The organism is Nonomuraea sp. CA-141351, assembly GCF_050944675.1.
Classification (GTDB): domain Bacteria; phylum Actinomycetota; class Actinomycetes; order Streptosporangiales; family Streptosporangiaceae; genus Nonomuraea.
Genome location: NZ_CP191982.1, coordinates 10628017 through 10683074, shown reverse-complemented (window position 1 = coordinate 10683074; position 55058 = coordinate 10628017). Strand labels below are relative to the sequence as shown.

The following is a 55058-nucleotide window of genomic DNA, read 5'->3' as shown; positions in this document are numbered from 1 at the left end:
CGTTGCCGTACCCCACAGGAACATCCCGGGCTCCTCCCTGCCTGATGCTTTCGTGGCGAACTTTACCTTCCGGTAATACGTCAGGATGGGGGCATGACGAGTACCTTGCGCCGCCGTCCCGCCCAGCGTCGGAGCGTGGAGCGGGTGGAGCGGATGCTCGACGAGTGCGCGCTCCTGCTCGACGAGGTCGGCTACGAGTCGCTGACGACGAAGGAGGTGGCGCGCCGGGCCGAGGTCCCGATCGGCACGTTCTACCAGTTCTTCCCCGACAAGCAGGGGTTGGTGCGCGCGCTGGCGCGGCGCAACCTCGAGGCGTTCCTCGCCCGGATCATCGAACGCATGCCCGAGGCCGACCTCGGGCACTGGACGGATCTGGTGGACCTGGCCATCGACGAGTTCGTCGGCATGAAGCGCACCACGCCGGGGTTCGCGGTGGTGGACTTCGGCGAGATCCTCCTCGCACCCGGCGGGCCCTCGGTCGCCGGCAGCAAGCGGGCGCTGGACGGGGCGCAGGACAACAACGTGGTGGTGGCCGAGCGGCTACGCGCCCTCACCCTCGAACTCCTGGGCGCCCCCGTGGGCCCAGGGCTGGACCGTGCGCTGCTGGTGGCGGTGGAGGCGACGGACGCGGTGCTGAAGCTGGCCTTCCGCGCGGATCCCCGCGGCGACGCGCTGCTGATCGCCGAGTGCAAGCAACTCGTCCGCCGCTACCTGGCCGACCACCTCCCGTGACTCGCCGCCCGCCTCTCGGCTCGCGCCCCTCGGACGGCGCCCAGCGTCCCGTGACGCGCCACACCAGACGGCGCGCCCCACGGTGTCCGCGCCGCACGTCGCCGCACTGAGCGCGACGGCCCTCTAGGCCCTTCCGGCGCCGGATCGGCGGGGTGTGGTGCGGTAGCGAAGGTGTCCCGCAGGCCGACGGTGGTGCCGAACGGAATCGTGCCGAGCGCGATATTCATGAACCAGACTCTGAGAGCTGGAGCGCGCTCCATGTCAAGCCGTTGACCTGGAGCGCACTCCAGGTGGGATGCTGGGTGCTGTGAGTGTGTACACACCAGGGGAAGTCTCCGAGGAGACCGGCTTCAGCATCGACACTCTCCGTTACTACGAGAAGATCGGGCTGCTGGAGCACGTCGGCCGGAACGCGGCCGGGCAGCGCAGGTTCAGCCAGGAGGACGTCGGCTGGCTCGGCATGCTCCGGTGCCTGCGTGACACGGGCATGCCCATCCGCCAGATGTTGCGCTTCGCCGAGCTCGTACGCGCGGGAGACCACACGATCCCCGACCGGATCAAGCTGCTGGAGGAGCACGACCAGCAGGTCCAGGCGCAGATCGACAACCTCGGCGAGCGGCAGCACTACATCCACAACAAGATCTCCTACTATCGCAGTCTCCTCTAGCCCGGCCTTTGCGGTCCGGCTGTTAAACCAAGATCCATGGCCGGATCGAGGGCGGAGCGGATCGACGAGCCGCTGCGCCGCGTCGCCAGGCTCTGCTCGGCGATGCTGTTCCTCCTGCTGGGGCACATAACGCTCGTCCAGGCGTTCGGCTCGCGCGCGCTCAACTCCGACCACAGGAACGAACGGCCGCTGATCGACAAGTTCGACCGTCCGCGCGGCGACATCCTCACCTATGACGGCACGCCGATCGCCACGAGCCGCCCGACCGGCGCCGGCCCGTACCTCTACCGGCGGTTCTACCGGGACGGCGAGCAGTACGCCGCCGTCACCGGGCACCAGTCGCTCTACAGCTCCACCGGGATCGAGCAGGCGCGCGACGGGGTGCTGTCCGGGGACGACCCCAAGGTCAAGGTGCGGTCGCTGGTCAGGGACGGTGTCGTGGAGGGGGCGGACGTCCGGCTGACGATCAGGGATCGGGTGCAGCGGGCCGCGTACCAGGGGCTCAAGGCGACGGGGCTGCCGGGGGCGGTGGTGGCCATCGACCCGGCGACCGGGGCGATCCTGGCACTGGCCACCTATCCGACGTACGACCCGAACGCTCTCACCACCTCCGACCCCGCGCGCCTCTCCGAGACCTCGCGGCGGCTCGGGCAGGATCCGTCGCACCCCCTGCTGAACCGGGCGCTCAACCAGCTCTATCCGCCCGGCTCCACGTTCAAGCTGGTGACGGCCGCGGCGGCGCTGGCCTCCGGCGAGTACACCCCGTCCGCGCTGGTGGACGCCCCCGCGCGGCTGCGGCTCCCAGGGACCTCGACGTTCCTGCAGAACGCGAACGGCGGCGGGTGCGGGGACGCCCGGCCGACGCTCACATACGCGTTCCAGGTGTCCTGTAACACCGCGTTCGCCAACATCGGGCTCCAGCTCGGGCAGGACCTGCTCAGGGACCAGGCCGAGGCGTTCGGGTTCAACGCGCCGAGCCTGGCGATTCCGCTGGTCGCGACAGCGAGCCGGTATCCGCTCGGCCTGGACAGGTCGCAGACCGCCCTGTCGGCGATCGGGCACCACGACAGCCGGGTGACGCCGCTGATGGTCGCCATGCTGTCGGCGGCCGTGGCCGACAACGGGGTGCTGATGCGGCCGTACCTGGTGGAGGAGGTGCGGCTGCCGGACGGGTCGGTCATCGACCGCGCCAACCCTGCCGTTTACCGGACGGCCGTGTCGCCCCCGGTGGCCAGGAATCTGGTGGCCATGATGACGACGACGCCGCGCGCCATGGCGGCCCGCGAGTCGGGGGTCGCCGGTCCGGAGACCGCGGCAATCGCCGCGTCGAAGGTCATCCCGGGGACGGACGACCACGCGGTCATCACCGCCTTCGCCCCCGCCAACGCGCCCGAGGTGGCGGTGGGGGTCGTGCTGGAGCATCCGGGGGCGCGGGCCCAGGCGGTGACCACGATCGTCCACGACGTCATCAGGGCCGCCCTGGAGTGATTGTGCCCGCGGGCACTGACAGTTCTCCACGATTATGTCTGGGCGCGTGGCGTAGTTGGTGACACACTCACAGTGATGCTGCGATCTGCTGACTTCAGCAACCTGCCGGCCGAGCCGAACGTGTTCGTGGGTCGGGAGTCGGACATTGACGAGCTCGTCCACCTGATGCGCGTTTCGCGGGCCGTGACCCTCTGCGGCGCGGGAGGCATCGGGAAGACCCGGCTGGCCCTGCGGCTCGCCGACAGGGTCGTCTCCGACCACCCGGGCGGCGTGTGGCTGATCGAGCTGGCCGACCTGGAGAAGGGCGAGCTGAGAGGCTATGTCGCCGCCGCGCTCGGGATCGTGGGCGACCTGGCCGAGACGATCGGCGGGCGGCGCGCGCTCCTGCTGCTCGACAACTGCGAGCCTGTGATCGGCGAGTGCGCGGAGCTCTGCCGTGACCTGCTCGGGGCCTGCCCTGGGCTCACCGTGCTGGCCACCAGCAGGGAGCCGTTGCGCGTCCCGGGCGAGACGGTGTGGCGGGTGCCGCCGCTGTCGGTGGACGGGGAGGAGAGCGAGGCCGTGCGGCTGTTCGTGGCCAGGGCCACCGCCGCCAGGCCCGACTTCGAGCTGACCGACGAGACCCGGCCGCTGGTCGTGGAGTTGTGCCAGGCGCTCGACGGCCTGCCGCTGGCGATCGAACTCGCCGCGGCCATGGTCAGGGTGGTGTCGGTCTGCCAGCTCGTCGAGCGGCTCGACGACCGGTTCAGGCTGCTGGCGGGCGGCGCGCGTACGGCTCCGGCCAGGCACCGCACGCTCAGGGCCGCCGTGGACTGGAGCTACCGGCTGCTCACCCCGCAGGAACGTCTGCTGCTGCGCCGTACGGCCGTCTTCCGCTCCTCGTGGACGCTCGACCTGGCGGAAGCCGTCTGTTCGGGTCCGGGGCTGCCCGAGGAGGACGTGCTGCTCAGGCTGTGCGATCTGGTGGACAAGTCGCTGGTCGCCCTGGACGGCGAGATCGCCGGGCAGGCGCGTTACCGGCTGCTGGAGACCGTGCGCGACTACGCGCTGGAGCAGCTCGCCGAGTCCGGCGAGGAGGCCGAGCTGCGGCACAGGCACCTGACGGCGCTGGCCACGATGGCGGCCCGGTTCAAGGACGCGATCGCGCCGGGGGCGCGCACGTCGTGGCCGGTGATCGAGCGGTACGTCAACGTCTTCGACGCGCTCAAGGCCGAGATCGCCTCGGCCTGCGACTGGTCGATCGCCGTCGGGCAGCCGGAGACCGCGTTCGGCCTGCTGACCGACGTACGCTACCTGCTGGTCGGCAGCGGCAGGAAGCTCGACGTGACAGAGCGGCTCGACCGCCTGCTGGCGCTCGGCGCCCCGCAGGTGCGGCCGGCGCTGCGCGGACAGGCCACGATCCTGCGCGGCGAGCTGGCGCTGGCGGCGGGCGACCTCGAGCTGGCCACGCGGTGCACGCGTGCGGGGCTCGATCTGTGCAGATCGGTCCAGGACGGGTACGGCGAGGCCATCGGCCTGATCGCGCTGGCCCAGCTCACCGGCCAGCCCGACACCCTGGACCGTGCGCTGGAGCAGGCCAGGCAGTCCGGCGACCGCATCCTGGAGTCGCTGGCCCAGGGCACCAGAGCGCAGGTCGGCCTGCACCACGGCCGCCTGCGCGAGGCGCAGCGCGCGTTCGAGGAGGTCCTGGCGATCAGCGAGGACCTCGACAACCACGTCGGCCAGGCCTACGCCCACATCGGGCTCGCCCAGGTGGCCAGGCGCTCGGGTGACCCCGCGACGGCCAAGCGGCACTACGAGTCGGGGCTGCGGCTGCTGCGGCACGTGGATGCCAGGCAGCAGATCGTGAGCTGCCTGGCCGGGCTCGGCAAGGTGGCGCTCGACCAGGGCGACCTGGTGGAGGCCAGGGCCAGGCTCACCGAGGCGCTGGTGCTCAGCCGCGACGCGGGGCTGCGTTCGGGCATCGCCAGGCGGCTGGAGGAATGGGCGATCCTGGTCACCGCCGAGGGCGACCACCGGCGCGCGGTCGTGCTGGCCGCCGCCTCGGTGGCGCTGCGCGGCCGGCAGCCCGACGCGCGTACCGAGGACGTCCTGCGTCCCGCCCGGGCGGAGCTCGGCGAGGCGGTGGTCGGCATGTTGTGGGCCGAGGGCACGGGCATGACCGCCGAGCAGGCCGTGGCGTGCGCTCTCGACGGCACGCTGCCCGAACGGCCCGCCGCGCCCGTCATATCGGTCCACCAGGACAGCAGGCTCACGGCCAGGGAACGCGAGATCGCCGAGCTGATCGCCAGGGGGCTCAGTAACCGGGCCATCGCCGACGAACTGGTCATCAGCCCCGCGACCGCCGCCCGCCACGTGGCGAACATCCTGTCCAAGCTGGGCTTCTCCACACGTACACAGATCGCCGCATGGGTGATCGAGAGCCGCTGACCGGTGCACCTCTCTACACATCACAGTGCAGGCCCGGCTACACCCTCCAATGGCGATGTCAGTGCATGTGCTGCCCCCGTCTGCACACCTACCGTTGCTACGTGTGATCGGCCATACGGCAGCGGCCGGCCGATCGCGAACGTCACGCGTCCGCACGGAGCCGGGCCTCCTCGGAGGGGTGGGGACCCGGCTCCGGGCGCGTGACTGCGGGCTCGAGTCGCGCAGGGCTCGGGCCCGCCCCGCTGGAATGCACATCTGCCTACATACATCGGTGGATGCTGGTCCCGCCCGGCGGCCGTACGTTGGCGGTCATGAAGCCCACCGCCTCGACCACCGGCACCGTGATCCACGAGGTGTTCCGCCAGGCCTACGAGCGCGGCGAGCGGCCGGCGCTCGTCGATCTGCGCGGCGGTCACGTCTACGGTTACCGAAGGCTGGTGACCGAGGTGACCAGGGCGGCCTCCGGTCTGGTACGCAGGGGCGCGCGGCGCGACCAGGTGGTGGGCGTGCACGTCTCGACGGCCGGCGCGCAGACGCTGGCCGTGCACACGGTGCTGGCCGCGGGCGGGGTGGCGGCGCCGATCGATCCGGCGCTCGGCGCCTCCGAGATGGCCGCCCGGCTGCGGGAGTGCGACGCCCGCACTCTGATCACCACTCCCGATCTAGCGGAGACGGCGGTCCGGGCGGCCGACGAGTCCCGGGTGCGCCAGGTCGTCTCGCTGGGCACCGCGCTCGACACGATCGACTTCCGCGGGCTGCTCACACTGGAGCCCACCGCGCTGCCGGTGCTCGACGCCAAGCGCCAGGACGCGCTGCTGACGGCGGACAGCCGCCGGATGTCCCACGCCGACCTGCTGACCAGGATGGCCGAGCTCGACCTCCCCGTACGCCTGGCCGAGTCCGACGTCGTGCTCACCACGTGGCTGCCCGACGGCGGATGCGACCTTGTCGCCCTGGTCGGGCTCGGCGTGTCCAAGGGCGCGCTGGTGGTCGCCGCGGGCGGCGGTGATCTTCCCGGCACCAGCTACGACTTCAGCGTCACGGTGGTGACGAGCCCGGAGGGCACGCTGGAGCGCATCCACTGAATATGCGGAGCTGTTATCTGCCCATCCCTTGACGGCGCGCGCCGGGAAGTGGGTTGATTGACAACGTTGTCAAATCACCGACTTCGGGGGGCTTCGAAGGGATGGTGTGCGATGCGACGATGGTTAGCGACCGTCTCGATCTCAATCGTGAGCGTGCTCGGCCTGGTGGCCTGTGGTGGCGGCGGCGGAGGCGGGCAGGCGTCCCAGGCGCCGGCGTCCGGCGGCGGTAAGAAACAGGTTGAGGTCTTCTCCTGGTGGACCGGCCCCGGCGAGGCCGACGGTCTCCAGGCGATGAAGAAGATCTTCGAGCAGCAGAATCCGAACTTCACGTTCTTCGACGCCGCGGTGGCCGGCGGCTCCGGTGACAAGGCCAAGGCCCTGCTCCAGTCGAAACTCCAGGCCAACACCCCGCCCGACACCTTCCAGGGACACGCGGGCGCCGAGCTGCAGGGCTACATCAAGGCCGGCAACCTGGAGGACCTGACCTTCCTCTACGACGAGCTGAAGCTGAAGGACGTCTTCCCCACCCAGCTCATCGACCAGATCAGCGTCGACGGCAAGATCTATTCGGTGCCGGTGAACATCCACCGGTCGAACGTGCTGTGGTTCAACCCGGGCGTGCTGAAGGACGCCGGCGTGGCCGCCGCACCCAAGACGATCGACGAGTTCATCGCGGACCTGGAGAAGGTCAAGGCCAAGGGCAAGATCCCGCTGTCCATCGGCTCCGAGTGGACCGTCGTCCACCTGATGGAGAACGTGCTGCTCGGCTCGCTGGGCACCGACGCCTACAACGCGCTGTTCAAGCCGGGCGCCGACTGGAACAGCCCGCAGGTGACCAAGGCGCTCCAGGACTTCGCGAAGATCATGTCGTACGCGGGCGACCCGCAGGACGACTGGCAGCCGGCCGCCAAGCAGGTCGCCGACGGCGAGGCCGCGTTCAACATCATGGGCGACTGGGCGTACGGCTACTTCCACAACCCGCCGGAGGGCGGCCTGGGCAAGACGTCGAAGACGGACTTCGACTGGGCTCCGGCTCCGGGGACCACGGGCACGTACCTGTGGCTGTCCGACAGCTTCACCCTGCCCAAGGGCGCGAAGAACCGTGACGGGGCCATCGCCTGGCTGAAGGTCGCGGCCAGCAAGGAGGGCCAGGACGCCTTCAACCCCAAGAAGGGCTCCATCCCCGCCCGCAAGGACGCCGACCAGTCGCTCTACACCGACTACCTGGCCGACGCGCTGAAGGACTGGTCGAGCAACAAGCTCGCCGGGTCGATCCAGCACGGCGTCTCGGTGAACCAGCCGTGGCTGGCGTCGATCACCGAGGCGGTCGGGCTGTTCATCGGCAGCAAGGACGTCAAGGCCCTGCAGCAGGGGCTCTCCGACGCGGCCAAGGCCAACGCTCAATAACTCATCGCGCGCGGCGGTCGTCATGGGCGTCCGCCGCGCCCGTGGGAGGGAATGCTTGTGAGGCGGGCACGCACGTGGCTGCCCGGACTCCTCCTCGTCACGCCGTCGATCATCCTGATCGGCGTCTTCGTGTACGGCATGCTCGGCTGGAACTTCCGGCTGGCCATGACGGACCAGCACGATCGGGTGTCCGAGGGGAAGTTCGTGGGGCTGCAGAACTTCGTCGACATCTGGGACCAGCCGCGCTGGCACCTGTCGGTGAACCACGCGATCGTCTTCACGATCGCGTTCGTGCTGGGGGCGCTGCTGCTCGGCTGGCTCCTGGCGTTCCTCATGGAGAAGGGGATCAGGGGCGAGGGGACGTTCCGGGCGATCTACCTGTTCCCGATGGCCATCTCGTTCGTCGCGACCGGGATCGTGTGGCGGTGGCTGATGAACTCGGGGACGGGGGAGCGGGCGGTCGGCTTGAACCGGCTGTTCGACTGGATCGGGCTGCCGCAGTGGCAGTGGTTCAGGGATCCGGACTGGGGGATGGCCGCGATGGCGATCCCCGCCATCTGGCAGATGTCCGGATATGTCATGGCTTTGTTTCTGGCCGGGTTCCGGGGCGTGCCCGAGGAGCTGCGGGAGGCCGCCCGGGTGGACGGCTGCAACGAGTGGGGCGTCTACCGGCATGTGGTGCTGCCCCTGCTCAGGCCTGTCACCCTGTCCGCGCTGATCATCCTGGGGCACATCTCGCTCAAGGTCTTCGACCTGATCGTGGCGGTGTCGGGGAAGCAGATCATCACCGACGTGCCTGCGGTGTTCATGTGGGTGGCGGTGTTCGACTCGAACGATCCGGCCAAGGGGGCGACGATCGCGTCCTACATCGTGGTCAGCGTGGCGATCTTCGTGATCCCGTACCTGATCTGGTCCGTGCGTAAGGAGAGGCGCTCATGACGGCGGTGGCCGGGCGCAGGGCGGCCTTCTCCTGGGTGCGGTTCGGCCTGCTGGTCGTCCTCGTGGTGATCGTGCTCATCCCGATCTACGTGCTGCTCGTCACCAGCTTCAAACCGCTCACGGAGGCGGACCCGGGGCAGGCGTGGAACCTGCCGCGGACGTGGACGACCGAGGCGTGGCGGGTGGCCTGGGAGAAGCTGTCGCCCGGCCTGTGGAACAGCGTGCTGCTGGCCGTGCCGGGCTCGCTGCTGTCGTGTGCGCTGGGCTCCATGAACGGCTACGTGCTGTCCAAGTGGCGCTTCCCCGGCGCGGACGTGCTGTTCACGCTGTTCCTGTTCGGGATGTTCATCCCGTACCAGGGGGTGATGATCCCGCTGGTGCAGCTGCTGGTGTGGCTGAACGAGAGCACCGGGCTCGAGGGCGTCTTCTACGGCGGCATCCCGGGACTTGTGCTGGCCCACGTCGTGTACGGCATCCCGATCTGCACGCTGATCTTCCGCAACTACTACGTCACGATCCCCGACGAGCTGATCGAGGCCTCGCGGGTGGACGGGGCCGGGATGCTGCGGGCGTACTGGTCGGTGGTGCTGCCGGTGTCGGGGCCGGCCATCGCGGTCGTCATCATCTGGCAGTTCACCTCGCTCTGGAACGACTTCCTGTTCGCCGTGTTCCTGACCGGACCGACGAGCTGGCCCACGACCGTGATGCTGAACAACATCGCGGGCGCGCAGGCCACCCCGTACAGCCAGCAGATGGCGGCGGCGATCCTGGCGTCGATCCCGACGATGCTGATCTACGTCGTGCTGGGCCGGTTCTTCATGCGCGGGCTCATGGCGGGGGCACTCAAGGGGTAGCCAACCCCCGTCACCGCCATTCGTCTGCATCCCTTCGCCCTCGCCGTACTTCGGTGGGCCCTTTGGGGAGGAGGGTGGGGGTGGCTCCGGCGGAGGGGCGCGGGAAGTCGAAGGACGGCCGTCAAGAGGTGGCCTCGTGGGCGAGTGGCTCGCCGCGCACGTAGCGGGCCACATCCGCGGCCACGATCGAGGCCGCCTTCATGGCCGTCTGCTTGCTGGCCCCGGCCAGGTGCGGGGTCATGATCAGGTTGGGGGTCGCGAGCAGGCGCGAGCCGGGCGGGATGGGCTCCTCGGGGAAGACGTCCATCGCGGCGCCGAACAGGTGGCCCGAGTCCAGCGCGTCGCACACGGCGTCGTAGTCGAGCAGCGAGCCCCTGGCGCAGTTGACCAGGACCGAGCCGCGGGGCATGGCGGCGATCTGGGCCGCGCCGATCATGCCGATGGTCTCGGGGGTGGCGCGGGCGTGCAGGGAGACGAAGTGGGAGCGGCGGAGCAGCTCGTCCAGGTCCACCTTGCCGGGCACGTCCACGTACGGGTCGTAGACCAGCACGTCCGCGCCGAAGCCCTCGAGCATGCGGGCCACGCGGCGGCCGATGGCGCCGTAGCCGACCAGGCCGACCGTGTTGCCGTCCAGTTCGGGGCCGACGTTGTCGTACATGTAGTAGTCGCCCCGCCACACGCCGCCCGCGAGGTCGTTGTGCGTCTGGGGGATCCTGCGGGTGGCGGCGAGCAGCATGGCCAGGGTGTGCTCGGCGGTGGCCACCGCGTTGCGGCCGGGCGCGAACGTCACCGCCACGCCCGCCTCCTTGGCCGCCTCCAGGTTGGCGTTCACCGGGCCGCCCCGGCTCACGCAGAACAGCCGCAGGTCAGGGGAGGCGTCCAGGACGCGCTTGGTCAGGGGGGCCATCTGGGTCACGCAGACCTCGACGCCGCGCAGCGCCTCGATCAGCTCGTCCTCCACGTCCGACGCCTCGTCCACCTCGCCCACCCGGCCGAACGGCTCGACCGGCCACGGCAGCGTCAGCTCGCTGATGTCCACCTCGCCCGGGACCTCGCGCCTGAGCGCGTCGATGAGCAGGCTGTTCTGGACGAAGTGGTCCCCTGCGGCAAGGACTCGGATGGTCAACGAACGGCTCCAATCGGGGAGTTGTACTGCAGCATCGCGGCCCGCCGCCCGGCGCGCAGGCGCAGTTCGGTCAGGGCGCAGTTGTCCAGGCGCGGGAACAGCCGCCGGTATTCGCCGAGCGGCACCCCGATCAGGCGGCACAGGGCGAGCCTGATGGCGGTCGTGTGCGCGACCACCAGCACGCGCCCGTCGGAATGGGCGGCGGCGATGTCGTGGAGTGCGGCGACGAACCGGTCGGCGGCCTGGTGCGGGTCCTCCCCGCCGGGCAGCGGGTGCTCGGCGGGGTCGGACTCGAACGCGGCGCGCGCCTCGGGGAATCGGGCCGCCATCTCGGCGGAGGTCAGGCCCTCGCCCTCGCCGAAGTCCAGCTCGCGCAGCCTGGGGTCGGTCTGGAGCGCCACGCCCGCCTTGGCCGCGCCGGCCGCGGCGGTGATCTGGGCCCGGCTGAGCGTGGAGGCCCAGACGGCCGACAGGCCCGCCTGACCGGCCCACTCGGCGAGCTGGACGGCCTGCGCATGTCCGCGCGGGGTCAGCTCGATGTCGCTGATTCCGGCATAGCGGTTCTCGGCGTGCCAGACGGTCTCGCCGTGGCGTACCAGGACGAGGTCGGTCATCGGTTGGTCCTCTCGCGCGCGTGTCCGGCGGCGGCCGCGTCGAGCCAGCCGCGCTGCTCCAGTTCCGTGACGAATCGCAGGTACGCCTCCGTGAGGTCGGCTCTCGACGGGTCGACGACCGCACTGGTCCTGATCATCCGCCCGGGGTCACCGGACGCCAGGACGGCCATGCCCAGGGCGGGCTCGGCGTTCTCCCGCAGCGTCACAGGACGTCCCAGGACGTCCGCCCGGAGCTGCGTCCAGTACGCGCTGCGGGTGGCACCGCCGGTCAGGATGACCTCGCCGTCCACGGGGGCGCCGAGCAGGTCGAGGTAGTCGAAGCAGAGGCGCTCGACGAAGGCCGCGCCGAGCAGGATCGCCGCGTAGCGCTCGACGTCGTCGACCGGGCTGCCGAGCGTGAACCCCTCGGCCCCCGGCGCGTCGAACGGGAAGCGCTCACCACGCGACACCAGCGGGTACGTCACGGGCCATCCGGCGGTGCCGTCGCCGTTGAGCCCGCGGGCCGCAGCCTGGGCGCTCAGCGCGCCGAGATCGCGGCCCGGCAGGTCACGCGTCAGGACGCCCGCACCGGTGCTCGACGCGCCGCCCGGCAGCCACGAGCCGTCCGGCGCGCGGTGCGAGTAGACGACGCCGAGCGGGTCGTGGATCAGCTCCTTCGTCACGCCCTTGAGCACCAGCGTCGTGCCCAGCACCGAGTTCCAGCTGCCCACCTGGTTGGCGCCCGCGCCCAGCTGGGCCGCGCACCCGTCGGTGGTCCCGGCGATCACGGGCGTGCCCACTGGGATGCCGGTCTCATCGGCGGCCTCGGCGCAGACCACGCCGAGCCGGGTGCCGGGCCGCACGACCTCGGGAAGGATCTCCGAGGGCACCCCCAGCGCGTCCATCACCTCGAGGGGCCAGCGCTCCTCGATGAGGTCCACGCCGGTCTTCAGCGCGTTGCTCAGGTCTGTGGCCACCTCGTGCCCGACCAGCCGCCTGGTGACGAAGTCGCTCTGATGTGCCAGCCGGGCGCCCTCGGGCGCCTCGTCGAGCAGCCATAGCAGCTTCGGCAGCGCCCAGTTGGGCTGCATGCGCCGGTAGCCGAGCCGCTCCCAGACGGGAGCGCCTGCCTCGTTGGCACGCGCGGCGTCGGCGCGCCGGTCGTCGTACATGAGCGCGGGCGTCACAGCCCTGCCGGAGCCGTCCGTGAGCAGGATCGTTCCAGATGTCGCGTCGACGGCCACGCCGGCCACCTCCGACGCGGGCACGTCCCGCAGTGCCTCGCGGGCGGCGCCGGCCAGCTCGCGCCACCACTGCTCGGGGTCCTGTTCGTGGCGGGGCCCGTCGCGGTGGCTGGTGAGGGCCCGGCTGGCCGTCCCCAGCACCTGCCCGTCCCCGGCCACGGCCATCACCCGTACGCTCTGCGTCCCGAGGTCGACGCCGATCCATACGCTCATGTACGGCTCCTCATCTCGGCCAGGAGCGGCCAGGAAGCCGCGTTCGCCCCGCGCAGGGTCAGGAAGTCGTCGAACAGGCGCGTGTACAGTGCCCGGCGAGAGGGGGCGGGCTCGACCGCGTCGCGCAGCCGTACATGCTCCGAGGCCGCCGCGGCGATGGACGGAGCTGCTCCGGTGGCGGCCAGTCCCACCAGGTACGCGCCCCGCGCGCCCACCTCGGCGTCCGCCGGGCGGCGCACGGGCAGCCCGGTGATGTCGGCGATCAGCTGGAGCCAGACGGTGCTGTTCGAGCCGCCGCCGCACACGCGCAGCTCCGTCGGCTCGGCGCCGGTGGCGGCCAGGCAGTCGCGGATGACCATCGTCAGCCCCTCGAGCACTGCCCGCGCCACGTCCTCGCGGCCGTGCTCGAACGACATGCCCAGCAGCGAACCCCTGGCCAGCGGGTCGGAGAACGGCGCCCGCTCACCGGCGGGCGACATGTATGGCAGGAACGTCAGCCCGCGCGCGCCCGGCTCGCTCAGCAGGGCCAGGTCGCCCAGCTCGGCCGGGCCGTGCAGGCCCAGCATGCGGCACGTCCACTGCACCACTTCCGTACCCGCGAACGTCGGGAAGGCCCGCACGTAGCCACCCGGGATCGCGATCGTGATCCCGATCGGCTCGCCCTCCAGGTCGGCGGAGTCGACGATGACCTCGGTGCACAGCGTGGTGCCGAGGATGCCGCACGCCTGCCCGGTCCGCACCGCGCCCGCGCCCAGAGCCGTGGCGGCGATGTCGTACGGGGCCATCGCGACCGGCGTCCCGGCGGGGAGGCCGAGCGCCGAGGCCGCCTCCCGGGTCAGCTCGGCGACGTGGCTGGAGCGGATGGGAGGCAGCAGCCGCTCGGCCCACTCCAGGCCGAACATGGCAAGCAGGGAAGGGGAGTAAGCACGCGCCCGCAGGTCCATGAACGGCGCGGAGGCGTCGGACTCGTCGGCCGCCAGTTCTCCGGTCATCCTCGCGAAGATCCAGCCCCCGCAGGTCAGCATGGCGCTCGACCGGTCGAGCCGTTCGGGGTCGTTCGCGCGCAGCCAGGTCAGGATCGCGTGCGGCAGCCCGGACGCGGCCGAGGAGCCGTTCAGGCGGAAGGCCTCGGCCGCGATCCCGGAGCGGGTCCAGGCGTCCACGGCCGCGGCCGCCCTGGCGTCGTTCCACAGGATCGCGGGCCCGGTCGGCTCGCCCTTCGCGTCGACCAGCCAGCAGCCGTCACCCTGCGCCGTCACGGCCACGAAGTCGACCTTCTGGTCCATCCGGGCGGCGACCTCGCGCACGGTGGCGACGACCGCGTCCCAGACGGCGCCCATGTCCTGCTCGGCATGGCCGGGCGCGGGCCTGGAGACCGTGGTCTCCCGCCTCGCGACGAACGCCTCCGCGCCCCCGGCGTCGTACCCGACCGCCTTGATGACCGTGGTCCCGGCGTCCACGCAGATGATCGCCATCAGGCCCTGCCGTGAGAGGTCCTCGACCGCCGCGACACGGAGTCGACGATCACCGCGAGCAGCAGCACCGCACCGGTGACCACGAACCTGATCGACGAGTCGAGGTTGAGCAGGGTCAGGCCGCTGGAGATCGACTGGATCACGATGATGCCGAGCAGCGCGCCGAACGCCGTGCCGCGCCCGCCGAACAGGCTCGTCCCGCCGATCACGGCCGCCGCGATGGCGTTGAGGTTGACGTCGCCCGCGCCGCTGGACTGGTTGGCCGCCGCGAGCCTGGCCGCGGCCAGGATGCCGCCGACGGCCGCGAACGTCGAGCAGAGCACGAACACCGAGGTGTAGATGGCCTTGACGTTGATGCCGGCGCGGCGCGCGGCCTCGACGTTGCCGCCCACGGCGTAGACGGCCCTGCCCCACTTCGTCCGCGACAGCAGGTAGTGCATGATCAGCACGAGCGCCACGAAGAAGACGAACATCCAGCCCACGCCGCGGGTCTGGCCGAGGTACCAGACCACGAACGCCAGCACCACCAGCAGCGCCACGCTCCTGACGGCCAGCGCCGACACGCTCCTGGCCGACAGCCCGGCCTTGCGCCGCTCCCTGGCGTGCAGGTACCCGCTGGCGAACAGCCACGCGGCCGCGATGACCGCGAACGTGTACGACAGCCAGGCCGGCACGAAGTCGAGCTGCGCGAAGTTCACCAGGCCCGAGTCGAAGGGCAGGTTGATCGAGCCCTTGGTGCCCAGCACGTACAGCTGGAGCCCGAGGAAGGCCAGCAGGCCGGCCAGCGTGATCACGAAGCTCGGCACGCCGAACCTGTTGAACAGCTGCCCGTACACCCAGCCGATGACCGCGCCCATGATCACCGAGGCCAGGATGGCCAGCCAGACCGGCAGCCCCTGGCTCACGAAGAGCACCGCGAGCACCGCGCCCGACAGCCCGCTGACCGAGCCCACGGACAGGTCGATCTGGCCCACGAGCAGCACGCACACGATGCCGAGCGCGATGATCCCGACGGCGGCGGACTCCAGCGTGAGGTTCACCAGGTTGGCGCTGGACAGGAAGATCGGGTTCAGGATCTGCAGTACCGTCCAGATGACCACGAGCCCGACGACGACGGGGATGACGCCCAGGTCGCCGCCGCGGGCCCGTTCGAGCATGTCGGCGAGCGCGCCGCGCAGCCCGTCACGGTCCTGAAGCCGCTCGTCCTGGCGGTCTGTCGTCAATGTGCTCACGACTGAGCTCCCCTCGTGTCTATGGCCTCACTCCGTGAGGCGGGCTCGGTCGCCTCTGATGCCGTCGCCTTCCCCCGCTCTGGTCGCTTCGCTCCCGCCGCTCCTCCAGGCGCCGGCGCTCCCTCGCGCTGGGCCCGCCGGGACACCACGTTGTCGGTGGCGCCGGTGATGGCGGCGATGATGTCCTCGGTGGAGACCTCGGCCACGTCGAACACTCCGTTGTTGCGGCCGAGCCGCAGCACCGCGACGGTGTCGGCGACGGCCTTCACGTCCGCCATGTTGTGGCTGATCATGATGACGCCCAGGCCGTTCTCACGCAGCCGCTCGACCAGGTTGAGCACCTCGGCCGTCTGGGCCACGCCGAGCGCGGCGGTGGGCTCGTCGAGGATGATGACCTTCGGGTCGCCGAGCAGCGACCTGGCGATGGCCACCGTCTGCCGCTGGCCGCCCGACAGCGCCGCCACGGGCACCCGTACGCTCGGGATCTTGGCGGAGAGCTGGCGGAGCAGCTCCCACGAACGGGTCTCCATGGCCACGTCGTTGAGGCGTAGCGGACGGATCTCCTGGCCGAGGAACAGGTTCTGGATCACGTTGAGGTTCTCGCAGAGCGCCAGGTCCTGGAAGACCGTGGCGATGCCGAGCTTGTGGGCGGCGGCCGGGGTGGGGATCTCGACCTCGTTCCCCTCGAACGTGATCGTGCCCGCGTCCGGCGGGTGCACGCCGGAGAGGATCTTGACCAGCGTCGACTTGCCCGCGCCGTTGTCGCCCACGACGGCGACGACCTGGCCGGCCGCGACGTCGAGCTCGATGTCGGTGAGCGCGGCCACCGCGCCGAAGGTCTTGCTGATCCCGCGCAGGGACAGGACGGTCATCGGCGTTCTCCTACTTGATGCCGAGCTCTTCGCAGCCCTTGGCGTACTCGCCGGTGCAGACGTCGGCGGCCTTCATGATGCCGCTGTCGAACAGCACCTCCTTGACGTTCTCCTTGGTCACGACCGTGGGGACGAACAGCTCGGAGGGGGTGTTGTAGAGCGTGGTCTTTCCTGCGGGCTTCTTGCCCTGCATGAACTCCCAGGCCGTGTTCGCCGCGGCCTCGGCCACGATCTTGATCGGCTTGGAGATGGTGTTGTACTGGTCGCCCTTGATGATGCGCTGCGCGGCGGCGATCTCGGCGTCGTTGCCGGTGATCGGGGGCACCTTCACGCCGGCGGCCTTGAACGCGGCGATCGAACCGCCGCCGGTGCCGTCGTTGGCCGCGACGACGCCCACGATCTGGTCCTTGAACTGCGTGATCTGGCCGCTGACCCAGGTCTGCGCCTTCTCCGGCTGCCAGTCGGGCGTGTCGTACTCGGCCAGCAGCTTGAAGCCGCTCGGGTCGACCGCGCTGTGGATGCCCTTCTTGATCAGACCGGCCGCCGCGTCCGTGGGGGAGCCGTTGACCTGGAGGATCCCGCCCTGGGCGTTCTCCTTCTTGAGGTGGTCGACCAGGGACTGGGCGATCATCTGGCCGATCTTCTCGTTGTCGAACGAGATGTAGTAGTCGGCGGGCGTGGCCGGGACCGGCCGGTCGTAGGCGATGACCGGCACCTGCTGCGACTGGGCCGACTTGACGATGGTGGCCGCGGCGGCGGAGTCGACCGGGTCGATCACGATGGCCTTGACGCCCTGGGCGAGCGCGGAGTTGGCCTGCTGCTGCTGCTTGGCGGCGTCGGAGTCGGCGTTCTGGTAGATGACCTGGCATGTCGGGCAGAGCTGCTTCATCTTGGCCTCGAACAGCGGCTTGTCCTGCAGCTCGTATCGGGTGGAGGCCAGGTCGGGCATGAGGAAGGCCACCTTGGCGTTCTCGACGGCGCCGCCACCACTGGTGTTCCCGCCGCTGGAGCCGCCGCTGGAGCCGGAGCCGCACGCGGCCAGCACCGAGCCTGCGAGCACTGCCACTGCGGCGAACGCGGAGGTCCGCATCTTCGCTCTGTTCACGGGTTTGTTCCTCACTTGCCTACCGGGATTCATGACGCATTGCCCCCGAAACAGGACATGGCCCTCACAAAGGGACACATCCTGTGGTGCGGCTCACGGTAGCGCGCCTTCTGAAACTTTGTCCAGCAAAGATGTTCAGAGTTGACGTGCGGCCGCCACCAGGCCCTCTGCCGTGGGGACATCCGTGACGAGCTGGTTGAAGTAGCCGCCCTTGGCGCCCGCGACGATGGACAGCACCTTCTCGGCGCCCACCGCGACCGCGATGGTGGCCGGGATGCGGCGCAGCTCCTCCGGCTGGGTGGCGACCAGGCGCTCGCTGCCGGGGTACGTAACGGGCTCGCCGTCGCGGTCGTAGACACGCATGCACACGTCGCCCACGGCCTGGCGCAGGCTCTCGGCGTCGCGCGGCATGAGTGCGGGCGTCATCTGCCGCATCAGCGGTGCCGAGCCGACGCCGACGACGGCGCACTTGGCGTGCGCCCACAGGTCCATGACGCGGCGTACGGACGGTTCGTGCTGGAGCGAGTAGAACAGCTCGGGGCCGGGCAGCGCGGGAGCATAGAGGTAGGCGGGCACGCCGCCGACGCGTTCGGCCAGGATGCGGGTGGTCTCGTTGGTCTGGAACCAGGGCTGCGGCTCCTCCTGGCCGCCCACCGCGGGGGCGATCGTGACCCCGGGATAGTGGCCGAGCCCCTCGCGGGCGCACTCGTAGACCGTGGTGCCCGACGAGACGAGTACGACGTCGCCGGACTCCAGCCCGACCGCCGCCAGCGCGCGGGTCACGGCGGGGGCCAGCCACGGGCCCAGGGCGGGGCCGCTGACCTTGGGGACCAGGTAGACGCGCTGCAGCCGGAGCGCCTCCGCCACCTCGGCGGCCAGCGGGCCGTCCTCAAGCGCGGCCGGCCTGTGCACCTTGATCTCGACGATGCCCTGCTTGCGGGCCTCGGTGAGCAGCCGGCTCACCGTCGCCCTGGAGACGCCCAGCCGCTTGGCGATGTCGCCCTGGGTGGCCTCTTCCATGTAGTACTGCTGGGCCGCCGCGTACATCAGCTCCAGGGGGAACCTGGCCTGCGTCTCGGGTGCGACGTCGGCGGCATTCATGAGCGCACTCCTGAACATCTTTGCTGAACCGATGCGCAAACGACTATACGGGGATGCTGTCTTGATGGAGAAGGCCAGTCCCCGCTTGTCCGTCCGGGAAGGTTCTCTAGGCGGGATCGAAACTCTCCGCTTACGATTGAATGCGCAAAGTAGTGTCCGGCTATCGGTGCGGGAGGGGCAATGTCCAAAGGGATGTTGATCGCGGCGGCCATCGGTCTCGTGGCCGCGGGCATGGCGCCGCCCGCTCCCGCGGCGGCCACGGTCCTCAAGTGCGACACCATCGTGCACGCGCAGAGCAACGACCTCGGCATCGCCGCATGCAGCAACCCCACGGACGAGACCTGGATGTTCCGGGCCGTGGTGGTCTGCAGCCGAGCGCTCGACGTCCTGGGCGAGTGGGAGACGCTGCCGCCCGGCGCGTACGGGCAGTCCCGGGGATCCTGCGGCAACACCCTCACCGGCGCCGCCGGCGTCGTGGGCGTGGAGGAGCGGCTCGCCTGAGAGGCTAGCCCGGCGGGAGCTCGCCGGAGCCGCGGGCGATCAGCCGTACCGGCAGCTCGACGTGCTCCGGCGGTCCTGCCTCGCCGCGCAGGCGGCGGAACAGCAGCTCTGCCGCCACCCGACCCATCCGTGCCGGGTCCTGCGCCACCACGCTCACCCGCGGATCCAGCAGGTCGGACAGCTCGAAGTCGTCGAACCCCACCAGCGCGACCCGTCGCCCGTCGAGCGCGCGCAGGGCTGTCACGGTGTAGCGGCCGTTGCCGGTGAACAGCGCGGACGGCGGGTCGTCCAGCGCGAACATGCGGGCCAGGTCCGCGCGTACCGCCTCCATCGAGGGCGGCCGCATCGACACCAGGCGCTCGTCGAACAGCCCCCCGAGCACCTCGCGGTAGCCCTTGAGCCGCTCGGCGGCGGTGAAGATCCCGGGGTCGTCCCCGAGGAAGGCGATCCTGCGGTGGCCGTGGCCCATGAGGTGGCGGATCGCCTCCCCGGCGCCGCCCACGTTGTCGGCGAGCACCGTGTCCACGTCGATCCCCGCTCCCGGCGGCCGGTCCGCGAACACCACCGGTGTGCCGGCCTCCAGCTCGGGACGTAGATACGTGTGGTCCTCACCGGCGGGCACCATGATCAGCCCGTCCACGCGGCGCGCGCAGAACGCCTCGACCAGCTCCCGCTCCCTGCCCGGCTCCTCGCCGGACGAGCCGCTCAGCAGCAGGCATCCGTGCTCGATGACGACGTCCTCGACGGCCCGGCTCAGACCCGAGTAGAACGGGTCCGCCACGTCCTCGATGACCAGCCCGATCGTGGCGGTCCTGCCCCTGCGCAGCACCCGCGCGCTCTCGTTGCGGCTGTAGCCCAGCCGGTCGATGGCCGCGCGCACCCGCTCGGCCGTGCCCGGGTGGACGCCGGGCTCGCCGTTCACGACGCGCGAGACTGTCTTGAGCGCCACGCCCGCGGCCGAGGCGACGTCCTTCATCGTCGGTCTCACGCCAGGATCATTTCTCACTCCGACCAGGTAGACAACGTTGTCAGGAGGTTATGCGAGAGTGGTCCCCTATGTCGTTGAGATCTGCCGTGCTGGTGGCCGGTTTCGTGCTGGCCGCGCTCAACCTGCGCCCCGCCATCGCGGGTGTCTCCCCGCTCCTCGACGAGATCATGAAAGACGTGGGCCTCTCGCCCGCCGGCGGTGGCGCGGTCACCACGGTCATGGTGGTCTGCCTGGGCGTGTTCGGGCCGGTCACGCCGCTGCTCGCGCGGCGCTTGGGGCTGGATCGCACCCTGCTGGCCGGTCTGCTCGTCATCGCGGCGGGCGTGGCGCTGCGCGGCCTCGACGGCGCGCCCGTGCTCTACCTCGGCTCCGCCCTCGCCGCCACCGCGATAGCCGTCATGAACGTCTCCATGCCCGCCGTCGTCAAGCAGCACTTCCCGACCCGAGTCAACCTCCTGACCGGCGTCTACGTCTCCTCGGTGGTGGCCGGCGCCACCCTCGCCTCCGGGCTGGTCATCCCCATCGAGCACGCCACGGGGTATGGCTGGCGCGGCGTCTCCGCGCTGCTTGCCGTGCCGGCGCTGCTGGCCGCGCTGCTCTGGCTCCCTCAGGCGCTGCGCAATCGGAGCGGGGCGCAGAACGGGCCCAGGCCGTTCGGCGCGGTGCTCAGGAGTCGCGTGACCTGGTACGTGACCGCGCTCATGGGCCTGCAGTCGCTGACCTTCTACGTCATGCTGGCCTGGTTGCCGACGATCTTCCTGGAGGCAGGACTGCCCGCCGACCAGGCGGGATACCTGCTCAGCCTGACCAACCTGGTCCAGGTGGCCACCTCGCTCGCGGTCCCCGTGCTGGCCGGCAGGCGGGAGTCGCAGGTGCCGTACGTGGTGGGCGCCGGGGTGCTGACGGTGCTGGGCTACCTCGGCATGCTGCTGGCCCCGACCGCCGCGCCGTGGGTATGGATGATCGTGCTGGGGATCGGCCAGGGAGCCTCGTTCGCGCTGGCGCTGCTGATCATCGCATTGCGGCCCGCCGATCCGGCCGCCGTGACCGCGTTGTCGGCCGTGGCGCAGTCCGTGGGGTACGTGATCGCGGCCCTGGGGCCGTTGCTGTTCGGGTTCCTCAGGCAGGTCTCCGGCGGCTGGTCGGTGCCGCTGACGGCAGGGCTGGCGGTGCTCGTGGTCCAGATCGTGGCTGGGTGGTTCGCGGGACGGCCTGCTACCTTAGGTAAGGCTAACCTATAGGGAGGTTCCAGCGTGCTGACCGAGGTGCTCCAGCGACTTGCCGACGGGCGGGGCGGGGTGATCGGGGTCGATCCGGGTCTGGTCATCGATCCTGACGAGAGCTGGACGCCGGTCGGCGAGCTGCTGCGGGAGCCGTACCGGCTGCTCATCGAGCTGATCGACGAGACGGCCGCGCGCTGGAACGCGCCACGCCATGTCGGCGCGGCGCTGTTCTGGAAGACCTACAGCTACTGGCACACGCTGCCCATGGCGCTCGGGTGGGCGCTGGACGGGCGGGTGCCGATCATGCGGCTGGCGGACACGTACTTCAAGGTGTCGGACGCGGGGGTGACGGTCGCGGCGACGCGCGTGAGCTGGGGCTCCGGGGCCGGTGTGATCGGCGAGGCGCTCGCCGAGTCGCAGCGGCCGCTGGTCTCGCTGATCGGCTCCATCGCGAAGGTGGGGGAGCGCACGCTGTGGGGTTCCACGGCGGAGGCGTTCGCCCACCCGCTGACGTCGATCGTGCCCGGCGACTACATGCGGCTGCTGAAGGAGATCGGCGCACCGGTCGACGGGCTGATCGAGCCCGCCGGCGACGGCTACTTCCGCAGGACCTGCTGTCTGTGGATCACACTGCCCGATGTCGAGCCCTGCGGAAGCTGCTGCGTCCTCAGGCCACCACGGCGTCATCCAGCGGCCTGAGCTCGTCGGCGTAGCTCACCGAGACGCGGCGCATGACGCCGGTGTCGTCGATCGAGTACTGGCCGAGCCGCCACAGCGGCGGCGAGTAGGCGTGGATGGAGACGCTGTTGTCGACCGCGCCGTTGAGCCGGTGGATGTGGTCGGGCCCGAACGAGAACGACTGGCCCTCCGACACCACGGTCTCCAAGTGCTCGCCGCCGATGCGGGGGTTGCACTCCAGCAGCGCGCCCTGCACCACGTGGACGGCTCCCGAGGAGATGTCGTGGTCGTGCCAGCCCGTGTCGTCCTCGGGGCGCCAGCACAGGAGCCAGACGTCCACGTACGCGTCGCGGTAGAGCGAGGCATAGTGCCTTCCGCCCTCTTCCGGGAACTCCACCTGGTCGCGCCACTCCTCGGGGTTGGCGGCCAGTTCGTTCACCAGCTCGCGCAGCTCGCGGCGGTCGAGCGTGCGCTCGGGGAGCCGGGCACAGGTGCCCCCGTCCTGGATCTGGTTCGTGCTCACGTACGAGTCTCCCTTCTGGAAAGTAGACGACGGGGGTTGACGACCCGGATGGCGTGGCCGGCGGCCGCGCCGAGCCCGGGCTCGGGTGCTCTGGCGTAAGGGGCGTCGGAGCCGTTGACGACGACGTCGATGCCCAGCTCGCGAACGATCGCGTCGATGGCGCGCGGGCCGTAGGAGGAGGTCTCCACGAAGAAGTCCGGATCGACCAGGCCGCGGGTGCCGCCGCCTCTGGCGATCAGGCGTTCCGAGTGCAGCGGGGCCAGCCCCGCGAGCGCCGCGAAGCAGACGCGCAGCCGCGGGTGCCTGGGCCGGACGACGGCGTGGAAGTAGTGCCACGCGGCGTGCAACTGCTGCACGTACGGCACCACGGCCGGCCACCACGGCGGCGTGCCGGGGGCCGGGGCGGCGGGGCCGGGGTGGACGAAGAGCGGCAGATCCCTGTGGGTGAGCACCTCGAGCAGCCGGTCGTCCGGGACGGCCGTCGCGGGGATCTGCAGCCCGGCGAAGCCGCGGTCGAGGTCCTTGGCCAGTCGGCCGGGATCGGGCTCGCTGAGGCACGTGGACGCCCAGGCCCCGAACGGCTCGCCCAGCGCGAGCGCGCCGTCGTGGTAGGCGTCGATCAGCGGCCACGACTCCTCGGGCGGCAGGGACTCGACGCCGAGCGGGCTCGACATCGACACCAGCGCCAGCTCCAGGCCGGTGGTGTCCCTGCGGTCCTCGGGGTCGATCTCGTACGGGGGCTCGCCGTCGAGGATCAGCGTCCAGCCGTCGACGTAAGGCGGGGAAGTCCGGGCGCGCAGGGCATCGACGAACCGGTGGGTCCACACATGCTGATGGACGTCGACGCTCACGGCTTCCTCCTCCCTCTATTTCCTACTCACATTACATGTTAACGCGCCGTACTGGGTTGTCGCTACCGTGAAGCGTTTCAGTGATACGATTCAGTGAACCGCTTCACCTACGGGCTTGTCAATGGCTCGGCGCCACACGCGTACCGCGGCCTCGGGCGCGCCGGGCGGGCGTGGATCGGCAATCCTGGCGCGAAAACTGCGGTTCTGTCGGTGTCACCGAATAGGCTGGCTGAATGCCTCGCAAGAGAGCCACGATCCGGGAGGTGGCCCAGGCCACGGGCCTGTCACCCGCGGCCGTCTCCTACGCGCTGCGCGGCCTCCAGGTGTCCGAGGAGACCATGGAGCGAGTGCGCGCCGCGGCAGCCGAGCTCGGCTACGAGGCCGACCCCATCGCCAGGGCCCTGGCCAGCGGGCGCACCGGCATGATCGGCCTGCTGTGCGGCTCGCTGGAGGACCTGTGGCAGCAGTCCTTGGCCGTCGGCATCAGCCGGGGTCTGCGGGAGAAAGACCGTTATGCCCTGATCCTCGATGCGGTCGGCGACCCCGCCCGCGAGCGCGCCTTCGCCCAGCGGCTCCGCGACCAGCGCGTTGACGGCCTGATCGTCCAGCCGATCGACCCGGCGGCGGCGTTCTGGGCCGAGCTGTGCGAGTCGCTGCCGGTGGTCGCGATCGGCGACTCGATCGCGGGCACGGCGGGGGAGGTCGTCTTCGACAACCGGCGTGGCGTGACGATGGCCCTGGAGCACCTGCGCGACCTCGGCCACCGCCGCGTCGCGGTCCTCACCCCGACCAGGGCCAGCACGCCCGACCGGCCCGCCGACCTCCACGTCACGGCGGAGGCCGACCGGCTGGGCCTGGACATCGAGGTCACCACCGCCCCTCACGGACTCGCCGGCGCCACCTCGGCCGCCCGCGACCTCCTGACCGCCCGGGGGCCGAGCGCGGTGTTCTGCTTCGCCGACTCGATCGCTTACGGGGTTTACGCGGCGGCTCAGGAGCTGGGGCTGTCCGTTCCCGGTGACGTGTCGGTCATGGGCTATGACGACCACCCGATGTCGGGGCTGCTCACGCCTGGGCTCACTACTGTCGATTGGGACATCGACGGGATCGTCCGGGCGGCGGTGCGGCTCATTTCGGCGGCGACCGACGGCGGCACACGGCGACGCCGGGTCGTCCAGGCGCCCACGCTCAGGGAGCGGGGGTCGGTCGCACGGGTGGTGTGACCGGGGCCTTCAGGATTCGACGCCGTCTCGAATGCGCACCCGCCACGCGCCTTGGGCTCGCCGCACCTGCTGCGTGGCTCCGCCGCGTGCGTCTCGCCGCACCGGCGCTGAAAGGCGGGCAGAGGGGGCGTCATCCGGCACGGTTACCTCCAGCGCGCGCGTTGCGCCGGGGTCCCGTGTGATGTGCCGCCCGGCAACCGCCTCATTATGTCCCGCCCGGTACCGCGTTCGGCCGGGCACGGCCGCCGGACGCCCCACGGCGCCGTCGAAGCAGCCGGCGGCCCCCGAAGACGGGGTCAGGTGGGTGGGTGGAGGGCCAGGGCGTGGCGGGAGGCGGCGAGGTCGGTGGTGAGGGGGCGGTCGGGGGTAGGGCCGTGGAGGGCGCTGGTGGCGGCCGTGCGTTCGCAGGCCAGGACGATCTCCAGGGGTTCCAGGCAGCGCAGTGCGTGGCGGGCGGCCTGGGTGGCGAAGCCCGCGTGGTCCTCCGTGCCCAGGGAGATCACCGCCGTGCCCGTCGTCACCGGGTTGGCGAGGTGGCGGAGGTCGGCCAGGGCGTCTTGTGCCACGTATTCCAGGATCAGCAGCCCCGAGGCGCCCGGGCGGTCGGCGAGGAACGGGTGGCGGCCGGTGTAGGCAGGATCCATGAGGTTGGCCAGACGGGCGGCGCTGAGCTGGGCGGTCTGTACGAGCGCCGTACGCAGCGCGTCGAGTGCCAGGGACACCGGGGCCGAATGGAAGTTGCCGTTGTGCCAGGCCAGGGAGCCGGACATGAGCGGGTTCTCGGTGGCGGCGTTGAGGTCGGTCTCGATGGCGGCGGTCGCTCGGTCGAGGGCGTCCATGGCGGCGCCGTGCACCTGGGCGAAGGCGCGGTACCCGTACGGGTCCTGCACACGGGTCCCGAGCTCCTGGCTGAGCAGGCCGCGCAGGCGTGCGGCCACGGCGGCCTGGCCGGCGTGGGGGCGGGCCGCCTGCACGGCTGCGGCCAGCGGTTCCGCCGAGGCGTGCACGGCGGTGAACGACATCGCGGCGACGTCGATGGCGGCTTCCAGGAGGTGGCGGAGCCGGTGGCAGGCGATGGCCGCGTCGGCGAGCGTGGCGGCACCCGAGCTGATGAACGGCAGCGCGTCCCCGGAGGCGAGCGGGAAGCGGGGCTGGTCGGGAGGGGGTGGTGAGCCTTCGTGGTGCCAGGGGAGTTCGCCCAGCAGGCACAGGGCAGCGGTGGCGAGCGCCGTGAGGTCGCCGGTGCCGATGGCCCCGTACGTCTGGATCGGCGGGGTGAAGCCGCCGTTGATCGCGTCGGCCAGCACCGGGAGCACGCCCGGGTCGATGCCGGAGCCGCCCGCGAGGAACTGGTTGAGGCGGACCACGAGCATGGCCCTGGCGCGGGCGGGCGGGACCAGGGGGCCGGCGCCGCACACATGGCTGCGGAGCAGGTCTAGGCCGCGCTCTTCGACGAGTACGCCCCTGTTGGCGCCCACGCCGGTGCTCCGCCCGTACACAGGACCCTTGAACTCCTGAGCAGTGACCCACGCGGCCCGGGCCCGATCCAGGGAAGCGATCGTGACCCGGGCCCCGCCGTACGCGGCCTCGTGAACCTGCGCGCAGGTCAGGCCGGCGCCGTCGAGCTCCACGTGGGGTTCAGTCGCCGTCGGGAAGGACCAGGCCCAGCAGCCAGCTCACGACGCTGACGATGATCGCGCCCCAGAACGCGGCCGGGTAGAAGTTGTCGACGTGGAAGGGGATGGAGAGCTGCCCGGCGATCCAGCCCGTGAGCAGCAGCATGGCCGCGTTGATCACGAGGAGGAACAGGCCGAGTGTCAGCACGACGATCGCGCACCCCAGTGCCTTGACGATGGGCTTGACGATCGCGTTCACGAGGCCGAAGATCAACGCCACGATCAGCAGCACGCCCCAGTATTTGGCCGAGCTGGCCGGGGCGCTGACCCCGATGCCGGGGACGAGCTGAATGGCCACCCAAAGGGCCACCGCCGCCGCAATGGTTCTGATGATGAATCTCACGCTGGTTGATCCTCCCACTTGAGATCGGCAATTCGATAGTGGCGCAGTCTCTACGATTCCCAGCGATTACTCTGGGTAGTCGCCGGTTATGGTCGGCCCAACCCGGGCAGAGGGCGTCGAGGGGAGGGAGCGAGATGGACGCGAACGGGCTCGAGTCGTTGCCGGCCGACGAGTTGCACGATCGGGCGGTGCGTTATGCCGTACGCCACGGGGACCTGGGGTTTCTCTGGGACCTGCTGAAGGTGATCCCGGCCGCGGAGGCCGCCAGCGGTCATGATTCCGAGACCGCCAACGACCTCAGCAGGGTCTCCGCGTTGCTCAGCGATGCCATCGCCTCCGGCGAGGGGCGGCTGGGCGAGGCGCTGCGCCCGATCTACATAGAGTATTTGCGTAAGCATCCCGATGCCTGATCGTTAGCGAAGGCCAAGGATGCGAAACGATGCCGCTTTGCACGCCACCCTGCGTAGCCACTCGAGTGCGACCGGCTCACGCGAGGGCCGGCGGGCCGCTGAGGGAGGGCGGCCTGCCGCACGCAGGGGTGGTCAGCCGGCCATGCGGGCTTCCGCGCCGCTGTAGTCGGCGAAGCCGGGCGTGCTGATCTCCTGCCCGTCGCGCGCGATGATCATGGTCTGGTACGGCCCCGCCGCCGCCACCTCGGCCGCGAAGCGTCTGGCCAGGATGGGGCCCATGGCGTAGATGGCGGTGGCGTACGCGTCGGCCACACCGAGGTCGGGGCCGATCACGGTGACCGAGCCGAGGCCCTCCTCGACCCTCCCCGTGCGCGGGTTGACCACGGTGGCGCCGCCCGAAGTGGCGATGCCCAGGTCGTGGGCGAAGACGACCTTGCGCACCACGTTCTTGCGCGGGTCGCGGATGCCGACCCGCCAGCGCTTGCCTGGTGCGGCCGAGCCACGCACCCTGATGTCCTCGCCCGCGCTGATGCGGTGGTCGCCCGCGCCGGCATTGACCAGGGCACGGGACAGCCGCTCGAGCGCCCAGCCCTTGATGTAGCCGGACGGGTCGATGACGCCGTTGATGCGGGCCTCGAAATAGCCGTCCGTGGCCTGGCTGAGCTCGTCGCAGCGGTGGAGGACCTCGATGAGCTCGGGGATCTGCCTGATCGTCTGGCCGCGGTTGAGCCGGCCGATCTGGCTGTCCTCCTTGACCGGGCTGAAGGTGTCGTCCACCCACCTCAGCCAGGCGAACGCGTCATCCAGCAGGGGGATCAGTTCGCGTGCCGGGAGAGCGGTGCGGATGTCCACACTGACCGGCATGCCCATGACCATCTCGACACGGGCGCTTCCGGGGAAAGTCGTCACCTTGCCTCCTTGTCCGCAGCCCACCGTTGCAGATGAGGCGTAATGTGGAGCTAAACCTTTTGCCGTGATTTGAAATGAATCTGTGATCTCGGCACAGCAAGGCGTGACAACGCCCCGCGTACGTACCTCTTGAACTGCCGCGGACCGGCCACCACCACATCGCGCTCGGCGATGTCGGGAATCTCGCGGCTCAGGCCCGAGGCGCTCAGGCGCTCCTTGGCCCGTGGGTCGTGCTCCGCCCCCTCGACCAGGATGAGGCCGTGGCGGGCCTCCAGGTCGCGCAGCTCGTCGGTGGCGCGCTCGATCCTGTAGACGGCCACGGTGTCGCTCGCGCCGTCCAGACGAGCTCGAAGGGCGGCCGGGTCGAGGCCGGTGGCGATCAGCAGGGTCGGCCTGGGGGTCCCGGCGACGCGGTGGCTGCGGACCGCCATGACGGCCGCCATCGCGTACAGGATGAGCGAGCCCGCGCGGCTCAGCCCGGTCACGTACGCCGTGGAGCTGAACTCGTGGGCCACCAGCAGCGCGCCGGCCAGGTAGCCGCCGAGCCGCAGCCGCTGCCTGGCCTCCTCGGTGCGCAGGTAGTCGGCGGCCTTGACGGTGACAAAGCCGAGCGCGACCAGCAGCGCCGCCGCGGCATAGGCGGTCGGCCGCCACGGGTAGCCGAAACCCGGTTGGATCGCACCGAACTCGGCCACCGCGACACCGCACCAGAAGAGGACGGGACCTGGGTTCGCTTTCGCCTCGCTAGCCATGGCTTCACGATGCTGAATGAACATTAAAGGTTTCTGAGTAGGGTCTGAAACATGGCTAACGTGCGTGTCGAACGAACTGAGGACGGCGGATTCCGGGCCACGAACGCCCGCGGCGCCGAGGTGCGGATGGGTGGCGGCGACGAGGACGGCGTGTTCACGCCGGTGGAGTTGCTGCTGGCGGCGGTGGGCGGATGCAACATCGTGACAGTCGAGCCGCTCACCGCCAAACGTGGCCACCGCCTGGTGCGCCTGGCGATGACCGTGCAGGCGGAGAAGGTCGAGCCGAGCAAGCTCGGCCCCGTGACCGTCACATATGACGTGGAGCTGCCCTCGGAGGAGGCCGGCGAGGTGTTCCGGGCGGTGGCGGAGCGGGTGCACGAGAAGTACTGCACGGTGAGCAGATCGTTGCAGGAAGGTACAGAGGTTCGGCTGGAGGTTCCAGAGTCGGATTAAACAGATATTCGACCCCGTTATGACGCGACCGTTGCATTCGTCTCGGTAGCGTTGTAGCAGGTCAACAGACCAGTGAACCTTCACCGAAGCGGACGCGGAGGGGGACCGCGGTTCGCTAGTGCGGGACCGCCGGCGTTTTTGGGGGAAGACGCCGGCCTGGACCGCCGCCGATCGGGCCGGGCAGCTTTGGGGGAACTGCCCGGCCCGATCTATGCGTATCCTCCGGTTTCGTGAAAAAGGTTCTGATTGACTGTGACCCCGGTATCGACGACGCGCTCGCCCTGGCCCTGGCGGCCGGATCCCCTTCCCTCGACGTGGTGGGCGTCACCACGGTGGGCGGCAACGTCGACCTCCCCCTGACCACGGCGAACGCGCTGGCACTACGAGAGTTCCTGGAGCTGGGCGACGTCCCGGTGACGCCGGGCAGCGCCGGCGCCCTGCTGCGCGAGACAGTGCGCGCCACCCGCGTGCACGGGACCACGGGCCTGGGCGGCGTGGTCCTGCCCGCACCCCGGCTGGGCCCGTCGGACGGGCACGCGGTCGACTTCATCGTGGACACCCTGAAGTCCGCCCCGGGCGAGATCACGCTGGTGGCCGTGGGGCCGCTGACGAACATCGCCCTCGCCGTACGCCGCGAGCCCCGCGTCGTTGAGTGGGCCCGCGAGCTGGTCATCATGGGCGGCTCTTTCACGCGCGGCAACCACAATCCGGCCGCCGAGTTCAACATGCTCGCCGACCCCGAGGCGGCCGCCATCGTCTTCGGCGCGGGGTGGACGGTGAAGATGCTGGGCCTGGACGTGACGCTGACCGCCGTGGTGACCTCTGACGTACTCGACCGGATGCGTCCCCTCGGAAAGCTGGCCGAACTGCTGGTCCCCGCCGCGCAGTTCTACGGGGTGGTGACGGCCGACGGCGGCCCGGCCATCCACGACGCTTGCGCGGTGGCGTACGTGCTTGATCCCTCCCTGTTCACCTGCGTGCCGGCCGTGGTGAACGTCGAGACGGCCGGGCGATACACGCGGGGGATGACCGTGACGGACTTCAAGGTGAGCTCCCAGGACTCGAACGCGCTGGTGGCTACCTCGATGGACGTGAAGGGGTTCTGGGAGCTGGTTCTGGGGGCGTACGAGGGGTTGGCGGGGCGGCTCGGATGATGTGCGGGCAGTGCTCGGCGGCTGATACAGTTACATCTGTTGCGCCGCTAGCTCAGTTGGTCAGAGCAGCTGACTCTTAATCAGCGGGTCCGGGGTTCGAGTCCCTGGCGGCGCACTGTACGGAAACCCCAGTTCAGCGTGCTGATCTGGGGTTTCTCGGTTCTTGGAGGCTCTTGGGGGCGTGCCGGCCAGGATGGCGCGCATCAACCCCACCTCCGCCGGCGACTGCCCCCGGCCCGCAAGATCACGCCATGTTGGACCGCCGCGACGCCGTACCCGAGGCCGCGCAGCGCCTGGCCGGCAGGACGCGCACCCCCCGTGAAGCCCCACCTGCCCATGACCTGCGCGTATGTAATCATCGGCGGGCGCAACGCCGACGAGACCGGCTCGCAGAGTCCTCCACGAATACTCACATGCCGCTTGAGCTGCACGGACGTGGTTTCCGGCAAGGCGCAAAGCCGGATCGCTGCAGCCCGGTAGGGGGCGTCCTGGAGGGTCAGCCGAAGTCGAGGTCGCGGAGTTCGGCGCGTGCGGAAATCCCGAGTTTGGGAAACGCCCGATATAGATGCGAGCCCACCGTCCGCGGGCTGAGGTGCAGCCGGGCGCCGATCTCGCGGTTGCTCAGCCCTTTGGACGCGAGCCTGGACACCTCCAGTTCCTGCGGGCTGAGCAGGCCCGCGACCGACCGGCTCTGGTGCGGTACGGCGCCGCCGGCCGCGCGGACCTGGACGACCGCGCGCCGTGCCCATGGTGCCGCTCCTAACGCCTCGAACGTCTCGGCTGAGGCCGTCAGTATCGGCTGGGCCTCGGTCCTGCGGTGGTTGCGGCGCAGCCATTCCCCGTAGAGAAGCTGGGTCCGCGCCCGGTCGAAGGGGTGCTGGTCGAGCATGCCGCCCGCCAGCGCGCTCCGGTAGTGCGATTCGGCGTGTGCGTCGTCTGCCAGGATCGCGAGGTAACGGTGCTTGCGGGCCAGGGCGGCGGGCCCGCCGATGCCGCCGGTCTGAGGTTCCATGGCCGCGGTGACCCGCCGGGCCTGTTCCGGATGGCCGGCGCGCACGGCGGCCTCAACGAGGTCCGGGAGCATCGCGAAGGCGACGAAGTCATTGGATCGAGGTGAACCTCGCTCGACCAGGCGCATCAACTCCGTGAATGCCTCCTTTGACGCGTCTTCGCCTAGCGCCAGCAGCCCCAGGGCGCCGGTGGCGGTCGCCGCGGCGACCCGCTCGCGCAGCGGGAGCGCGATCTCCAGCGCCTGCCGGGCGAGCATGCGGCATTTCGCGGCCTCACCGCGCACGGCGGCGAACCGGGCCGACTGGGCGAGGAAGGTGGCTGTCCATCCCCGCTGGCCGGTCTCGTAGCTCAACCGCAGGCCCTCCTCGGCATGCGCGGCTCCCTCGGTCCAGTGTCCGAGCCGGAACTCGATGTCGGCGTGGTAGAACAGCACCTCGGTCAGGAGCGCGGGAGAGCCCGCGGCGCGGACCCGGCGGCCGGTGGCTTCGGCGAGCCGGAGGGCCTGGTGGTCGTCGGGACCCATCCAGCCGATCACGGTCGCCCACATCCACTCCCGCTCACCGCCCCCGCCCCCGGCCTGGGCCATGGCGCCCGGCAGTTCCCACAGTTCGGCCCCGGTGATGACACCCTCATAGCCCTTGAGGAGGCCTTCCGCGGCGCGAAGAGTCGCCGGGGAGCAGTCCAGGTCGGTGATGCGCCTGGTCGCCAGCACCGTCGCCGCCATGTCTCCGGCGTGCAACGCCGATCCCGCCGCAAGGGTGAGGATCCAGGCTGCCTCCTCGGGTTCGGCGGATGCCATGAGCTCGGCGCACCGCATCAGGTGTGAGTAGGCGATCGCGGGGTCTCCGCTGTACAGCTCGATGGTTCCGTTGAGCTGGGCCAGTATCGCGGGGGGCACGGGCTCGGCCATGACCTGGTCGACGAGCGTCCGTGCCAGGCCGGGCCGGCCTGCGTCCAGCGCCACGAAGGCGGCGGTCACCGTCCTGCGGCAGCGGTCGGCGGGCGACTCGCTGAGCCGCGCGGCCTGCTGCAGGACGGAGATCGCCGCGGCCGCGCCACCGCGTCGTCGGGCGGCGTCGGCGCCTTGTTCCAGCGCGGCGGCGATCTTCTCATCCGGTGCGGTCGTGGCCACGGCGAGATGCCAGGTCGCCTGGTCCTCCTCTCCGGAGGCGCTCAGGTATGCGGCGATGGCCAGGTGCGCGGTGCGGCGGCGGTCGAATGAGGCGTCGGCGTAGACGGCGGAACGGATCAGCGGATGCCGGAAGCGGAGCTCGACCCCGGTGAGCTGCACCAGCCCCGACCGCTCGGCCGGGCCCAGAGCGTCGGCCGGCAGACCCAGCCGGGCGGCGGCTCCGAGGACGGTGCCGGCGTTCCCGCTCTCCTCCGCGGCCGCCACCAGCAGCGCCGCTCGGCCGTCCGCGGACAGGACTTCGACCTGGCGCAGGAACGCCGAGCGGACGCGGGCACTCACGGGCAGGGCTCCGGTCATGGCGAGGTCGGGCAGGGCTCGCTCGGGCTCGTCGAGCCGGGCCAACTCGATCAGCGCCAGCGGGTTGCCACCGGTCGCCGCGACGAGGGCATCTCGTTGACGGGCGGGCAGCGTCCAGCCGTACGCGTCGAGCAGTTGCGCGGCGTCCTCGGGGGGTAGTCCGTGCAGCACCAGTTCGCTCAGCCCGGCCGTATTGACCAGCAGCGGTTCAGGGTCGCGCACGGCGAGCAGCATCGCGACGGGCTCGCCGGCCAGCCGGCGAGCGGCGAACAGCAGGGCGGCGGCGGAGGCACGGTCCAGCCACTGCACGTCGTCGACGGTGACCAGCAGCGGGCGGTCCGCCGCCACCGCCGCGAGCAAGGTGAGCACCGCCGCCGAGACCAGGAAGTCCGAGGCTGCCGAGTCGGTTATGCCGAGCGCGCCGCGCAACGCATCGGCCTGGACACCAGGCAGCGCGTCGAGATGATCGAGCACCGGCCGCAGCAGCCCGAGCAGACCGCTGAACGCGTGCTCGACCTCGGATTCCACCCCGGCGCACGCGAGCACCCGCATGGGCTCGGGGACGGCTGCGGTCTCGGCGGCATGGCGTAGCAGCGAACTCTTGCCGATCCCCGCTTCGCCGCGCAGGACCAGCACCCCGCTGCGTCCGCTCCGCGCGTCGGTGAGGAGCCGGGCGATGGCTTCTTGTTCCCCGCGCCGACCATGCATCACGTGTGAGTCCCAGGTCTGCGCCGGGGATCTCCCGGGTGACTGCAGTCGGTTCGACTCTGGCCCAAGACCCGACTCCCCGCGAGGCTAGCGCCAATGGGCGGGTAACGCCCGTCAGCCCCGACGACGATGAGGAGACTTTGGGTGGCCACAATGCTGGGAGGACCGGGCTCGGTGCCCGACGAGCACGGGGCCGCGCCGCCCCCGCAGCCGGCGGCGCGACCACAGCGACGGCGCCAGTTCCGCTGGATCATTCCGCTGTTCATCGTGATGCTCGCTTTCGTGGTGTACTCCCTACCGCCGTATCTCACTTTCGATCCGGCGCAATCGCGAGTCGAGGTGTCCGATTCCCCGCCGTTCTTCTATCCCCTGCTCGTGGCGCACATCATGTTCGGCACGGTCGCCCTGCTGACGGGGTGCTTCCAGGTGTGGCCGTGGTTCCGTCGCTCGTTTCCCCGGGTGCACCGTTGGATGGGGCGAGCGTACTTCTTCCTTGGAGTCTTCCCGGCCGGCATCGCCGTGCTCGGGGTCGCTCCGTTCGGCCACACGGGGTTCGGGGGGAACGCCGGGAACACCATGCTGGGCGTGGTGTGGCTGGTCACCAGTATCGCCGGATGGCGGATGGCGCGGCAGCGGCGCTTCCCCGAGCACCGCAGGTGGATGATCCGCAGCTTCGCGCTGACCACGTCCATCGTCGTGAGCCGTCTGTGGGCCGGGGTCTTGCTCCTCATCCAGCTTCCGCGGCTCGACACCGCCTACGGCGGCGACCAACAGGCGATGATCCAAGCGATCGGAGCCGCCGGTGTATGGCTCAGCTGGGTCGTCAACCTGGTGATCGCGGAATGGTGGCTGGAGTACACGAACCATACCGGCAAGCCCAAGTCCCGCAGGCGCCCGCGGGGAAGCGTCGCGTCCGGCTCAGGACGATGACCACGCTCTGTCATTTCGAACATCACACAATCTCTCCCATGTCCAGCCCGGGTCCTGCCCCTGAGCGCCGTACTCACAATGGGATGTCGGGGCGGCCGACGCCGTGGACGCCCGCGTACAAGCAGAAGCCGCCGCGACGGCCCGCCGGATGGCGGCTCAGGAGCGCTCCATCCGGACGGCGATGCCATCGAGGATCAGCTCCAGTCCAAGGGAGAAGTCCGCGTCGGCGACCGTCTCGCAGGGAGTGTCCGACGGCGGCGGCGCTTGGAACAGTGCCGAGGAGAACAGCTGGGCCGTCTCGGGGAAGCGCTCGGGGTCGACGAGCCGCACCAGCGCGCGGGTGCGGTCGCGCTCGGCGTCGGCCTCTCGTCGGTCTTCGGCCCTGCTCTCGGCGAGTTCGCTGTGCTGCCGCACGGCCTGGACCACGTAGCCGCCGATCAGCGACAGGACGCCGACCTTGTGCGCCCAGTCGAGGCGGGTGCGGGACATGATCGCCAGCGCGACCTCCATCCACGCGATCTGGTTCGGTCCGGAGGGCGGTCCGGAGATGGGCACGCGCGTCAGCCACAGTCGGCGCTGGAGCACCGCGCGCTGCGCGAAGGCCCACCTGCGCAATCCCTCGCGCCAGTCGCCGGAATCGGTGTCGGTGTCCGGCGGCATGCCCAGGGCGTAGTCGGTCATGAGCGTGAGCAGTTCGTCCTTGGATCCGACGTGCCTGTAGAGCGACATCCCTGTGAAGCCGAGGCTCTTGGCGACCTTGGGTAGTGTCACGCCGCCGAGCCCGTCGCGGTCGGCGATCTCCACCGCCGCGGCGACGACCAGGTCGATGTCGAGGGCCGCGGGCCGCCCGAGACGCGAGGACTCTGTCATCCTCCACAGCCGGCGCAGCGGGGCCGGAACGAAGTCCTCGCTCGTCATGGCTCCCTCGTTCGCTCCAGGAAATCAGTCCCATCATGCCAGGGTCCTGATTAGTATATCTATGATACTTTCTATCAAAAACTAAGTCTGAGTCTCGGGGAGAGGCGCGAACATGAGCATTCCCACCGCACCACGGACATCGATGGGGCCGGTGCGGCGCGCCGAACGCGCCCTCGCACCGACCTGGCCCGGGGAGCGATGTTGCTGATCATCGCGCTGGTCAACGTCGCCGGAGTCGTCTGCTCCATGGCGGCAGCGGCATGTTCGCCTGCCCAGGGTGCGTGGCCGTCTTCGGCTTGATCGTCATGCGGATCACCCGGCCCGGCCCTGTCGCCGGCGCGCTCTCGGCCCTGGGCCGGCGTTCCCTGTCGGGATACCTGCTCCAGTCCGTGGCCTGGCTCGTCCTCTTGGCGCCGTTCACGCTCGACCTCGGCGATCGTTTCGGCAGCCCCACGGCGACCGGGCTGATCATCGCGGTGGCCGTCTGGCTCGCGACCGTCCTGATCGCCCGCCTTCTCGACAAGCGCCAGCACGCCGGTCCCGCCGAGATCGTCCTGCGCCGCCTGACCTACGGGCCTCGGGCGTAGTCACCGAGGCGGCTTCTTCACCCTCTGCTCCTGGGACGGCGAACCCGCTGGCACGGGGCGGAGCCGAGACCATCACCGGGCCACTGTGAGCGCGTCAGAGAGCCGCAGGAAACTCGAATATCAAACGTCCTAATATACGGTTCAGCCGCTTCTGGGACGCGTGTCACGCAAGCTCGCAAGTGAGGACTGAATGAATATTTGTGCCATCGACTACGTGCTCCTGTCCGGAATCGAACTTGAAAGCACGTGTGAATTCGAACTCCTGCTGCTCGATGAGGCTTCGGTAAGTGAGGAATCCGACAGGGCTCCCACCCTCGGAATGGGGCTGGCTGAACGTCGCTCGCACCGTGAAAGCTGAGCGGTGTTCCAGAAAAGATCCAAGGGGATCCCCCCGCGTGGGACGTGGCTCCTCACCTTCTTCTTCCTGAGTAGCGTCGCCGAGACCTTGCAAGCAGTTGCCATCTTGTGGGCGTCCTACGAACTCACGCACAACGCGACAGTTACCGGCATGGTCAACGCCGCGGCGTACGTGCCCGGCATCGTCCTGGGGCTGGTGCTGCGAAAGCGGGTTGATGCCGGACACGCATCGCGCTTGCTGTCCCTCACCAATGGGGCTCTGGTCGTGGGATCGTCAGCGCTGGCCCTCGTGTGGGTGGCCAGTTCGTCGCCTGACCTCATCTTGGTGGCCTTTGCCGTCGCTCAATGTGCTCTGAGCTTGGTGAAGGCCCTGAACAAGGCCTATGTGGGCCGGGTGATCCGTCAGCAGTTCCCCTCTCCGCGCGGCATCCGGCTCCGCGAGCAGACGACTTCGGTGGCGCTCATCGGTGGCCTGATGGGTGGGGGCGCCGCTGGTCTGGTCATGGACGCCGGTGTGGCTGGCTGGTGCTTTGGTGTCGCGGCGCTGCTGTACCTGCTGAGTCTCGTGGCTGCGTGGCGTGTCGGTGCCCGGCAGGTGACAACCTGGGAGGTGGATTCGGCCGCCGTGGATCCAGCGGCACCTGAGAGCCGGCCTTCTGCCACGGAGACCGTCAGGACGCCCGTGCCGCAGGAGCCCTCCGATGTCAGAGGCCGGCTGAGACTGATCCTGCTGTATTCAGTGCCCAGCAGCGGTTCCTTGCCGTTCATCTCGACCCTTACCGTGCCCTTGGCGCAGGCGGTGGCTCCCGGTTCGAGCACGCTTTACTCCGTCCTCACGGTGGCCGGGACATGTGGTGGTTTCCTCGCCGGTGCCGCACTGTCGAGCGGCCGCCTGTCGTCGGCCACCTACCTGAACGGCGCCCTGGTTGGGGGAGGTGTGCTGGCCGCGTGCATCGCCGCGACACTATGGCCACCGGCCGTTGTGTTGATCATGTTGGTTCTCAGCATGGTGATGACCGGCCATGTGATGGCGATGCAGGTCCTGACCAACCAAGCGCCCGCCGAGGATCAGGTGGGCCGCTTCACCGTTGTGCGCAACGCCGTCGCGGGCTCGGCCAAGGCGGGCTTCTCGCTGATGGCGGGTTGGCTGGCGGAAACAGCGGGTCTCACCACGGCGTGGCTCTTCCTGGCAGCGGTGCTCGGCGTGTTCGGGGTCATGTGGTGGACCGTGCGGCAGCGCACCGCGATCCTACGGTTGATCAGCATCACCTAGTGCCTAGCCGCGTTCTTCGCATTTAGGTGGATGCTGCGCTGGCTGGTCTGGTGGATCACAAAGCGAGTCGGCGTGGCCGGGTGGGATCGACGTTCAGCAGTTGCAGCAAGCTGTGTTGGAGCCGGTCGGAGATCAGGACCTGCGGCGGGCTGGTGGCGGTGGCGGGAATGAGCCGGATGCGTTCCAGAACCGCCGGCAGCCAGCCAGGTAGTGTTCGCGGGGGCGAGTCATCTCCACGATCGGCCGTGCGTCGGCATCCTGCCAACGCCGTCGCGTGTCCTCGGCGTACCGGAGCGCATAGCGATAGCATCGCGGGCCATGATCGCCTCGTGCGGTCAAAGCAGGGTCTCACGCGGTGCTGGCGGGCTCGGGACCTTGCTCAGGGAAGAGGGCCGCCGCATCACCAGACGGCGGCCGTTCTCGTCGCGCTCATCGGCGAAGGCGGCGATGTAGGCATCCAGCTCGGCCTGCAACGCAGTGTCAGCATCCTGCGAGCACCATCACGGACGATGTGATCGATCAGCGAGGAAGACTTGACGCAAGATCGCTGTAGGGGCCGTATGCCTGCGCAACCCGTGACGGGTGGGCCAAGATGGCCCGTATGGCGACTATGCCCGAGAACCATGTCAAGATCGCACATTCGTCCGAATCCAACGCCTACGACATGATCGCCGAGGGGTACACGGCCGAGAACGAGACCAGCCTCCTGAACGCGTACTACGAGCGTCCCGCGATGCTGGAGCTCGCCGGGAACGTGACCGGCCGGCGTATCCTTGACGCCGGCTGCGGCTCAGGCCCCCTGTTCGCCGAGCTGCGCGATCGAGGCGCCATCATGACCGGCATCGACGCGAGCGCCGGGATGCTGGAGATGGCCCGACGGAGGCTGGGCGCCGACGCGGATCTGCGGGTCGCCGACCTGGCCGACCCGCTGCCCTTCCCCGACGACACCTTCGACGACGTCATGGCGTCGCTGGTGCTGCACTACCTGGAAGACTGGGCACCGACACTGGCCGAGCTTCGACGCGTGCTGAGGCCTGGCGGCCGGCTCCTCGTCTCGGTCGAGCATCCTTTCTCCATCACCCTCTGGCAGCACATGGCCGGGAAAAAGCCCAAGTACTTCGAGACCCGTATCCGGATCGATGAATGGACCATGGGTGGGCAGACCGCCCAGATGAGCTTCTGGGACCGGCCGCTGCACGCGATGACCGAGGCCTTCACCGCGGCTGGCTTTCGCATCAGCGTCATCAGCGAACCGCCGTTTGTGCCGGAAGCCCGCGAACTGTTCCCCGAGGAGTTCCGCCAGATCACCGGCACGAGGTTCCTGAGCTTCCTGTTCTTCGTTCTAGAAGCCGGCTAACGGCGCCTCGCCACGATCGGCTGTGGTGACTCAGCGTTTCAGCGGGGGATCCCGCCAGCTTCAATTGAGACGGAACAGCCAGTGGGGTGGTTTGTGTCCATAGAGCATCCTGTTGCGGTGATAGAAAGCGCTCCGACTACACACGTGCGTGTGGTGTTCGAGCTTGAGCAGGATGACGATGGCTGGCCCCCAGCCGGTTCTGAGCGTCTGTGGGCTGTTTCCGTTGCTCCAGGTCGGGCGAGCGTCCAGGGTTGCGACGGCGCCAAGCCCGCACTGGAACGCCTGCGCGACTGGTACGAGAGGATCTCGCTGATCTGGGCCGACAGCGTCTACGCGGGTCCGGGGTTCGAGTCCCTGGCGGCGCACAGTAAAAACCCCAGTTCGGTATTTCTGAGCTGGGGTTTTCTTCGTTGGGCCCCTCCGGCGTACATAGGGCCCCGGGCGTTCTCGCCCTGACCCATCCGAGAACCAGGACGGACAGCAGCCCGAGTAGCGGCGCGCTTTGAGGTCGTTTCCCGGACGTAGGCTCACCGTTGTGCCCGAGCCGATCATGCGCCCCACTGCCACCTTGCCTGGTTCACGCCCGGCGGTCGACTTGAGCCGGGCGAGACACCGGAGACCGCTGCGGCCAGGGAACTGCGCGAAGAGATCGGTTATCACCTGGAGCCCGGCGATCTCGGCCCGGTGGTCGCGCTCAACACCGGGGTCTGGTCCCGTGGCGACGGGCTCCTGATCAGGTCGGAGCACCACTTCTTCTTCCACCGCGTGCCCACCCTGAAGGTCGACATCTCGGGCATGGAGGAGTTCGAACGGTCCCGGCTCGACTGCTTCCACTGGTGGACCCTGGACGAGCTGCGCGCCACCACTGAACTGGTCCTCCCCGCCGACCTTCCGCGTCTGCTGGAACGCCTGCTCGCCGGGGACGTTCCGACGGATCCGGTCCTGCTGGCCTGGGACCGCTGAGCGATCCCCGGGCACTTTCTGGGCAACCCGATCGGAAGGGGATGTCCCCGATCGCACGGGCGCACAGGACGCCGACCTGTTCCTCCTCCATCGAGCCATAGGCGGTGTGCATATGTCACATGTGTAAAAAGCATTATGCTTGCACCATGGATGCCACCTTGCAGGTCAGAGGGCTGGATGCGGAAGTGGTCGCCGAGCTGAAAGCGCGGGCCGCGCGTAAGCGCATGTCACTGTCCGCGTATGTGGCCGACATCCTTACCGAGGTCGCCGCCACCCCGGCCCCGGACACGATCAGAGAACGGCTGGAGGCGCTCCGGTCGCTCGGCGGCGGGGCGAGTCACGACGACGTCGTAACCGAGATACGGAAGATCCGCGAGTCGTGATCGTCATCGACAGTTCGGCGCTCGTCGAGGCCCTGGCCGGTGACGCTCCCGCGGACGAGCTGCTCGCACGCGTCGCCGAGAACCGGCTCCACATCCCATACCTGCTCGACTACGAGTTCCGCAACGCCATGCGCGGCCTGCTCCTCGGCGGGAAGATCAGCGAGGCCCGCGCCGAGGGAGCCCGGATCGTCAAGGCGGGCCTGCCCTTCACCCGCCACGCTGACGACGTGACCGCCGACCGCGCCTGGGACCTGCGAGCCAACTTCAACGGTTACGACGCCACCTACGTCGCTCTGGCCGAAGCGCTGGACTGCACCCTGGTCACCACGGATGAGAAGATCTACAAGGTGGCCCGCAAGTACATCAACGTCGATCTCTGCTGATCTCTCGATCGATCGATGCCGGACTATCGCCTTACAATTCAAGAGCTCGGGCGCAGCAGGCCGGTCTCGTAGGCGGCGGCGACGGCGGCGGCACGATCGTTCACCTCGAGCTTGGCGAAGATGTGCAGCAGGTGCGTCTTCACGGTGGCCTCGGTGATGAACAGCTTCTTGGCGACCTCGCGATTCGTGGCGCCCCGGGAAATGAGCGAGAGCACCTCGAGCTCGCGGGGGCTGAGCGACTGCTGCTGCGGCGCGCGTATCTTCTGGGTCAGCACGCCCGCCACGGAGGGGGACAGCACGGTCTCGCCGCGGGCCGCGGCCTGGACGGCGCGGCGCAGCTCGGCGCGCGGGGTGTCCTTGAGCAGATAGCCGGTCGCGCCCTCCTCGATGGCGGGCAGCACGTCGACGTCGTTGTCGTACGTGGTCAGGACCAGCACGCGGACGCCGGGGGACTGCTCGCGGAGGCGGCGGATGAGCTCGGCGCCGTTCATCCTGGGCATGCGCAGGTCGGTGAGCACGACGTCGGGGCTGGTGCGGTCGACCACGGCGAGTGCCTCGAGGCCGTCGCCCGCCTCTCCGACCACCTCGAACGCGTCGTCGGTGAAGATCCCGCGCAGCCCGTCGCGTACGACTGGATGATCGTCCACGATGATCAGTCGAATCGGCATGGCTCACTCCGCCGGGATGGCGGGGACGGTGGCGGAGATGCCGGTGCCCTCGCCGGGGACCGACTCGATCTGGAAGTCGCCGGCCAGCCTGGTCACACGCTGGCGCATCGAGATCAGGCCGAAGCCGCTCGCCTCCCCGGACGGGGTGAAACCGGCCCCGTCGTCACGTACGTCCAGCACCACGACATCTTCCATGTACGACAGGGTGAGGGCAACCCGTCCGGCCGAGGCGTGCTTGGCGACATTGGCCAGCGCCTCCTGCGCCACCCGCAGCAGGGTGGCCTCCACCTCCGGGTGCAGCGGCCGGGCGTCGCCGGTGACCGACAGCGGGGCCGGTACGCCGGTGGCCCGCGTCCACTTGTCGGCGACGTCCTGGACGGCGGCGGGCAGCTGCGACCCGGCCAGCGGCGCCGGGCGCAGGGCCCGCACCGAACGACGGGCCTCCTTCAGGCTGTCCCTGGCCAGAGTGCGTACCGTGTCGAGGCGGGCCCGAGCGGCGGCCACGTCGTCGAGTTCCTCTTCCGCGGCCTCGATCTGGGTCACGATGGCTGTCAGCCCCTGGGCGATCGTGTCGTGGATCTCCCGGGCCATGCGCTGCCGCTCATCCAGCACCCCGGCCGCGCGGGACTGGGTCAGCAGCTGGGCCTGCAGATTCGCGTTCTCCTCCGCGAGCGCGGCCAGCTTGGCGCCGGTCTCCTGGAGCTGCGCGATCATCACTCTGCGGCTCTCGTTCTGGTTGGAGATGGTCTGTACGACGAAGCCGATGGCGGAGGCGACCAGCACGGCCACCAGGAACGAGTAGAGCAGCTGCCCGGGAGACCGCACGGGCTCGGACCGCATGGAGACCAGCACGCCGGCGGTCGCCATCACCCCGGCGTAGGCCCACCACCGGGGCAGCACCGCGAAGGACTGGATGAAGGCCGCCGGCCCGGCCACCGTGAACAGCGAGTCGATGCTGACCAGCGCCCCGATGGCGGCAAGCAGGACCACTAAGTAGAAGACCGCCACCACCGGCTTCCTGACCAACCCGGTGGCGACCATGCCCCAGTGCCAGCCCACGGCGAACAGGGTCAGCACGAGCGTGTCGAGCCGCCAGTGCTGCAGCAGCGAGGCGCCGGCCGGGAGCAGGATGAACAGGTACGGAAGCACGGGCCAGACCCGGTCCCAGCGACTGGGACCGGGTCCGTTGCTCACCAACGGAACGCCTTCACGGCGACGCCGCCGGCGACGAGGCAGATCGCGATCATGATGATCAGCGACATGGGCGACAACGCGTGACCCTCCCAGCCGTCGCGGATCGCCTGAACGGCGGGGGCCATGGGGGTCAGGTCGCCGATGGCTCGCATCCCGCCGCCCATGGTCTCGCGGGGGATCACGGCGCCGGAGGTGAACACCATCGGGAAGAACAGGCTCAGCCCGATCACGGTCGCGGTGCGGCCGGAGGGGACGACGGCCCCGAGCAGCAGTCCGATGCCGCTGAGGCTCAGCGCGGCCAGGATCCAGGCCACGACCACCGCGCTCACGTCGGCGGGAGCCGTCAGATCGTAGGCGACGATGCCGATGACGATCAGCAACGCAGTGCCGAGCACGGCCAGCAGCATGTGAGCGGCCAACTGGGCGCCGAACAACATGCCGGGCGAGGCGGGAGTGGCGCGCATCCGCTTGAGCACCCGGCGTTCGCGGTATTGCGCCAGGGTGGCCGGCAGGACGACCAGCGCGGCCAGGCCGATGACGAAGACGCTCAGCATGGGCACCGTGGCGTCCACCGCCGGCAGCCCGCCGGGCAGGGGCTTGCCGCTGCGTAACTTGACCCAGAGCATGATCGCCGGGAAGGCCAGCGCGAAGAACGCCGACATCGGATCCCGCATGATGAGCTTGAGCTCGACCCCGATGACCTGTGTGATGCCTCTCATGCCGCCTGCCCTCCAGTCAGCGCGAAGTACGCGTTCTCCAGCGAATCGGTGCGGGCCTGGGCGATCAGCTCGCCCGGGGTGCCCTGAGTGATGACGCGGCCGTGATCGATGATCGCCATACGGTCGCACAGCGTCTGGGCCTCGTCCATGAAGTGGGTGACCAGCACGACGGTCACCCCGCGGTCGCGGATGTCGCGGATCAGGCCCCACGTGGTGCGGCGGGCGGAGGGGTCGAGGCCGGTGGTGAGCTCGTCGAGGAAGACGACCTCGGGGTCTCCGACCAGGGCCAGCGCGATGAACAGGCGCTGCTTCCAGCCGCCCGACAGGCTCGAGAAGCTGGAGCGCCGCCGGTCCGCCAGCCCCCACTCCTCCATCAGCGCCCGCCAGTCGGCGGGCTCGTCGTAGAAGGAGGCGTACAGCTTCAGCGCCTCGCCGACCTTGATCGCGTCCGGCAGGGCCGCCTCCTGCAGCTGGACGCCGATGCGCGGGAGCAGCCGGCGCCGGTCGGTCCGCGGGTCCAGGCCCAGCACGCGCAGGACGCCGCCGTCGCGGTCCCGCAGGCCCGACGCGCACTCCACGGTGGTGGTCTTGCCCGCGCCGTTGGGGCCGGCGATGCCGAAGATCTCGCCCCGCTCCACCTCGAGGGAGACGCCGTCCAGGACCTTGTCGCCTCGGTAGCTCTTGGTCATGCCGTCGATTTCGATGACTGTCATGTATTGAGAGTCGTCGGCGGCCGAGGCTTTCAACATCCTCCGAACGGTTGATGGGGGATCAACCGTAGTGGCCCTCCACCGGCACGCGGGTACGCCCCTGGCGCGGGCGGTCACGACTCCTGGAGGCGGCGGATCATGGCCTGCTTGGCCGCCGCGAACTCCTCGTCGGTCAGCACGCCCGACCGGTGCAGCTCCCCGAGCTCCGCCAGGCGGCGCAGCACCGCGTCGTGCACGTCGTCGGAGACGGGCGGCGGCGGCGGGGGCGGCGGCAGCTCGGACGCCCGCGGCAGGCGGGCCACCACCGCGGCGGCGACCAGGGCCGTGGCGCCGCCGTACCGCTGGATGCCCCACGACACGCAGCGGAGGTCCTTCTGCGGCGACAGCGCGGGCCCGTCGGCCTTGAGACGGAAGCGGAGCGTGCCGTATCCCATGCCCGACTGCGGCTTCCACTCCACCCCGGCCACGTCCGACAGCGGGAACTCCTGCGGCCCCGCCTTCTCCTTCTCCGAGCTCGCGAACCCGGTCCACTCCAGGCGCACCCGCTCCCCGTCGAAGAGCGCCGTGCCGTCTCCCGCCGTGGCCGATATGGGCACGGAGGGCCCGGGCAGGAGGTAGTCCTCGCAGGCGGCGGTGGGCGTCTGGTAGACGAGCAGGGTGTCGCGGACCTCGTCGGCGAAGTATTCGGCCGCGCCCGCGCGGCTCTTCGGGACGGCCAGCCGGTACGGGTCGGCAGGCGGCCCGAGCAGCCCCGCCACCGCGTCCGACAGCGGGTCGGCCCCCTTGCGCAGCCGCAGCCGCACGTGACCACCCTTGCGTGACGGCTCGAACGTCACGCTCGCGACCGCCTCGAGCGGGACTATCAGCTCGCCCAGCGTCCTGCGCAGCTCGTGCACGTCCTTGTCGCTGCCGGGGACGATGCGCAGGAACTCGCCGTTGAACGTCCACGAGCCGTCTGCGACGGCGATCTCGGCCATATTCTCAGTGTCCCTGATCAGCCACGGGTCCCGTGCCGGAGGAGGGCCGCTCCAGGGGCCTGACCTTTACCTTTGGGCTCGCAGGAGAGATCCTCGAAGGTAGGGAGGTGGTCCTCCATGGATTACAAGCAGTGGAATGTACAGATCTGGATCAGTGAAGACGACAACGACGCCGTGACCACGGCCACGGCAGTGTTGTTCACGGCTGACGGCAAGCGGCACGAGAGCGTGGCCCACGCCCGGCGCAATCCCAGCGACCGGCCGGTACCCGGGATCGGGGACGAGCTGGCCGTCGGGCGGGCGCTGTCGGAGCTGGCCTCGAAGTTGATCGAGGACGGTGCCGAGGACGTGGCCCAGCTGGCCGGTACGGCATAGCTCAGAGCAGCCCGGCGGCAGCCAGGAGCTTGCCGATCCGGCCGACCTCGTCGTCGTTCAGTGGAATCTGCGGGAGCGCGGTGATCGGGCAGTCGATGACGCCGCGGAGGTGAAGTGCGGCCTTGAAAGCGCCGAGGCCGGACGAGCTGCCGCCCATGCGCGTGCCACCGACGCGGACTATCTCGAACAGCCTGACCAGGCGCTCCTGCTCCATCCTGGCCGCCTCCCAGTCACCGCGGACGGCGCAGCGGTACAGCTCCACGTACCCCTGCGGGTCCACGTTCCCCAGCCCGGGCACCACGCCGTCGGCGCCCATCCACAGGGCCGAGTCCACGGTCACCTCGGACCCGGTGAGCACGCTGAACGGCGCCTCGCGACCCATGATGACCTGGCGCAACCCGCCGTCGTCGCCGCTGGAGTCCTTCACCCCGGCCAGCGCCCCCTCGGCCGCCAGCTCGAGCAGCAGGTCGGCGCTCAGCTTGGTGTGTACGGAAACCGGCAGGTCATAGGCGTAGACCGGCAGCCCGCCGCGGGCGGCGACGGTGCGGAAATGGGTGCGGATCTCCTCCGGATGCGTACGCGTGTAGAACGGCGCGGTCGCCACCACCCCCGACGCCCCGGCCTCGACCGCGACCCGCACGTGCTTCAGCACGCGCGGCGTCGTCATGTCGATCACCCCGGCCAGCACCGGCACCTGCCCGCCCACGTGGCCGACCACGGTGTCCAGCACCACCCGCCGCTGCGCGTCCGTCAGGTACGCCACCTCCGACGACGACCCCAGCACGAACAGCGCGTCGACACCGCCGTCCAGCAGGTGGTCGACCAGCCGGGCGAGCGAACCGGCGTCCACCTCGTAGTCGGGGGTCAAAGGGGTGCAAACCGGGGGGATGACGCCCGTCAAACTCATACGCGCTCCTGGATCAGCTCTACATCGGTCGCTCCCGCCGCCACCGGATGGTGGCAATGGAAGAGGTGGTCGTCTTCGGCCTGTGCCGCGGGCCAATCCGCGGCACACAGGTCGTCTGCCCGCCAGCACCGGGTGCGGAACGGGCAACCGCTCGGCGGCCTGGTGGCCGAGGGCACGGCGCCCACGAGCGGGATCGGGTTGATGGGCGAGATCAGCCCCGGGGTCGCGGAGAACAGCGCCCGCGTGTACGGGTGGCGGGCGCCCAGAGGCATGGCCTGTGCGGGTGCCTGCTCGACGATCCTGCCCAGGTACATGGTGACGACGCGGTCGCTCATCCTGCGGACGGTCTGGATGTCGTGCGAGACGAACACCAGCGCGAGCCCGAGCCTTTCCTTGAGGTCGAGCAGCAGGTTGAGTATCTGGGCGCGAACCGACACGTCCAGCGCGCTGGTGGGCTCGTCGGCCACGATCAGCTCGGGCTCGAGCGCGAGCGCCCTGGCCACGGCCACGCGCTGGCGCTGCCCGCCGGAGAGCTGGCTCGGCAGCGCGTCGGCGGCGCTCGCGGGCAGGCCCACAAGATCGAGCAGCTCGCGTACGCGGGCGTCGCGCTCGGCCGGGGTGCCGCGGCGGTGCACGTTGAGCGGATCACGCAGGATCAGCCTGACGGGCAGGCGGCGGTTGAGCGCCGTGGACGGGTCCTGGAAGACCATCCCGATGCTCGACCCGATCAGGCCGCGCCGCTCGGCCTCCTTCAGCGACCACAGGTCCTTGCCGTGGAACGTCACGGTGCCCTGGGTCGGTCGCTGCAGGCCGACCAGCACCTTGGCCAGCGTGGACTTGCCGCACCCCGACTCGCCCACGACCCCGACGGTCTCGCCGGGGCTCACCGTGAGATCCGCCGCGGTCAGCGCATAGACGCGGTCGCGGGAGAGCAGGCCGCCCGAGCGGGCCTTGTGCACGACGTGCACGTCCTTGAGCTCAAGCACTCTGCTCACTCCTCACGAGGGACACCGCGGGATGGTGGCAGGCCGCCGCATGTGTCGCGTCCCCCTCCAGCGCCGGGGTCTCGGTACGGCACACATCCGTGGCCGTCGGGCACCGGTCGGCGAACCGGCAGCCGGGCGGGAAGTCCGCCGGGGCAGGCACCACGCCGCGGATCTGGGTGAGCCGCTCGGCTCCCGACTCCAGTGACAGCACCGAGCCCAGCAGGCCGCGGGCGTAGTGGTGGGCGGGCGCGCCGACGAGGGTCGCCGTGGCGCCGGTCTCGACGATCTGGCCGCCGTACATGACGACCACGCGGTCGGTGACGTCGGCGACCAGCGCGAGGTCGTGCGAGACGAGGATCAGCGCGAACCCCAGCTCCTCGCGCAGCTTCAGCAGCAGCTCGATGACCTGCGCCTGGACGGTCACGTCGAGCGCCGTGGTGGGCTCGTCGGCCACGATCAGCTTCGGCTCGCGCGACAGTGCCATCGCGATCAGCACCCGTTGCCGCTGCCCGCCGGACAGCTCGTGCGGGTAGGAGGACAGCGTGCGGCGGGCGTCGAGGCCGACGAGTTCGAGCAGCTCGGCGGGGGTGCGCCGGCCGCCGCGGCGGGTGAGCTGCTTGAGCTGGGCCTTGATGGTCATGGCCGGGTTCAGCGAGGAGAGCGCGTCCTGGTAGATCATCGCCATCTCGTGGCCGAGCAGGCGGCGGCGGCCGCGGCGCGACTCCGAGAGCAGCTCTCGCTGGTCGAAGCGGACGTGGCCGCTGACCCGGGCGTCGCGGGGCTGCAGGCCCATGATGGTCAGCGCGGTCAGCGACTTGCCGCAGCCGGACTCGCCCACCAGGCCGAGCACCTCACCCGCACGCACCTCGAAGCCGATGCCGTCCACGATGTCGACGCCGTCGGCGAACCCGATCCGCAGCCGCTCCACCGAGAGGACCGGCGGCCCCTGCGGGAGCGGGCGCGCGCGCTCGGCCAGCCTGCGGGCAGCCTCGGCCAGCCCCGGCAGCTCGACGACCTCGCCGGACCCGGGCCTGGCCTGTTCGAATGCGTCCTCCTTCTTGGTGACGGTCTTGCGGGCGGCGGGCGCGGCCCAGGCGTCCGAGATGCCCTCCGAGAGGATGTTGAGCGCGAGCACCGTGAGCAGGATCATCAGGCCGGGGAAGACCGTGGCCCACCAGCCGCCGAGCAGCACCATGTTCTTGCCGTCGGCGATGACGCTGCCCCAGGAGGGGTTCGGCGGGCGCACACCGGCGCCGATGAACGACAGCGACGCCTCGAACACGATCGCGTCGGCCACCATCACCGTGCAGAACACCAGCACCGGCGCCGCGCAGTTGATCGCGACGTGCTTGACGACGATGTACGGCGTGCGGGCGCCGATGATCCGCTCGGCCGCCACGTAGTCCTCGCCGTACTGGGCGATCACGTTGGCCCGCACGACTCTGGCCACGGACGGCATGTAGAGGAAGGCCATGGCCATGACCAGCACCGGGATGCTGCCGCCGAACACCGCCACCAGCACGGCAGCCAGCGCGATGCCGGGGAAGGCCATGATGACGTCGAGCAGTCGCATGATGGTCTCGTCCACGGCCCTGCGCGAGGTGGCCGCGACCGCGCCGACGACCGCCCCGGCCACCAGGGCGAGCCCGGTCGCGCCGAGGCCGATGATCAGCGACCAGCGGGACCCGTACAGGAGCCTGGACAGGATGTCGCGGTTGGCGCTGTCGAGGCCCATCCAGTGCGCGGCCGACGGGCCGCCGCCCGCTGCCTCCTGGAAGTACGGCGAGTGCGGCGCGATCCACGGCGCCAGCAGCGCGGCCAGCACGACCACGGCCACGATGCCGACAGCGACCCATGACAGGGGCTTCAGCCTGCGGAGGGCCACTCCGGGGCGGGAAAGCCGTTCCGTCAGTCCACGTCTCATGTGGCGCTCCTGAGGCGGGGGTTGACCAGCAGGTACAGGATGTCCACGACCAGGTTGACGACCATGAAGCCGACCGCGATGGTCAGCACCACGCCCTGGACGACGGCCGGGTCGCCGTCGCGCACGGCGTTGATCATGAGCTGGCCCATGCCGGGCAGGCCGTAGATGGTCTCGATGACCACGGTGCCGCCGATCAGGTAGCCGATGCGCAGGCCGAGCACGGTGAGCGGGGTGATCAGGGCGTTGCGTAGCACGTTCCTGCCGACGACCACGATCGGCGGCAGGCCGCTGCCGATCGCGGTACGCACGTAGTCGCGGTCCAGCTCCTCCACCATCGACGTGCGGATGATGCGGGTGAGCTGGGCGGCGATCGGCAGCGACAGCGACAGGGCGGGCAGCGTCATCGACTGCAGCCAGCCGACCGTGGAGTCGGCCGGGTTGATGTAGCCGCCGGTCGGGAAGAGGCCCTCGCCGACGGCCAGGTACTGGATCATCAGCAGCGCCAGCCAGAACGACGGCGCAGCCACCCCGATCAGCGAAACCACGCGGATCACCTGGTCCGGCCAGCGGTCGCGGAACAACGCCCCGGTGACGCCGAACACCAGCGACAGCACCACGGCGACGGCCAGGCCCAGGAACGTGAGCTGCAACGTCAGCGGCAGCGCGGTCGTGACGGACTCCAGCACCGGCTTCTTGGTGAGCACGCTGGTGCCCATGTCTCCCTGGGCCAGGTCCCCGACGAAGCGGACGTAACGCAGGGGCAGCGGGTCCAGCAGGCCGTTCTCGACCTGGAACTGGTGGATCTGCTCGGGGGTCGGGTTCGCGCCCTGGAAGTACGCGTACTCCGGCTTGCTGTTGGAGAAGCGCATCACGATGAAGACGAACGCGACCACGCCGAGCAGCAGCGGGATCAGCATGAGGAGCCGCCGCAGCAGCATCCTGGCGACGAGCGTCATGTCCTCTTGGCCTGCAGCAGGTTGATGCCCGGGTAGGGCTGGGCGCGGATGCCCGAGAGCTTCTTCGGGTCCCAGGCGGTCATCAGCTCGTTGTGGACGACCGGGTAGAGGATCGCCTGCTCGGCCACGAAGTCCAGATATTTGTGGATAAGTTCGGTCCGCTTGGCCTTGTCGGTTTCCTTGCTGGCCTCGTCCATCATCGCGAACAACTTCTTGGCGTCCGCGCTGCCGTCCCAGTGGCTGTACTTCATCCACAGGCCGCCGGGCACGTAGTTGTAGTGCAGGATGAGGTCGGCGTCCATGCCGAACTGGTTGGGGTTCGAGGCGGCGGCCACCGCCTGGTAGTCCTGGAACTGGTCCATCTTGGCGAACAGCGCGGCCGTGTCCTGCGGCTCCAGCGTGGTCTTGATGCCGACGGCCTCCCAGGAGGAGGCGATGGTGGGCAGGCAGTCCGCGATCCAGCTCACGTTCACGGCCATGAGGTTGATCGTGAGGTTCTTCACCCCGGCCTCGGCCAGCAGCGCCTTGGCCTTCTCCGGGTCGTAGTCGTAGACGACCGAGGCCCGCTTGTAGTCGGGGTTGCCCTCGTTGAGGAAGGAGCTGGAGGCCGTGCCGTGGCCCTTGAGCGCCACGTCGATCATCTTCTGCTTGTCGATCGCGTAGTGCAGGGCCTGGCGGACGCGTACGTCGTCGAACGGCTTGGCGCCCGTGTTGAACATCAGGAACATGTGGTTCATGCCCTTGCCGCCCTCGACCGTCAGGCCCTGCTGCTTGAGCTGGTCGACGTTGGCGTACGGGATGTTGTCGGCGATCTGCGCCTCGGCCGAGCCGCCGGAGATCTTGGCCACGCGGGCGGCGGCGTCCACGATCGTCAGCCAGTTCATCTTCTTGGCCGTGGCCGGGCGCGGGCCGTTGTAGCCGTCGAACGCCTCGAAGGTGGTGTTGGACTTGGGGTGGTGGGCGGTCTGCTTGTACGGCCCCGAGCCCATCGTCATGCCGCTCTTGGCCTTGTCCCACGCGCCCGCCTGGCTGAACACGTGCTTGGGCATGATCTTGGCGATGGTCAGCCTGGGAGCCGCGTCGGGGAAGGGGAACTTGAAGACCAGCTCGACGTTCTTGTCGTCGACCTTCTTCACCTCCTGGAGCCAGGACTTGAAGAAGTTACCGGCCAGGACGTTTTCCGGGCCCAGGATCCGCTCGAAGGTGAAGACCACGTCGTCGGCGGTGACCGGCTGGCCGTCGTGCCACTTGGCGCCGTCCCTGAGCGTGAACTTCCAGGAGGTCGCGTTCAGGTCGGTGGGCAGGGCGGTGGCCAGGGCCGGGTACGGCTCGCGCGTGATCGGGTCGGTGTCGAGCAGCCCCTCGTAGATGTGCTGGATCCCCGCCATCGCGAACGCCGACGCGGTCTGCGTCGGATCCCAGCTCTGGTCGTTGCCGTACCCGATGACGGCGGTGATCAGGTCCTTGTTGGATCCGGCGCCGACCGAGCCGGTCGAGGCCGGGCCGCCGGAACACGCGGAAAGTGTCGCCGCGACGAACGCCGCCGCACCCGTCGCCCCGCTGTAACGCAGGAAGTCGCGGCGGCTGAACTCAGAGCTCACGGATGCCTCCTGAAGGGTAGAACGTGGGACATCCCATGTCCTATCTTTACCGTAACGTGGACGCTAGATGCTGCTCCGGCTTGAGGTCAACAGAAGATTTCCGGAATGTTACCTACGACGAAAGGAATTTTCATGACCACTGTCCCGCGTCCGGTGCGGCAGAGCCGTGCCGTGGAGGCCCAGGAGGGCGTCAAGGACCTGATCGTCCGCCGCGGGCTGGTGGCGGGCGATCCGCTGCCGACAGAGTCGGAGCTCATGGAGGAGCTGCGGGTCAGCCGCAACTCGATCAGGGAGGCGCTCAAGGCCCTGCAGGCGGTCGGCATCGTGGAGATCCGCCACGGGTTCGGCATGTTCGTGGGCCGGATGTCGCTGGCAGGGCTCGTGGACGAGCTCGCCTTCCACAGCCGCATCACGCTGCAGAACGGCAAGAACCACCTGGCGCACCTCGTCGAGATCCGCGAGATCCTGGAGTCCGGCCTCGTGGAGCGGCTCATCGAGCTGGGGCCGGAGGTCGACCTGACGCCGATCGCCGACGTCATCGCCAGGATGGAGTCCGAGGCGCAGGCCGGCCTCGTCTCGCCCGAGACCGACCGACTCTTCCACGACCTCCTCTACCGGCCGCTCGGCAACCCGCTGGTGAGCCAGCTCCTGGGCGCGTTCTGGGACGTGTACTACCAGCTCCGCGACGAGCTGGGGGCGCCCGACGAACCGCCGGGCGACGTGGTCAGGCGCCATCGCGACATCTACACGGCCGTCCTGCGAGGCGACCGGGCCGCCGCGGTGGCCGCCGTGCACGCCCATTTCGAGGGCGTACGCAACCGCGTCGCCAGGATCGGAGGCTAGTAAGCGCTGAGGCGCTCCACGCGGCGATGCCAGTGCCGGCGCCACTCCCCGTACCACGCGGCGAACCAGGGGTGGACCCCGGCCAGCGGCATGATGTACGCCACGGTCTCCAGGTAGTAGCGCCGCTGGAACCGCCACGGCATCCGCTGCAGCTCCTGCACGTTGCTCACCCGGTCGGCCAGCTTCACGAGCACGGCCTGGGGCGGCGCCTTGACGAGGGAGCCCAGGTAGTCGGCCTTCGCGATGCCTTGGGGCCTGGTCACCCATCCCACGAACTCCGCCACGCGGGGGCCGAACCGCCGTACGATCTCCGCCTCGGTGCACGGCGTGTCCTCCAGCACGTCGTGCAGCACGATCGCCACGAGCACGTCCAAGTCGGTCACCCCGGCGCCGGCCACGGCCACCTCCAGGGCCTCCAGCAGATGCTCGAGGTACGGGCGCCCGGTGGGCCGCTGCTGCAGTCCGTGTTTCTCGCGAGCGAAGGCGACCGCCGCGCGCAGCGCGTCCACGGTCTCCGGCGGGAGCGCCCTGGCCAGCGGTTCTTCCGCCTGCGGCCAGGAGGGCCAGCTCGTGAAGGTCTCCATCACGCTCCTCTCGACGCACCCGCGCCCCGCTGGCGATCGTAGTGGCCGGCGGGCTGCTCGCCCTCGGAAACCGCCTTCGGCGGGCTCGGGAGCGCGGAAGGTCAGTCGCGGCGGCTCTTCGGCGGGTAGACCTGGAGAGCGGCCTCCAGCGCGGTGGCCTCTTCCGGGGTGAGGCGCTCGAGGAAGTGGACCAGGGTGGCGGCCTGGTTGCCGCTGGAGGCGAGCGCGTGGCGCATCAGCTCCGCGGTGTAGGCCTCCTTGGTGGAGACGGGCTCGTAGACGTACGCCCTGCCGACCGGCTCGCGCCTGAGCAGGCCCTTGGTGTGGAGCTTGTCCATCACGGTCATGACCGTGGTGTACGCGATCTCGCGCTCCTTGCGGAGGTCCTCGAGCACGTCACGGACGGAGGCCGGCCTGCGGTAGGACCACATCCTGTCCATGATCGTGGATTCGAGCTCTCCGAGGGCGCGCTTCATGAGCTCATGTTAAGGGTCGTATTGGAACGCAACTATTCGGCAATCGACGGGCCACACCCTTGTCCGCGTGAGCGTCAACGACAAGCCGGCCATCTGGGAGATGGTGGTCGTACACCGCCTGTTCCGCCGCGAACTCAAGCTCGCCCCGGAGCTCATCCGCCGGGCGACTCCTGGAGACACCGACAGGGCCGCCATCCTGGCCTCCTACGTCACGGAGGTCCTCGACGGCCTGCACCACCACCACGAGGGTGAGGACAAGCTGCTCTGGCCGCTGCTGCTGGAGCGGGTCTCGTTCGAGGCCGAGCTGATCGAGACCATGGAGCGCCAGCACGAGAGCGTCGCCGACCACATCGACGCGCTGCGGGAACTGCTGCCCGCCTGGCGGAAGACCGCCCAGGGCGGCATGCGGGTCGCCCACGTACTCGAGCGGCTGCACGCCGACCTCGTGGTCCACCTCGATCAGGAGGAGGAGCGGATCCTGCCGCTGGTCGCCGAGCACATCACCAAGGAGGAGTGGGACCGGCTCGGCGAGTACGGCCGCTCCCACCTGTCCAAGGACCGGCTGATCATCCAGCTCGGCGCGCTCTTGGAGGACGCCACGGACTGGGAGCGCCAGGCGTTCCTCGGCCTGCTGCCGCTGCCCGCCCGCGTGCTCTGGACGCTCGTGGGCAAGCGCCAGTACCGCAAGGAGGTCACCAGGATCCGCGCCGCGTGATCACCGGCTCACACCGTCGGCGGGCCGCCGCAACAGGCCCAGATCGGCCCGCCGCGGAAGGCTCTCCCAGTCGCCCTGGGAGGTCACCGCGAACGCCCCCGCCGCGCACGCCGTGCTGAGCCGCTCCCCGGGCTCCGCCCCCGCCAGCCAGTCGGCCAGCCAGCCGGCCGCGAACGCGTCCCCGGCCCCCACGGAGTCGACCTCGGTCACCTGGTACGGCTCCGCCCGCCGCACGACGCCCTCGGACAGCTCCATCGCGCCCTTCGCGCCGAACTTGACCAGCACGTGCCGCGGGCCCAGCGCCGCCAGCGCCTTGGCCAGCTCGTCAGGGCCTTTCACGTCGACGATCAGCCGGCCCTCGGCCTCCGTCGCGAACAGCACGTCCACGTTCCCGATCGTCTCCCGCAGCCACGTCCCCGCCTCCTCGGGCGTCCAGAGCGTCCTGCGGTAGTTGACGTCGAGAGAGACCAGCACCCCGGCGGCCCGCGCCTCGGCGATGGCGTGCCGTACGGCGTCGCGTGCCGACTCCGAGAGCGCGGGCGTGATCGCGGAGACGTGCAGCACCCTGGCGGACCTGATGAGCTCGGGGTCGAGGTCGGCGGCGCGCAGGCGCGAGCCCGCGCTGTCCTTGCGGTAGTAACGCACGTCGATGAGGTCCGCCGTGCGCCTGCCCTTGATCATGAGCCCGGTCGGCGCCGCGGGATCGGGGATGGCCCGCACGTCGACGCCCTCGCCCGCCAGCGTGGAGCGGATGAGGTCGCCGAACTCGTCGGCCCCCACCCGGCCGACCCACGTCGCGCTGTGGCCGAGCCTGGCC

At 70.0% G+C, this 55058-nt stretch carries 56 protein-coding genes, 1 tRNA gene and 1 pseudogene (2 of these 58 only partly in view); 26 read left to right on the top strand and 32 right to left on the bottom strand.

Annotated features, from left to right (window positions below):
• Nucleotides 1–24, bottom strand: partial view of a GH1 family beta-glucosidase gene (locus tag ACQPWU_RS50165; RefSeq protein ID WP_433433560.1) — the beginning only. Its footprint begins 1272 nt before the window's first position; 24 of the gene's 1296 nt are visible here — the first part of the coding sequence; its start codon is at nucleotides 22–24; the stop codon falls past the left edge of the window.
• Between the two features lie 69 nt (nucleotides 25–93).
• On the opposite strand from ACQPWU_RS50165, the gene ACQPWU_RS50160 reads away from it, so the two are divergent.
• From ACQPWU_RS50160 to ACQPWU_RS50125, 8 genes are all read left to right on the top strand, one after another.
• The gene (locus ACQPWU_RS50160) at nucleotides 94–732 is read left to right on the top strand and encodes a TetR family transcriptional regulator (RefSeq protein ID WP_433433558.1); all 639 of its coding nucleotides are present in this window, start codon (nucleotides 94–96) and stop codon (nucleotides 730–732) included.
• A 307-nt stretch (nucleotides 733–1039) separates the two neighbouring features.
• Nucleotides 1040–1399, top strand: a complete 360-nt coding sequence (locus ACQPWU_RS50155; protein WP_433433556.1) for a MerR family transcriptional regulator — start codon at nucleotides 1040–1042, stop codon at nucleotides 1397–1399.
• A gap of 36 nt (nucleotides 1400–1435) precedes the next feature.
• A complete protein-coding gene (locus ACQPWU_RS50150) occupies nucleotides 1436–2887 on the top strand; it encodes a penicillin-binding transpeptidase domain-containing protein (protein ID WP_433433554.1) in 1452 nt (483 codons plus the stop codon).
• A gap of 75 nt (nucleotides 2888–2962) precedes the next feature.
• Nucleotides 2963–5317, top strand: a complete 2355-nt coding sequence (locus tag ACQPWU_RS50145) for an ATP-binding protein (RefSeq protein WP_433433552.1) — start codon at nucleotides 2963–2965, stop codon at nucleotides 5315–5317.
• 311 nt (nucleotides 5318–5628) lie between these two features.
• Entirely contained in the window at nucleotides 5629–6402 is a 774-nt protein-coding gene (locus tag ACQPWU_RS50140; RefSeq protein WP_433433550.1) for an AMP-binding protein, read from the top strand.
• A gap of 111 nt (nucleotides 6403–6513) precedes the next feature.
• Entirely contained in the window at nucleotides 6514–7809 is a 1296-nt protein-coding gene (locus tag ACQPWU_RS50135) for an ABC transporter substrate-binding protein (protein WP_433433548.1), read from the top strand.
• Between the two features lie 51 nt (nucleotides 7810–7860).
• On the top strand, nucleotides 7861–8748 hold the full coding sequence (locus tag ACQPWU_RS50130; RefSeq protein WP_360697203.1) for a carbohydrate ABC transporter permease: 888 nt from the start codon (nucleotides 7861–7863) through the stop codon (nucleotides 8746–8748).
• Entirely contained in the window at nucleotides 8745–9602 is an 858-nt protein-coding gene (locus ACQPWU_RS50125) for a carbohydrate ABC transporter permease (protein WP_360697206.1), read from the top strand. Before ACQPWU_RS50130 ends, ACQPWU_RS50125 begins: the two co-directional genes overlap by 4 nt.
• Before the next feature lie 121 nt (nucleotides 9603–9723).
• Here ACQPWU_RS50125 and ACQPWU_RS50120 read toward each other — a convergent pair whose 3' ends face one another.
• The 8 genes from ACQPWU_RS50120 to ACQPWU_RS50085 all read right to left on the bottom strand — a co-directional run bounded on the left by ACQPWU_RS50120 (nucleotide 9724) and on the right by ACQPWU_RS50085 (nucleotide 18563).
• A complete protein-coding gene (locus ACQPWU_RS50120) occupies nucleotides 9724–10728 on the bottom strand; it encodes a 2-hydroxyacid dehydrogenase (RefSeq protein WP_433433546.1) in 1005 nt (334 codons plus the stop codon).
• Nucleotides 10725–11342, bottom strand: a complete 618-nt coding sequence (locus tag ACQPWU_RS50115; RefSeq protein WP_433433544.1) for a histidine phosphatase family protein — start codon at nucleotides 11340–11342, stop codon at nucleotides 10725–10727. The genes ACQPWU_RS50120 and ACQPWU_RS50115 overlap by 4 nt, the downstream gene beginning before the upstream one ends.
• Nucleotides 11339–12778: an FGGY-family carbohydrate kinase gene (locus ACQPWU_RS50110; protein ID WP_433433542.1), complete on the bottom strand. Its 1440-nt coding sequence runs from the start codon at nucleotides 12776–12778 to the stop codon at nucleotides 11339–11341. Before ACQPWU_RS50110 ends, ACQPWU_RS50115 begins: the two co-directional genes overlap by 4 nt.
• Entirely contained in the window at nucleotides 12775–14253 is a 1479-nt protein-coding gene (locus ACQPWU_RS50105) for an FGGY family carbohydrate kinase (RefSeq protein WP_433433540.1), read from the bottom strand. Before ACQPWU_RS50105 ends, ACQPWU_RS50110 begins: the two co-directional genes overlap by 4 nt.
• Entirely contained in the window at nucleotides 14253–15485 is a 1233-nt protein-coding gene (locus tag ACQPWU_RS50100; RefSeq protein WP_433433539.1) for a sugar ABC transporter permease, read from the bottom strand. Before ACQPWU_RS50100 ends, ACQPWU_RS50105 begins: the two co-directional genes overlap by 1 nt.
• Nucleotides 15482–16357 carry an ATP-binding cassette domain-containing protein gene (locus ACQPWU_RS50095; protein ID WP_433433537.1) on the bottom strand — a complete coding sequence of 292 codons (876 nt, stop codon included), beginning with the start codon at nucleotides 16355–16357 and terminating at the stop codon, nucleotides 15482–15484. Before ACQPWU_RS50095 ends, ACQPWU_RS50100 begins: the two co-directional genes overlap by 4 nt.
• Nucleotides 16358–16367: 10 nt before the next feature.
• Nucleotides 16368–17462 carry an ABC transporter substrate-binding protein gene (locus tag ACQPWU_RS50090; RefSeq protein ID WP_433433535.1) on the bottom strand — a complete coding sequence of 365 codons (1095 nt, stop codon included), beginning with the start codon at nucleotides 17460–17462 and terminating at the stop codon, nucleotides 16368–16370.
• Between the two features lie 135 nt (nucleotides 17463–17597).
• On the bottom strand, nucleotides 17598–18563 hold the full coding sequence (locus tag ACQPWU_RS50085) for a sugar-binding transcriptional regulator (protein WP_433433533.1): 966 nt from the start codon (nucleotides 18561–18563) through the stop codon (nucleotides 17598–17600).
• Between the two features lie 180 nt (nucleotides 18564–18743).
• On the opposite strand from ACQPWU_RS50085, the gene ACQPWU_RS50080 reads away from it, so the two are divergent.
• Nucleotides 18744–19064, top strand: coding sequence for a hypothetical protein (locus ACQPWU_RS50080; protein WP_433433531.1), 321 nt, complete (start codon nucleotides 18744–18746; stop codon nucleotides 19062–19064).
• A 4-nt stretch (nucleotides 19065–19068) separates the two neighbouring features.
• On the opposite strand, the gene ACQPWU_RS50075 is transcribed toward ACQPWU_RS50080, so the two are convergent.
• Nucleotides 19069–20052 (bottom strand): LacI family DNA-binding transcriptional regulator, encoded by a 984-nt coding sequence (locus ACQPWU_RS50075; RefSeq protein WP_433433529.1) that lies wholly within the window; start codon nucleotides 20050–20052, stop codon nucleotides 19069–19071.
• Between the two features lie 68 nt (nucleotides 20053–20120).
• Here ACQPWU_RS50075 and ACQPWU_RS50070 point away from each other — a divergent pair, with 68 nt between their 5' ends.
• A complete protein-coding gene (locus ACQPWU_RS50070) occupies nucleotides 20121–21293 on the top strand; it encodes a CynX/NimT family MFS transporter (protein WP_433433527.1) in 1173 nt (390 codons plus the stop codon).
• Nucleotides 21294–21305: 12 nt separating this feature from the next.
• Complete coding sequence (locus ACQPWU_RS50065) at nucleotides 21306–21974, top strand: hypothetical protein (RefSeq protein WP_433433525.1); 669 nt, start codon at nucleotides 21306–21308, stop codon at nucleotides 21972–21974.
• Here the strand turns inward: ACQPWU_RS50065 and ACQPWU_RS50060 are convergent.
• Nucleotides 21943–22476, bottom strand: a complete 534-nt coding sequence (locus ACQPWU_RS50060) for a cysteine dioxygenase (protein WP_360687165.1) — start codon at nucleotides 22474–22476, stop codon at nucleotides 21943–21945. The genes ACQPWU_RS50065 and ACQPWU_RS50060 overlap by 32 nt on opposite strands.
• Nucleotides 22473–23327 (bottom strand): amidohydrolase, encoded by an 855-nt coding sequence (locus tag ACQPWU_RS50055; protein ID WP_433433523.1) that lies wholly within the window; start codon nucleotides 23325–23327, stop codon nucleotides 22473–22475. The genes ACQPWU_RS50060 and ACQPWU_RS50055 overlap by 4 nt, the downstream gene beginning before the upstream one ends.
• Before the next feature lie 233 nt (nucleotides 23328–23560).
• Between ACQPWU_RS50055 and ACQPWU_RS50050 the strand changes: the two genes are divergently transcribed.
• Entirely contained in the window at nucleotides 23561–24550 is a 990-nt protein-coding gene (locus tag ACQPWU_RS50050; protein ID WP_433433522.1) for a LacI family DNA-binding transcriptional regulator, read from the top strand.
• A gap of 296 nt (nucleotides 24551–24846) precedes the next feature.
• Here the strand turns inward: ACQPWU_RS50050 and ACQPWU_RS50045 are convergent, their stop codons facing one another.
• Entirely contained in the window at nucleotides 24847–26181 is a 1335-nt protein-coding gene (locus ACQPWU_RS50045; RefSeq protein WP_433433520.1) for an aromatic amino acid lyase, read from the bottom strand.
• Nucleotides 26182–26188: 7 nt separating this feature from the next.
• A complete protein-coding gene (locus tag ACQPWU_RS50040) occupies nucleotides 26189–26569 on the bottom strand; it encodes a phage holin family protein (RefSeq protein ID WP_360687153.1) in 381 nt (126 codons plus the stop codon).
• Nucleotides 26570–26703: 134 nt separating this feature from the next.
• Here ACQPWU_RS50040 and ACQPWU_RS50035 point away from each other — a divergent pair, with 134 nt between their 5' ends.
• On the top strand, nucleotides 26704–26979 hold the full coding sequence (locus ACQPWU_RS50035) for a hypothetical protein (protein ID WP_360687150.1): 276 nt from the start codon (nucleotides 26704–26706) through the stop codon (nucleotides 26977–26979).
• 132 nt (nucleotides 26980–27111) lie between these two features.
• On the opposite strand, the gene ACQPWU_RS50030 is transcribed toward ACQPWU_RS50035, so the two are convergent.
• Both ACQPWU_RS50030 and ACQPWU_RS50025 read right to left on the bottom strand, forming a co-directional pair.
• Nucleotides 27112–27888 carry an FAD:protein FMN transferase gene (locus ACQPWU_RS50030; protein ID WP_433433517.1) on the bottom strand — a complete coding sequence of 259 codons (777 nt, stop codon included), beginning with the start codon at nucleotides 27886–27888 and terminating at the stop codon, nucleotides 27112–27114.
• A gap of 50 nt (nucleotides 27889–27938) precedes the next feature.
• Complete coding sequence (locus tag ACQPWU_RS50025; RefSeq protein WP_433433515.1) at nucleotides 27939–28640, bottom strand: hypothetical protein; 702 nt, start codon at nucleotides 28638–28640, stop codon at nucleotides 27939–27941.
• Between the two features lie 51 nt (nucleotides 28641–28691).
• On the opposite strand from ACQPWU_RS50025, the gene ACQPWU_RS50020 reads away from it, so the two are divergent.
• From ACQPWU_RS50020 to ACQPWU_RS50010, 3 genes are all read left to right on the top strand, one after another.
• Nucleotides 28692–29093 carry an OsmC family protein gene (locus ACQPWU_RS50020; protein ID WP_360687141.1) on the top strand — a complete coding sequence of 134 codons (402 nt, stop codon included), beginning with the start codon at nucleotides 28692–28694 and terminating at the stop codon, nucleotides 29091–29093.
• Between the two features lie 230 nt (nucleotides 29094–29323).
• Nucleotides 29324–30247: a nucleoside hydrolase gene (locus ACQPWU_RS50015; RefSeq protein ID WP_433433513.1), complete on the top strand. Its 924-nt coding sequence runs from the start codon at nucleotides 29324–29326 to the stop codon at nucleotides 30245–30247.
• Nucleotides 30248–30288: 41 nt separating this feature from the next.
• Nucleotides 30289–30362, top strand: a tRNA-Lys gene (locus ACQPWU_RS50010).
• A gap of 381 nt (nucleotides 30363–30743) precedes the next feature.
• On the opposite strand, the gene ACQPWU_RS50005 is transcribed toward ACQPWU_RS50010, so the two are convergent.
• Complete coding sequence (locus ACQPWU_RS50005) at nucleotides 30744–33455, bottom strand: AAA family ATPase (protein WP_433445505.1); 2712 nt, start codon at nucleotides 33453–33455, stop codon at nucleotides 30744–30746.
• A 153-nt stretch (nucleotides 33456–33608) separates the two neighbouring features.
• Here ACQPWU_RS50005 and ACQPWU_RS50000 point away from each other — a divergent pair, with 153 nt between their 5' ends.
• Entirely contained in the window at nucleotides 33609–34385 is a 777-nt protein-coding gene (locus ACQPWU_RS50000; RefSeq protein ID WP_433445503.1) for a DUF2306 domain-containing protein, read from the top strand.
• A gap of 156 nt (nucleotides 34386–34541) precedes the next feature.
• Here ACQPWU_RS50000 and ACQPWU_RS49995 read toward each other — a convergent pair whose 3' ends face one another.
• Nucleotides 34542–35303, bottom strand: a complete 762-nt coding sequence (locus tag ACQPWU_RS49995) for a TetR/AcrR family transcriptional regulator (RefSeq protein WP_433433511.1) — start codon at nucleotides 35301–35303, stop codon at nucleotides 34542–34544.
• A gap of 239 nt (nucleotides 35304–35542) precedes the next feature.
• Here ACQPWU_RS49995 and ACQPWU_RS49990 point away from each other — a divergent pair, with 239 nt between their 5' ends.
• Nucleotides 35543–35890 carry a DUF418 domain-containing protein gene (locus ACQPWU_RS49990; protein ID WP_433445501.1) on the top strand — a complete coding sequence of 116 codons (348 nt, stop codon included), beginning with the start codon at nucleotides 35543–35545 and terminating at the stop codon, nucleotides 35888–35890.
• Between the two features lie 361 nt (nucleotides 35891–36251).
• A complete protein-coding gene (locus tag ACQPWU_RS49985) occupies nucleotides 36252–37520 on the top strand; it encodes an MFS transporter (protein ID WP_433433509.1) in 1269 nt (422 codons plus the stop codon).
• A gap of 335 nt (nucleotides 37521–37855) precedes the next feature.
• Here the strand turns inward: ACQPWU_RS49985 and ACQPWU_RS49980 are convergent, their stop codons facing one another.
• On the bottom strand, nucleotides 37856–37993 hold the full coding sequence (locus tag ACQPWU_RS49980) for a hypothetical protein (RefSeq protein WP_433445594.1): 138 nt from the start codon (nucleotides 37991–37993) through the stop codon (nucleotides 37856–37858).
• Between the two features lie 119 nt (nucleotides 37994–38112).
• On the opposite strand from ACQPWU_RS49980, the gene ACQPWU_RS49975 reads away from it, so the two are divergent.
• From ACQPWU_RS49975 to ACQPWU_RS49960, 4 genes and pseudogenes are all read left to right on the top strand, one after another.
• Nucleotides 38113–38877, top strand: a complete 765-nt coding sequence (locus tag ACQPWU_RS49975) for a class I SAM-dependent methyltransferase (protein ID WP_433433507.1) — start codon at nucleotides 38113–38115, stop codon at nucleotides 38875–38877.
• 567 nt (nucleotides 38878–39444) lie between these two features.
• A pseudogene (locus tag ACQPWU_RS49970) lies at nucleotides 39445–39840 on the top strand (NUDIX hydrolase); the annotation flags it as partial.
• 146 nt (nucleotides 39841–39986) lie between these two features.
• Nucleotides 39987–40223, top strand: a complete 237-nt coding sequence (locus ACQPWU_RS49965) for a FitA-like ribbon-helix-helix domain-containing protein (RefSeq protein WP_138715007.1) — start codon at nucleotides 39987–39989, stop codon at nucleotides 40221–40223.
• Nucleotides 40220–40606 (top strand): type II toxin-antitoxin system VapC family toxin, encoded by a 387-nt coding sequence (locus ACQPWU_RS49960; protein ID WP_433433506.1) that lies wholly within the window; start codon nucleotides 40220–40222, stop codon nucleotides 40604–40606. Before ACQPWU_RS49965 ends, ACQPWU_RS49960 begins: the two co-directional genes overlap by 4 nt.
• Nucleotides 40607–40644: 38 nt before the next feature.
• On the opposite strand, the gene ACQPWU_RS49955 is transcribed toward ACQPWU_RS49960, so the two are convergent.
• The 5 genes from ACQPWU_RS49955 to ACQPWU_RS49935 all read right to left on the bottom strand — a co-directional run bounded on the left by ACQPWU_RS49955 (nucleotide 40645) and on the right by ACQPWU_RS49935 (nucleotide 44874).
• On the bottom strand, nucleotides 40645–41274 hold the full coding sequence (locus ACQPWU_RS49955; protein WP_433433504.1) for a response regulator: 630 nt from the start codon (nucleotides 41272–41274) through the stop codon (nucleotides 40645–40647).
• A gap of 3 nt (nucleotides 41275–41277) precedes the next feature.
• Nucleotides 41278–42468 (bottom strand): histidine kinase, encoded by a 1191-nt coding sequence (locus ACQPWU_RS49950; RefSeq protein ID WP_433433502.1) that lies wholly within the window; start codon nucleotides 42466–42468, stop codon nucleotides 41278–41280.
• On the bottom strand, nucleotides 42465–43187 hold the full coding sequence (locus tag ACQPWU_RS49945; protein ID WP_433433500.1) for an ABC transporter permease: 723 nt from the start codon (nucleotides 43185–43187) through the stop codon (nucleotides 42465–42467). Before ACQPWU_RS49945 ends, ACQPWU_RS49950 begins: the two co-directional genes overlap by 4 nt.
• Nucleotides 43184–43900: an ABC transporter ATP-binding protein gene (locus ACQPWU_RS49940; protein WP_433433498.1), complete on the bottom strand. Its 717-nt coding sequence runs from the start codon at nucleotides 43898–43900 to the stop codon at nucleotides 43184–43186. Before ACQPWU_RS49940 ends, ACQPWU_RS49945 begins: the two co-directional genes overlap by 4 nt.
• 110 nt (nucleotides 43901–44010) lie before the next feature.
• Nucleotides 44011–44874, bottom strand: coding sequence for a DUF4429 domain-containing protein (locus ACQPWU_RS49935; protein WP_433433496.1), 864 nt, complete (start codon nucleotides 44872–44874; stop codon nucleotides 44011–44013).
• Nucleotides 44875–44991: 117 nt separating this feature from the next.
• Between ACQPWU_RS49935 and ACQPWU_RS49930 the strand changes: the two genes are divergently transcribed.
• Entirely contained in the window at nucleotides 44992–45249 is a 258-nt protein-coding gene (locus ACQPWU_RS49930; protein ID WP_360703735.1) for a DUF1876 domain-containing protein, read from the top strand.
• 1 nt (nucleotide 45250) lies between these two features.
• On the opposite strand, the gene ACQPWU_RS49925 is transcribed toward ACQPWU_RS49930, so the two are convergent.
• The 5 genes from ACQPWU_RS49925 to ACQPWU_RS49905 are packed head-to-tail and all read right to left on the bottom strand — an operon-like array spanning nucleotide 45251 to nucleotide 51623.
• Nucleotides 45251–46156, bottom strand: a complete 906-nt coding sequence (locus tag ACQPWU_RS49925; protein WP_433433494.1) for a dihydrodipicolinate synthase family protein — start codon at nucleotides 46154–46156, stop codon at nucleotides 45251–45253.
• Nucleotides 46153–47142 (bottom strand): oligopeptide/dipeptide ABC transporter ATP-binding protein, encoded by a 990-nt coding sequence (locus ACQPWU_RS49920; protein WP_433433492.1) that lies wholly within the window; start codon nucleotides 47140–47142, stop codon nucleotides 46153–46155. The genes ACQPWU_RS49925 and ACQPWU_RS49920 overlap by 4 nt, the downstream gene beginning before the upstream one ends.
• The gene (locus ACQPWU_RS49915; protein ID WP_433433490.1) at nucleotides 47135–49066 is read right to left on the bottom strand and encodes a dipeptide/oligopeptide/nickel ABC transporter permease/ATP-binding protein; all 1932 of its coding nucleotides are present in this window, start codon (nucleotides 49064–49066) and stop codon (nucleotides 47135–47137) included. Before ACQPWU_RS49915 ends, ACQPWU_RS49920 begins: the two co-directional genes overlap by 8 nt.
• Nucleotides 49063–50022, bottom strand: coding sequence for an ABC transporter permease (locus tag ACQPWU_RS49910; RefSeq protein WP_433433488.1), 960 nt, complete (start codon nucleotides 50020–50022; stop codon nucleotides 49063–49065). The genes ACQPWU_RS49915 and ACQPWU_RS49910 overlap by 4 nt, the downstream gene beginning before the upstream one ends.
• The gene (locus ACQPWU_RS49905) at nucleotides 50019–51623 is read right to left on the bottom strand and encodes an ABC transporter substrate-binding protein (protein WP_433433487.1); all 1605 of its coding nucleotides are present in this window, start codon (nucleotides 51621–51623) and stop codon (nucleotides 50019–50021) included. Before ACQPWU_RS49905 ends, ACQPWU_RS49910 begins: the two co-directional genes overlap by 4 nt.
• 132 nt (nucleotides 51624–51755) lie before the next feature.
• Here ACQPWU_RS49905 and ACQPWU_RS49900 point away from each other — a divergent pair, with 132 nt between their 5' ends.
• Entirely contained in the window at nucleotides 51756–52466 is a 711-nt protein-coding gene (locus tag ACQPWU_RS49900) for a FadR/GntR family transcriptional regulator (RefSeq protein ID WP_433433485.1), read from the top strand.
• On the opposite strand, the gene ACQPWU_RS49895 is transcribed toward ACQPWU_RS49900, so the two are convergent.
• Together ACQPWU_RS49895 and ACQPWU_RS49890 are read right to left on the bottom strand one after the other, a co-directional pair.
• Nucleotides 52463–53050 (bottom strand): HD domain-containing protein, encoded by a 588-nt coding sequence (locus ACQPWU_RS49895; protein WP_433433483.1) that lies wholly within the window; start codon nucleotides 53048–53050, stop codon nucleotides 52463–52465. The genes ACQPWU_RS49900 and ACQPWU_RS49895 overlap by 4 nt on opposite strands.
• Before the next feature lie 101 nt (nucleotides 53051–53151).
• On the bottom strand, nucleotides 53152–53526 hold the full coding sequence (locus tag ACQPWU_RS49890; RefSeq protein ID WP_433433481.1) for a BlaI/MecI/CopY family transcriptional regulator: 375 nt from the start codon (nucleotides 53524–53526) through the stop codon (nucleotides 53152–53154).
• A gap of 67 nt (nucleotides 53527–53593) precedes the next feature.
• Between ACQPWU_RS49890 and ACQPWU_RS49885 the strand changes: the two genes are divergently transcribed.
• Entirely contained in the window at nucleotides 53594–54241 is a 648-nt protein-coding gene (locus ACQPWU_RS49885) for a hemerythrin domain-containing protein (protein WP_433433479.1), read from the top strand.
• Here ACQPWU_RS49885 and ACQPWU_RS49880 read toward each other — a convergent pair whose 3' ends face one another.
• Nucleotides 54242–55058: the 3' portion of a sugar kinase gene (locus ACQPWU_RS49880; protein WP_433433477.1), read on the bottom strand. Its footprint extends 128 nt past the window's final position; only the last 817 of its 945 coding nucleotides appear in the window; its start codon lies off the right edge, out of view; its stop codon occupies nucleotides 54242–54244.

What these genes read in the sequence shown, in the direction of transcription:
- ACQPWU_RS50160 (WP_433433558.1), top strand. Translation starts at nt 94, where the DNA reads ATGACGAGTACCTTGCGCCGCCGTCCCGCCCAGCGTCGGAGCGTGGAG.
- ACQPWU_RS50150 (WP_433433554.1), top strand. Translation starts at nt 1,436, where the DNA reads ATGGCCGGATCGAGGGCGGAGCGGATCGACGAGCCGCTGCGCCGCGTC.
- ACQPWU_RS50145 (WP_433433552.1), top strand. Translation starts at nt 2,963, where the DNA reads ATGCTGCGATCTGCTGACTTCAGCAACCTGCCGGCCGAGCCGAACGTG.
- ACQPWU_RS50140 (WP_433433550.1), top strand. Translation starts at nt 5,629, where the DNA reads ATGAAGCCCACCGCCTCGACCACCGGCACCGTGATCCACGAGGTGTTC.
- ACQPWU_RS50135 (WP_433433548.1), top strand. Translation starts at nt 6,514, where the DNA reads ATGCGACGATGGTTAGCGACCGTCTCGATCTCAATCGTGAGCGTGCTC.
- ACQPWU_RS50130 (WP_360697203.1), top strand. Translation starts at nt 7,861, where the DNA reads ATGCTTGTGAGGCGGGCACGCACGTGGCTGCCCGGACTCCTCCTCGTC.
- ACQPWU_RS50125 (WP_360697206.1), top strand. Translation starts at nt 8,745, where the DNA reads ATGACGGCGGTGGCCGGGCGCAGGGCGGCCTTCTCCTGGGTGCGGTTC.
- ACQPWU_RS50115 (WP_433433544.1), bottom strand. Translation starts at nt 11,342, where the DNA reads ATGACCGACCTCGTCCTGGTACGCCACGGCGAGACCGTCTGGCACGCC.
- ACQPWU_RS50110 (WP_433433542.1), bottom strand. Translation starts at nt 12,778, where the DNA reads ATGAGCGTATGGATCGGCGTCGACCTCGGGACGCAGAGCGTACGGGTG.
- ACQPWU_RS50105 (WP_433433540.1), bottom strand. Translation starts at nt 14,253, where the DNA reads ATGGCGATCATCTGCGTGGACGCCGGGACCACGGTCATCAAGGCGGTC.
- ACQPWU_RS50095 (WP_433433537.1), bottom strand. Translation starts at nt 16,357, where the DNA reads ATGACCGTCCTGTCCCTGCGCGGGATCAGCAAGACCTTCGGCGCGGTG.
- ACQPWU_RS50085 (WP_433433533.1), bottom strand. Translation starts at nt 18,563, where the DNA reads ATGAATGCCGCCGACGTCGCACCCGAGACGCAGGCCAGGTTCCCCCTG.
- ACQPWU_RS50080 (WP_433433531.1), top strand. Translation starts at nt 18,744, where the DNA reads ATGTCCAAAGGGATGTTGATCGCGGCGGCCATCGGTCTCGTGGCCGCG.
- ACQPWU_RS50070 (WP_433433527.1), top strand. Translation starts at nt 20,121, where the DNA reads ATGTCGTTGAGATCTGCCGTGCTGGTGGCCGGTTTCGTGCTGGCCGCG.
- ACQPWU_RS50050 (WP_433433522.1), top strand. Translation starts at nt 23,561, where the DNA reads ATGCCTCGCAAGAGAGCCACGATCCGGGAGGTGGCCCAGGCCACGGGC.
- ACQPWU_RS50035 (WP_360687150.1), top strand. Translation starts at nt 26,704, where the DNA reads ATGGACGCGAACGGGCTCGAGTCGTTGCCGGCCGACGAGTTGCACGAT.
- ACQPWU_RS50025 (WP_433433515.1), bottom strand. Translation starts at nt 28,640, where the DNA reads ATGGCTAGCGAGGCGAAAGCGAACCCAGGTCCCGTCCTCTTCTGGTGC.
- ACQPWU_RS50020 (WP_360687141.1), top strand. Translation starts at nt 28,692, where the DNA reads ATGGCTAACGTGCGTGTCGAACGAACTGAGGACGGCGGATTCCGGGCC.
- ACQPWU_RS50005 (WP_433445505.1), bottom strand. Translation starts at nt 33,455, where the DNA reads ATGCATGGTCGGCGCGGGGAACAAGAAGCCATCGCCCGGCTCCTCACC.
- ACQPWU_RS50000 (WP_433445503.1), top strand. Translation starts at nt 33,609, where the DNA reads ATGCTGGGAGGACCGGGCTCGGTGCCCGACGAGCACGGGGCCGCGCCG.
- ACQPWU_RS49995 (WP_433433511.1), bottom strand. Translation starts at nt 35,303, where the DNA reads ATGACGAGCGAGGACTTCGTTCCGGCCCCGCTGCGCCGGCTGTGGAGG.
- ACQPWU_RS49975 (WP_433433507.1), top strand. Translation starts at nt 38,113, where the DNA reads ATGGCCCGTATGGCGACTATGCCCGAGAACCATGTCAAGATCGCACAT.
- ACQPWU_RS49965 (WP_138715007.1), top strand. Translation starts at nt 39,987, where the DNA reads ATGGATGCCACCTTGCAGGTCAGAGGGCTGGATGCGGAAGTGGTCGCC.
- ACQPWU_RS49955 (WP_433433504.1), bottom strand. Translation starts at nt 41,274, where the DNA reads ATGCCGATTCGACTGATCATCGTGGACGATCATCCAGTCGTACGCGAC.
- ACQPWU_RS49945 (WP_433433500.1), bottom strand. Translation starts at nt 43,187, where the DNA reads ATGAGAGGCATCACACAGGTCATCGGGGTCGAGCTCAAGCTCATCATG.
- ACQPWU_RS49940 (WP_433433498.1), bottom strand. Translation starts at nt 43,900, where the DNA reads ATGACAGTCATCGAAATCGACGGCATGACCAAGAGCTACCGAGGCGAC.
- ACQPWU_RS49935 (WP_433433496.1), bottom strand. Translation starts at nt 44,874, where the DNA reads ATGGCCGAGATCGCCGTCGCAGACGGCTCGTGGACGTTCAACGGCGAG.
- ACQPWU_RS49930 (WP_360703735.1), top strand. Translation starts at nt 44,992, where the DNA reads ATGGATTACAAGCAGTGGAATGTACAGATCTGGATCAGTGAAGACGAC.
- ACQPWU_RS49925 (WP_433433494.1), bottom strand. Translation starts at nt 46,156, where the DNA reads ATGAGTTTGACGGGCGTCATCCCCCCGGTTTGCACCCCTTTGACCCCC.
- ACQPWU_RS49915 (WP_433433490.1), bottom strand. Translation starts at nt 49,066, where the DNA reads ATGAGACGTGGACTGACGGAACGGCTTTCCCGCCCCGGAGTGGCCCTC.
- ACQPWU_RS49910 (WP_433433488.1), bottom strand. Translation starts at nt 50,022, where the DNA reads ATGACGCTCGTCGCCAGGATGCTGCTGCGGCGGCTCCTCATGCTGATC.
- ACQPWU_RS49900 (WP_433433485.1), top strand. Translation starts at nt 51,756, where the DNA reads ATGACCACTGTCCCGCGTCCGGTGCGGCAGAGCCGTGCCGTGGAGGCC.
- ACQPWU_RS49895 (WP_433433483.1), bottom strand. Translation starts at nt 53,050, where the DNA reads ATGGAGACCTTCACGAGCTGGCCCTCCTGGCCGCAGGCGGAAGAACCG.
- ACQPWU_RS49890 (WP_433433481.1), bottom strand. Translation starts at nt 53,526, where the DNA reads ATGAAGCGCGCCCTCGGAGAGCTCGAATCCACGATCATGGACAGGATG.